At 48.0% G+C, this 57,671-nt stretch carries 56 protein-coding genes and 2 tRNA genes (1 of these 58 only partly in view); 52 read left to right on the top strand and 6 right to left on the bottom strand.

From position 1 onward, the window contains the following. The 9 genes from corA to CVT49_01135 form a co-directional block, all read left to right on the top strand. Positions 1-611, top strand: partial view of a magnesium and cobalt transport protein CorA gene (gene corA, locus CVT49_01175; GenBank protein PKK84795.1) — the 3' portion only. The gene continues 376 nt to the left of window position 1, outside the view; 611 of the gene's 987 nt are visible here — the last part of the coding sequence; its start codon lies beyond the left edge, outside the window; its stop codon occupies positions 609-611. A gap of 154 nt (positions 612-765) precedes the next feature. Beyond that, positions 766-1,353 carry a hypothetical protein gene (locus CVT49_01170; GenBank protein PKK84794.1) on the top strand — a complete coding sequence of 196 codons (588 nt, stop codon included), beginning with the start codon at positions 766-768 and terminating at the stop codon, positions 1,351-1,353. Positions 1,354-1,365: 12 nt separating this feature from the next. Continuing rightward, a complete protein-coding gene (locus CVT49_01165) occupies positions 1,366-2,673 on the top strand; it encodes a hypothetical protein (GenBank protein PKK84793.1) in 1,308 nt (435 codons plus the stop codon). 7 nt (positions 2,674-2,680) lie between these two features. Beyond that, positions 2,681-3,766 carry a hypothetical protein gene (locus CVT49_01160; GenBank protein ID PKK84792.1) on the top strand — a complete coding sequence of 362 codons (1,086 nt, stop codon included), beginning with the start codon at positions 2,681-2,683 and terminating at the stop codon, positions 3,764-3,766. Next, positions 3,763-6,918: an AcrB/AcrD/AcrF family protein gene (locus CVT49_01155; GenBank protein ID PKK84791.1), complete on the top strand. Its 3,156-nt coding sequence runs from the start codon at positions 3,763-3,765 to the stop codon at positions 6,916-6,918. Before CVT49_01160 ends, CVT49_01155 begins: the two co-directional genes overlap by 4 nt. Beyond that, positions 6,845-8,536, top strand: coding sequence for a bacillithiol biosynthesis cysteine-adding enzyme BshC (gene bshC / locus CVT49_01150; GenBank protein ID PKK84790.1), 1,692 nt, complete (start codon positions 6,845-6,847; stop codon positions 8,534-8,536). The genes CVT49_01155 and bshC overlap by 74 nt, the downstream gene beginning before the upstream one ends. Before the next feature lies 1 nt (position 8,537). Then, a complete protein-coding gene (gene bshA / locus CVT49_01145) occupies positions 8,538-9,668 on the top strand; it encodes an N-acetyl-alpha-D-glucosaminyl L-malate synthase BshA (protein PKK84789.1) in 1,131 nt (376 codons plus the stop codon). Next, positions 9,661-10,389: a bacillithiol biosynthesis deacetylase BshB1 gene (gene bshB1, locus CVT49_01140; protein ID PKK84788.1), complete on the top strand. Its 729-nt coding sequence runs from the start codon at positions 9,661-9,663 to the stop codon at positions 10,387-10,389. The genes bshA and bshB1 overlap by 8 nt, the downstream gene beginning before the upstream one ends. A gap of 23 nt (positions 10,390-10,412) precedes the next feature. Further along, on the top strand, positions 10,413-10,991 hold the full coding sequence (locus CVT49_01135) for a hypothetical protein (protein ID PKK84787.1): 579 nt from the start codon (positions 10,413-10,415) through the stop codon (positions 10,989-10,991). 155 nt (positions 10,992-11,146) lie between these two features. On the opposite strand, the gene CVT49_01130 is transcribed toward CVT49_01135, so the two are convergent. Together CVT49_01130 and CVT49_01125 are read right to left on the bottom strand one after the other, a co-directional pair. Beyond that, positions 11,147-11,566 (bottom strand): hypothetical protein, encoded by a 420-nt coding sequence (locus CVT49_01130; protein ID PKK84786.1) that lies wholly within the window; start codon positions 11,564-11,566, stop codon positions 11,147-11,149. Next, positions 11,563-13,932: a hypothetical protein gene (locus tag CVT49_01125; GenBank protein PKK84785.1), complete on the bottom strand. Its 2,370-nt coding sequence runs from the start codon at positions 13,930-13,932 to the stop codon at positions 11,563-11,565. The genes CVT49_01130 and CVT49_01125 overlap by 4 nt, the downstream gene beginning before the upstream one ends. 390 nt (positions 13,933-14,322) lie before the next feature. On the opposite strand from CVT49_01125, the gene CVT49_01120 reads away from it, so the two are divergent. Next, positions 14,323-15,072, top strand: a complete 750-nt coding sequence (locus CVT49_01120; GenBank protein ID PKK84784.1) for an acyl-CoA desaturase — start codon at positions 14,323-14,325, stop codon at positions 15,070-15,072. A 97-nt stretch (positions 15,073-15,169) separates the two neighbouring features. Beyond that, positions 15,170-15,697, top strand: a complete 528-nt coding sequence (locus tag CVT49_01115; GenBank protein PKK84783.1) for an ADP-ribose pyrophosphatase — start codon at positions 15,170-15,172, stop codon at positions 15,695-15,697. Positions 15,698-15,706: 9 nt separating this feature from the next. On the opposite strand, the gene CVT49_01110 is transcribed toward CVT49_01115, so the two are convergent. Together CVT49_01110 and CVT49_01105 are read right to left on the bottom strand one after the other, a co-directional pair. After that, positions 15,707-16,027, bottom strand: coding sequence for a hypothetical protein (locus CVT49_01110; protein PKK84782.1), 321 nt, complete (start codon positions 16,025-16,027; stop codon positions 15,707-15,709). Between the two features lie 171 nt (positions 16,028-16,198). Next, positions 16,199-17,650: a hypothetical protein gene (locus tag CVT49_01105; GenBank protein ID PKK84781.1), complete on the bottom strand. Its 1,452-nt coding sequence runs from the start codon at positions 17,648-17,650 to the stop codon at positions 16,199-16,201. A gap of 942 nt (positions 17,651-18,592) precedes the next feature. Here CVT49_01105 and CVT49_01100 point away from each other — a divergent pair. From CVT49_01100 to CVT49_00980, 25 genes are all read left to right on the top strand, one after another. Continuing rightward, a complete protein-coding gene (locus CVT49_01100) occupies positions 18,593-19,696 on the top strand; it encodes a hypothetical protein (GenBank protein ID PKK84950.1) in 1,104 nt (367 codons plus the stop codon). Then, positions 19,683-21,812, top strand: a complete 2,130-nt coding sequence (locus CVT49_01095) for a hypothetical protein (GenBank protein ID PKK84780.1) — start codon at positions 19,683-19,685, stop codon at positions 21,810-21,812. The genes CVT49_01100 and CVT49_01095 overlap by 14 nt, the downstream gene beginning before the upstream one ends. Positions 21,813-21,822: 10 nt before the next feature. After that, positions 21,823-22,773 carry a hypothetical protein gene (locus CVT49_01090; protein PKK84779.1) on the top strand — a complete coding sequence of 317 codons (951 nt, stop codon included), beginning with the start codon at positions 21,823-21,825 and terminating at the stop codon, positions 22,771-22,773. A gap of 43 nt (positions 22,774-22,816) precedes the next feature. Further along, positions 22,817-25,252, top strand: coding sequence for a hypothetical protein (locus tag CVT49_01085; GenBank protein ID PKK84778.1), 2,436 nt, complete (start codon positions 22,817-22,819; stop codon positions 25,250-25,252). Beyond that, complete coding sequence (locus CVT49_01080) at positions 25,249-25,977, top strand: dolichyl-phosphate beta-D-mannosyltransferase (GenBank protein ID PKK84777.1); 729 nt, start codon at positions 25,249-25,251, stop codon at positions 25,975-25,977. The genes CVT49_01085 and CVT49_01080 overlap by 4 nt, the downstream gene beginning before the upstream one ends. After that, on the top strand, positions 25,978-26,832 hold the full coding sequence (locus tag CVT49_01075) for a hypothetical protein (protein ID PKK84776.1): 855 nt from the start codon (positions 25,978-25,980) through the stop codon (positions 26,830-26,832). It abuts the gene before it with no gap. Between the two features lie 24 nt (positions 26,833-26,856). After that, the gene (locus tag CVT49_01070) at positions 26,857-27,915 is read left to right on the top strand and encodes an undecaprenyl-phosphate alpha-N-acetylglucosaminyl 1-phosphate transferase (GenBank protein ID PKK84775.1); all 1,059 of its coding nucleotides are present in this window, start codon (positions 26,857-26,859) and stop codon (positions 27,913-27,915) included. Between the two features lie 14 nt (positions 27,916-27,929). Then, a complete protein-coding gene (locus CVT49_01065) occupies positions 27,930-28,889 on the top strand; it encodes an acetyl-CoA carboxylase carboxyl transferase subunit alpha (protein ID PKK84774.1) in 960 nt (319 codons plus the stop codon). A gap of 11 nt (positions 28,890-28,900) precedes the next feature. Further along, a complete protein-coding gene (locus CVT49_01060) occupies positions 28,901-29,068 on the top strand; it encodes a hypothetical protein (GenBank protein PKK84773.1) in 168 nt (55 codons plus the stop codon). 14 nt (positions 29,069-29,082) lie between these two features. Next, positions 29,083-29,535 (top strand): PTS mannose transporter subunit IIAB, encoded by a 453-nt coding sequence (locus CVT49_01055; GenBank protein PKK84772.1) that lies wholly within the window; start codon positions 29,083-29,085, stop codon positions 29,533-29,535. A 30-nt stretch (positions 29,536-29,565) separates the two neighbouring features. Then, positions 29,566-30,357, top strand: coding sequence for a rod shape-determining protein MreC (gene mreC, locus CVT49_01050; protein PKK84771.1), 792 nt, complete (start codon positions 29,566-29,568; stop codon positions 30,355-30,357). Beyond that, positions 30,354-30,839 carry a hypothetical protein gene (locus CVT49_01045; GenBank protein ID PKK84770.1) on the top strand — a complete coding sequence of 162 codons (486 nt, stop codon included), beginning with the start codon at positions 30,354-30,356 and terminating at the stop codon, positions 30,837-30,839. Before mreC ends, CVT49_01045 begins: the two co-directional genes overlap by 4 nt. Before the next feature lies 1 nt (position 30,840). After that, entirely contained in the window at positions 30,841-32,652 is a 1,812-nt protein-coding gene (gene mrdA, locus CVT49_01040; protein PKK84769.1) for a penicillin-binding protein 2, read from the top strand. Between the two features lies 1 nt (position 32,653). Then, a complete protein-coding gene (locus CVT49_01035) occupies positions 32,654-33,874 on the top strand; it encodes a rod shape-determining protein RodA (GenBank protein PKK84768.1) in 1,221 nt (406 codons plus the stop codon). Between the two features lie 21 nt (positions 33,875-33,895). Beyond that, a complete protein-coding gene (locus CVT49_01030; protein PKK84767.1) occupies positions 33,896-35,452 on the top strand; it encodes a hypothetical protein in 1,557 nt (518 codons plus the stop codon). 142 nt (positions 35,453-35,594) lie between these two features. Further along, the gene (locus tag CVT49_01025; GenBank protein PKK84766.1) at positions 35,595-36,257 is read left to right on the top strand and encodes a hypothetical protein; all 663 of its coding nucleotides are present in this window, start codon (positions 35,595-35,597) and stop codon (positions 36,255-36,257) included. Between the two features lie 35 nt (positions 36,258-36,292). After that, a complete protein-coding gene (gap, locus tag CVT49_01020; protein PKK84765.1) occupies positions 36,293-37,282 on the top strand; it encodes a type I glyceraldehyde-3-phosphate dehydrogenase in 990 nt (329 codons plus the stop codon). 43 nt (positions 37,283-37,325) lie between these two features. Next, positions 37,326-38,522, top strand: coding sequence for a phosphoglycerate kinase (gene pgk / locus CVT49_01015; GenBank protein ID PKK84764.1), 1,197 nt, complete (start codon positions 37,326-37,328; stop codon positions 38,520-38,522). A gap of 16 nt (positions 38,523-38,538) precedes the next feature. Further along, complete coding sequence (locus tag CVT49_01010) at positions 38,539-39,291, top strand: triose-phosphate isomerase (protein ID PKK84763.1); 753 nt, start codon at positions 38,539-38,541, stop codon at positions 39,289-39,291. 26 nt (positions 39,292-39,317) lie between these two features. Then, a complete protein-coding gene (gene secG / locus CVT49_01005; GenBank protein ID PKK84762.1) occupies positions 39,318-39,737 on the top strand; it encodes a preprotein translocase subunit SecG in 420 nt (139 codons plus the stop codon). Between the two features lie 21 nt (positions 39,738-39,758). Beyond that, a tRNA-Leu gene (locus tag CVT49_01000) sits at positions 39,759-39,844 on the top strand. A 396-nt stretch (positions 39,845-40,240) separates the two neighbouring features. After that, a complete protein-coding gene (locus CVT49_00995) occupies positions 40,241-41,878 on the top strand; it encodes a hypothetical protein (GenBank protein PKK84761.1) in 1,638 nt (545 codons plus the stop codon). Positions 41,879-41,910: 32 nt separating this feature from the next. After that, complete coding sequence (locus tag CVT49_00990; protein ID PKK84760.1) at positions 41,911-42,414, top strand: hypothetical protein; 504 nt, start codon at positions 41,911-41,913, stop codon at positions 42,412-42,414. A 392-nt stretch (positions 42,415-42,806) separates the two neighbouring features. Continuing rightward, the gene (locus tag CVT49_00985; protein PKK84759.1) at positions 42,807-43,193 is read left to right on the top strand and encodes a hypothetical protein; all 387 of its coding nucleotides are present in this window, start codon (positions 42,807-42,809) and stop codon (positions 43,191-43,193) included. Between the two features lie 39 nt (positions 43,194-43,232). Then, on the top strand, positions 43,233-44,570 hold the full coding sequence (locus CVT49_00980) for a hypothetical protein (protein ID PKK84758.1): 1,338 nt from the start codon (positions 43,233-43,235) through the stop codon (positions 44,568-44,570). Positions 44,571-44,857: 287 nt separating this feature from the next. Here the strand turns inward: CVT49_00980 and CVT49_00975 are convergent, their stop codons facing one another. Further along, the gene (locus tag CVT49_00975; protein ID PKK84757.1) at positions 44,858-45,070 is read right to left on the bottom strand and encodes a hypothetical protein; all 213 of its coding nucleotides are present in this window, start codon (positions 45,068-45,070) and stop codon (positions 44,858-44,860) included. A gap of 284 nt (positions 45,071-45,354) precedes the next feature. Between CVT49_00975 and CVT49_00970 the strand changes: the two genes are divergently transcribed. From CVT49_00970 to CVT49_00920, 11 genes are all read left to right on the top strand, one after another. Further along, a complete protein-coding gene (locus CVT49_00970) occupies positions 45,355-46,287 on the top strand; it encodes a hypothetical protein (protein PKK84756.1) in 933 nt (310 codons plus the stop codon). Positions 46,288-46,409: 122 nt separating this feature from the next. Continuing rightward, entirely contained in the window at positions 46,410-46,922 is a 513-nt protein-coding gene (locus CVT49_00965; GenBank protein ID PKK84755.1) for a hypothetical protein, read from the top strand. A gap of 336 nt (positions 46,923-47,258) precedes the next feature. Then, positions 47,259-47,981, top strand: a complete 723-nt coding sequence (locus tag CVT49_00960) for a cobalamin biosynthesis protein CbiA (protein ID PKK84754.1) — start codon at positions 47,259-47,261, stop codon at positions 47,979-47,981. A 29-nt stretch (positions 47,982-48,010) separates the two neighbouring features. Further along, positions 48,011-48,244 (top strand): tungsten formylmethanofuran dehydrogenase, encoded by a 234-nt coding sequence (locus CVT49_00955; GenBank protein ID PKK84753.1) that lies wholly within the window; start codon positions 48,011-48,013, stop codon positions 48,242-48,244. Between the two features lie 14 nt (positions 48,245-48,258). Then, complete coding sequence (locus CVT49_00950; protein PKK84752.1) at positions 48,259-49,332, top strand: 3-methyl-2-oxobutanoate dehydrogenase subunit VorB; 1,074 nt, start codon at positions 48,259-48,261, stop codon at positions 49,330-49,332. 24 nt (positions 49,333-49,356) lie between these two features. After that, a complete protein-coding gene (locus CVT49_00945) occupies positions 49,357-50,118 on the top strand; it encodes a 2-oxoglutarate oxidoreductase (GenBank protein PKK84751.1) in 762 nt (253 codons plus the stop codon). 2 nt (positions 50,119-50,120) lie between these two features. Further along, the gene (locus tag CVT49_00940) at positions 50,121-50,681 is read left to right on the top strand and encodes a 2-oxoacid:ferredoxin oxidoreductase subunit gamma (GenBank protein ID PKK84750.1); all 561 of its coding nucleotides are present in this window, start codon (positions 50,121-50,123) and stop codon (positions 50,679-50,681) included. Between the two features lie 9 nt (positions 50,682-50,690). Beyond that, complete coding sequence (locus CVT49_00935; GenBank protein ID PKK84749.1) at positions 50,691-51,155, top strand: NAD(P)H-dependent oxidoreductase subunit E; 465 nt, start codon at positions 50,691-50,693, stop codon at positions 51,153-51,155. A gap of 1 nt (position 51,156) precedes the next feature. Then, positions 51,157-53,010, top strand: a complete 1,854-nt coding sequence (locus CVT49_00930) for an NADH-quinone oxidoreductase subunit F (protein ID PKK84748.1) — start codon at positions 51,157-51,159, stop codon at positions 53,008-53,010. An 11-nt stretch (positions 53,011-53,021) separates the two neighbouring features. After that, positions 53,022-53,798, top strand: coding sequence for a hypothetical protein (locus CVT49_00925; protein ID PKK84747.1), 777 nt, complete (start codon positions 53,022-53,024; stop codon positions 53,796-53,798). Further along, the gene (locus CVT49_00920; GenBank protein PKK84746.1) at positions 53,795-54,205 is read left to right on the top strand and encodes a 4Fe-4S ferredoxin; all 411 of its coding nucleotides are present in this window, start codon (positions 53,795-53,797) and stop codon (positions 54,203-54,205) included. The genes CVT49_00925 and CVT49_00920 overlap by 4 nt, the downstream gene beginning before the upstream one ends. A 49-nt stretch (positions 54,206-54,254) precedes the next feature. Here the strand turns inward: CVT49_00920 and CVT49_00915 are convergent, their stop codons facing one another. Further along, on the bottom strand, positions 54,255-54,467 hold the full coding sequence (locus CVT49_00915; GenBank protein ID PKK84745.1) for a hypothetical protein: 213 nt from the start codon (positions 54,465-54,467) through the stop codon (positions 54,255-54,257). Between CVT49_00915 and CVT49_00910 the strand changes: the two genes are divergently transcribed. The 5 genes from CVT49_00910 to CVT49_00890 all read left to right on the top strand — a co-directional run bounded on the left by CVT49_00910 (position 54,466) and on the right by CVT49_00890 (position 57,590). Further along, complete coding sequence (locus CVT49_00910) at positions 54,466-55,212, top strand: hypothetical protein (GenBank protein PKK84744.1); 747 nt, start codon at positions 54,466-54,468, stop codon at positions 55,210-55,212. The genes CVT49_00915 and CVT49_00910 overlap by 2 nt on opposite strands. Positions 55,213-55,224: 12 nt before the next feature. After that, complete coding sequence (locus tag CVT49_00905; protein PKK84743.1) at positions 55,225-55,989, top strand: citryl-CoA lyase; 765 nt, start codon at positions 55,225-55,227, stop codon at positions 55,987-55,989. A gap of 131 nt (positions 55,990-56,120) precedes the next feature. Further along, positions 56,121-56,810: a hypothetical protein gene (locus CVT49_00900; protein ID PKK84742.1), complete on the top strand. Its 690-nt coding sequence runs from the start codon at positions 56,121-56,123 to the stop codon at positions 56,808-56,810. Next, positions 56,810-57,415 (top strand): non-canonical purine NTP pyrophosphatase, RdgB/HAM1 family, encoded by a 606-nt coding sequence (locus tag CVT49_00895; protein ID PKK84741.1) that lies wholly within the window; start codon positions 56,810-56,812, stop codon positions 57,413-57,415. The genes CVT49_00900 and CVT49_00895 overlap by 1 nt, the downstream gene beginning before the upstream one ends. A gap of 101 nt (positions 57,416-57,516) precedes the next feature. After that, positions 57,517-57,590 (top strand) — tRNA-Pro (locus CVT49_00890). Positions 57,591-57,671: the final 81 nt, after the last annotated feature.

Raw genomic sequence — 57,671 nt, 5'->3', positions numbered from 1 at the left:
ATTATCTTCTTAATAAGGCACTGCGGGATGACCGCCTGATGTCGCGCGGGGCGGAATTTTTGTTTCACAACCTGCTGGATGTCATGGTTGATAATTATAACAGCATCCTGGAGTATTTCGAAAAGGAAGTCGATGCCATCGAGGATGATGTCCTGGAAGAGCCGGATGAGGAAACGGTCAAGAATATCTTTACACTGCGCCGCGATATTTATGATCTCAAGCGAATTGTGCTTCCACAGCGCGAGATGCTGCTCCAGATCAGCCGCGGGCAGTTTCCGCTTATTTCGGAACGGGCCGCTCTTTATTTCCGTGATATCCATGACCATCTGACGCGAATTATAGAACTATCTGAATCACACAGAGATACTTTGATTTCCGCGCTGGAAGTTTATTTCTCCAATGTTTCCACGAAGACCAATCAGATTATCAAAATTTTGACCATTTTCACCGTTATACTTATGCCTCCGACATTTCTGGTCGGTTTGTGGGGGATGAACTTTCGGTACATGCCGGAACTGGAATGGAAGTACGGCTATCTTATTTTCTGGGCGATTCTTATAATTATCACCTTAATTATGGTTCTGTTCTTTAAGCGGAAGAAGTGGATTTAAGCCTGTTATTTTCCACCCGGTCTGCGAAAAAAATCATAAAATATTCACATTTTCGAAACTTTCTCTTGACAAAATCGTTTCATTCCTTAAAATAGATACCGACCGGTAGGTATTAATATACATACCGGTCAGTATTTAAGGAAAGGTAAGGAACATGAAACAAAGTCCGAAGCTTCCGGCGGAGAAACGACGGGCGCAGCTTATAAAGGCGGCGGAGAAGATCTTTACCCGAAAGGGCTACGTTCGCGCCACGACCGAGGAGATCGCCCGGGCCGCCAAGCTGACCAAAGGGGCCCTCTATTTTCATTTCGAAAGTAAAGAGGATATTTTCTTTGCTGTCGTTAAGGAAGTCAACGGGGCGTTTTTTGATTCGATTCTGGAAATTCTCCATTCCGAGCCGGGTCCGCTGAAAGCGGTCGAAAAATCAATGTTGAAAAGTCTGGAACTCATTGACCGGCAAAAGTATTTCACGGTGGAATTCTGGCGGCAGGCGCACAATATACCGATCGTCAGGAATTATCTTTTTGAAAAGCACACCTGCATGGAAAAAGAAGTGGTCAGCTATTTCACGAGTCATACCAGGCTGACCAAAAAGGAAGCGGCGTCACTTTTTGGGCTGCTGCATGCCGTGTTTGATGGGATAATGGTTCGTAATATGTTTTTGACGCGCGAGTTGGAGTATAAAAATATTATTCCGACTCTGATAGAGATGATTAAACAGTATTTAATAAAAAACAAATAGAGTGGGTTAAATATGGTAAAGAGAACATTTATTTTTCTGATTTTATGCATCGGGCTTTATGCGACGGGCGGGGCCGAGACGATTATTACTGTCGAAAAGGCCAGAGACCTGGCGCTTGAATATAACCGTCATTATCGTACGGCGGAGAAAGAGATCGACCGGTCGAGAGGCGAAATTATTTCGGCCCGTGCCGGGGCCTTACCTCAGATCAGTCTCGATGGCCGTTACACCAGGAATATCGAAACCCCGGCAATATTTTTCGGGGACCAGAAGATTCCTATCGGTCTGGATAATGATTTTAACTTCTCCCTGTCGTTCACTCAACCGCTTTATGCAGGCGGCAAGGTCGGTGCAGCTCTTAAAGTCGCCAAAATATTCGAAGAGTATTCGCATGAAAAGGTGGCGGAGGTGCGATCCCGAATTATATTCGGGGCCGAATCCTATTTTTATGGGGCCATGCTGGCGGAAGAGAATCTGAAAGTGCTACAATCCGCTTACGAACAGCTCAGTTATAATCTCCAGGTGGTCGAGAAGTATTTCGATCAGGGGATGGTCTCCGAATATGAACTCCTGCGGGCCCGGGTTGAAAAGATGAATCTTGAACCGCAGTTAATTGCGGCGGAATCGAATGTTATTCTTTCCCGCAAGCGGCTTAAATCCTTCCTCGGACTGGCGCTTGAAGATGATATCAGGCTGGTTACCGACAACACCGATACGGTTATGATCAGCCTGCCGCCGCTCGATACGCTGGTGACCTTCGCGCTCCAGAATCGTCCCGAAATCAGACAGGCCCGGCTGCAGAAGCGCGGCTACGACAAAGCTGTCCGGATTTATCAGGGCAACTGGCTCTGGCCCAATCTTAATTTTAATACGACTTATCAGGTAAGCGCCGCCTCAGATGATTTTAAACTGGGGGGGCGGGAAGTCTCCAAAAGCTGGGCCGCTTCGCTTCTCTTGAACATCCCATTGTTTGATGGCGGCCGGACCATCGGTGAGGTGCGCAAGGCCAAGACCGATTATTATCAGGCGTCGCTGGCCGAGGAGCAGGCCTTTGATGATATTCGATTGGAAGTGGAACAGGCTCATGACAATCTCAAAATGGCCAGGCGGTCGCTTGATGTCCAGAAAGAAACAATCAGTCAGGCTGAAGAGGGCATGCGTATCGCCAATTTGAGATTCGAGTCCGGAATCGGTACCCAGCTTGAGGTGCTTTCGGCTCAAACGGCCCTGACCAATGCCAGAACCAATCTGGCCGGCGCCGTATATAGTTTCCGGCTGGCCAAGTCAGCCTTGAAAAAAGCAACCAATTATGATTTTTAAATAGTGTATGAAAAGGAATTATTATCAGATGAATAACATGAAAATAACTGGTTTACTGGGTGCCGCCCTATTGATGCTGACTTTCTTCGGCTGCAGTGGTCAAAAAGAGGAAGGTCTGGTAATTGTCGAACGCGCGGTTGCCGTTCAGGGTAAGGTAATTGTCAGAACAGGGGCCAGTCTGACCAAGAATTTCACCGGGACGATTGAAGGTGAAAAACAGGCGGTCCTGTCTGCGAAAATTTCCGAAGCCGTGGAAAAGGTTATGGTCAAAGAGGGTGATTTTGTCAAAGCCGATGATGTCCTGATTATGCTGGATAGAAGCGGTCCCTCATCGAATTATACTCAGGCTTCCTCGGTTTTTCAGAATGCCGAGAAAAACTATAATAAAATGAAGTTTCTATTCGATGAAGGGGCTGTCTCGGAGAGTCAATTTGACGGCGCCAGAACCGAATACGAAGTGGCCAAGGCCAATTTTGATGCGGCCCGGCAGATTGTCGAAATCAAATCGCCGATCAACGGCATGGTCACATCGATTGATGTTTCCACCGGTGATTATCTTTATCCCGGTCAGACAGTCGCGACGGTGGCCTCGGTGGATAAACTAAGGATAAAACTTGGGGTCAGCGGAACCGATGTCGGTCTTTTCACAAGAGGCAGCGATGTCAAAGTATCGGCTGGGTCATCAACGCCTTTGAATGCGGACGGAAAGGTCGTCAAGGTGGCGCAGTCGGCCGATCCCGAGACACGAACCTTTACAGTTGAAATCGAAATAAATAATTCCGCGAATAAACTCAAACCGGGCATGTTCGGCCGGGCCGAGATAATTGCCAAGAGCCTGAATGATATAATTGTTATCCCGCGCAGTGCCGTCATCAGCGGAGCTGATGAAAACTTTGTCTTTGTGGCGGCCGACAGTCTGGCTCATAAACGAATAGTGAAACTTGGCGTCGATTTCGATGGAAGTATCCAGATTCTTGAGGGACTCAATCAGGGAGATACGCTGGTGACTATCGGCCAGAATTATCTCGATGATGGTAAACTGGTTAAGGTGGTTCGTCTGATTGACGAGAACGGGGAGGAGATAAAACATTGAAATTAGCCCAAGTTTCCATACGAAGACCGGTCTTTACGGTCATGATGATTATGGCCCTGATTGTTCTGGGCTACTCGTCATTCAATCAGATGAACATAGATCTGATGCCGGATATTGACTTCCCGTTCGTTATTGTCCAGACAATTTATCCGGGTGCCGGCGCCGAAGCGGTTGAAACTGAAGTAAGCAAGAAAATCGAGGACGCAGTCAATCCTATTGAAGGCGTCAAGCACATTACGACGCAATCGCAGGAAGGATATTCCCTGCTTCTCATCGAATTCGTCCTTGAGAAGGACGGGAAAGAAGCGGCGCAGGAGGTTCGTGAAAAAATCTCCGCCATACGCGGCGACCTTCCCAATGATATAGAAGAGCCGGTGATCTCGCGGTATGATCCGCAAAGCCGGCCGATTATGTCTCTCAATGTCTATGGAAATCGCCCTTTGAAAGATATAACCACTTTTGCCAAGGACAATATCAAGAAACGACTGGAGTCGATTCCCGGTGTTGGGGCCGTCACTCTTGTCGGCGGTTATGAACGGGAAATAAACATATTTCTCGACATCGACAAGATGGAGTCTTATCAGATTTCCATCGGTAAGGTAAAGATGGCTCTTCGGGCCGCCAATCTTGAAATCCCGGGCGGTCGTGTTGATGAAGACAATGTTGAATATGTTGTCCGCACGATGGGCAAGCTGACCTCTGTTTCCCAGTTCGAGAATATTCCCATAGATAATCCCAGGGGACAACCCATCTATCTTAAGGATATTGCCATTGTCAAAGATGACATTATTGAACAGCGCTCATTGGCGCGGGTCGACGGTAAAGAATCGGTGACACTCGATATCTCGCGACAGTCGGGATCCAATACGGTCGAAGTTGCCCGAATTATCAAGGAGCAGGTCGATAAGATAAAGTCCGAACTGCCGCCCGGCCTGAATATAGATATTGTGGTTGACGACTCGATATATATTGAAGATTCGATCCATGAAATTCTGACCAATATTATCTTTGGCGGACTGCTGGCCATATTTGTCATATTCCTTTTCCTCGCCGATATACGTTCGACGATTATTTCGGCAGTGGCCATTCCGACATCGATCATCGCCACCTTTACCTTCATGAAATTGCTCGGCTTCACTCTAAATATGATGTCGTTGATGTCGCTTTCGCTGGCGGTGGGTCTGCTTATTGATGATGCCATTGTCGTCATCGAAAATATCTTCCGTCACCTGGATGAAGGTGAATCGCCGATGCGGGCGGCCTATAACGGCACGAAGGAAATCGGGCTGGCCGTCATGGCGACCACCTTTTCAATTGTGGTTGTTTTTCTCCCGGTGGCTTTCATGAGCGGTATTGTTGGAAGATTCTTTTATCAATTTGGTATGACCATCGCTTTCGCCGTTGTCGTCTCGCTGTTTGTGGCGTTTTCGCTGACGCCGATGCTTTCATCGCGCTTCCTGAAAAAAGAGGGCGCCGGCGGCGAGGCCCCCAAATTTTTTGTGGCAAAATTCATCTGGAAAATATATCAGGCGATTCTGAACATTATCTCGCCCTGGAACAAGTTTTTCAATCTTGTCAACGGCTGGTATCGTCATCTTCTCGGATGGGCCATGGGCCATCGTTTCCTGGTTCTCTTTATCGCTGCCGCGTCATTCATTTTCTCGCTCTGGCTGGGACAATTTTTGGGGCAGGAATTTATTCCGGTATCCGATCAGAATCAGATTTTAGTCACTGTCAAAACACCTCCGGGAACGGATCTGGAAAAGACCTCGGAACGTTTCGCCGAGATTGAAGAATTGATTCGTCAATTTGACGGTATCAAGCTGATATTTACCACGATTGGCTCCGGACAAAACCCCGTCAATGAGGGGAACATTTTTGTAAAACTTGTGGATGCGCAGCTTCGACCGCTTTCCGCTCAGGCCATGATCGACAGCGTCAGAAAGGTGATTTCAGTTGTTCCCGGTATTGAATACGCCGTCAGCGCCGAAGAAGGCCATAGTGGCGGTGGTAAATCAGTTGAGATATCCATTCGCGGATCGGACCGAAATATTATTAATGATCTTGCGCATCAAGTACAAAGAATATTCGAAAAAACACCCGGAACCGTCGATATCGGCAACAGTATGGAAGAAGGCAAACCGGAATTAAGGCTGAATATCGATCGCGGTAAGGCCAATGATCTGGCGTTGAATGTATATGGGATTGCCTCCACTATCAGGAGCTATGTTGACGGCGAGGTGGTCACCAGGTACAAGGAGGGTGATGAGGAGTATGACGTCAGGATCAGACTAAAAGAAACCGACAGAAAGAGCGGCGAGGATGTCGGCCGACTTCTGATCGCCAGTAATAAGGAAATCGATGGAATAAGGACCTTCCTTGTTCCGGTATCGCATGTGGCGCAACTTGAGAAAACCAATGCCATCGGCAAATACAACCGCTATGATCGCCTGAGCGATGTGCGGGTAAGCAGTAATGTCGAACTTGGTGCCTTTACGGGGACGGTTGTGAACCAAATTTATGCCGAAGCCCAGGGGATTGATATACCGCCGGGATATGAAGTCAAGATGTCCGGAGAGGGTGAAATCATGGCGGAATCATTCAGCAATATCTTTACCGCTCTGGCCCTGGCCGTCATTTTCATATATCTTCTTCTGGCTTCACAGTTCGAGTCGTTTTTTGATCCTTTCTCCATCATGTTTTCTCTTCCGATGTCGCTGGTGGGGGCGGTCATCGGGCTGCTGATCTTCAAGGACTCCATGTCGATTATGTCAATGATCGGTATAATCATGCTAATGGGGCTCGTAACCAAGAACGCTATTTTGCTGGTTGACTTTATCAAACAGAACCGCTATAAAGGTAAAACCAGGCTCGAGGCCATTCTGATTGCCGGACCGGTTCGACTGCGGCCGATTCTTATGACAACTTTTGCCATGGTTTTTGGTATGCTGCCTCTTGCACTGGGTATTGGCCCGGGAGCCGAGATGCGTGCCCCGATGGCGCGTGCGGTTATCGGCGGTCTGACAAGTTCGACATTACTGACGCTGGTAGTGGTGCCGATTGTTTACACTGTTATTGATGATATCGTGGCGTGGTTCATGGGACATGAGACCATACGCCCGATTTCGGAAGAAGAAAAATTCGATGCATGAAAACAATATTAAGCCGGGGGCGGAATTCAATCATTCCGCCCTGTATCTGGATTTTTTGAAACGGCATGAGCGTCTAGAGAAGTACCTGTATCAGCGCAGCCCGGTCGAGGCGGCGGCCGGTGTCAGGATGTCAAAGATGGACCGTAATGTTCTTTGCGACGTCCTCGAAAAACAGAACAAGGATTTTAATTCAAAACCGGTTGCTTTTGCGGCCATAAAAAGACTTCGCCATCCGGATACCCTGTGTATTTTCAGCGGTCAGCAGGCGGGATTATACGGCGGCCCGCTCCTGACCCTGTACAAAGCGATTGATGTCATCAAGCGGGCCCGAAAGCTCGAGGTCGAACTGAAACGGCCGGTTGTTCCGGTTTTCTGGATCGCCTGCGATGATCATGATTTCGAAGAAATCAACCATACCCATGGTCTTAACAAAGACGGCGAACCGGTCCGCTTAAGTTATGCCCCCGAGGGAAAATTCGGCGTTCCGGTTGCGGATGTTTGTATCAAGAATGAGGAAAAATACGAGGAGCTCAAACGGGAAACGGAAAATGTTTTCGGCGGCACCGATTTTTCGGAAGAGCTACTGCAGCGCCTGATGACCTGTTATGCTTTTGATGAGGGCCTGGTCAGGGCCTTTGCGAGGCATATTGCCGACATCCTGCCCGATCTCGGTTTGGTTTTCTTCTGTCCGCACAATGAAATCGTTAAAATGCACTCCAGGGATTTTTTCAAGCAACTGGTCGAGCGGCAATTTCAGATCAGGGAACATCTTGAAGAAACGGAACGCAGCTTAATGGCGGACGATTATCATATCCAGGCGGAAAAGAAAAAGACGGCCGTGCATCTTTTCTATCATTTCCCCGAGCGCATGCCGATTCACTATCTCGATGATTCTTTTGTCGTCGGGGAAAAACGTCTGGGACTGACCGCCTTACTCGATTTGATCGACAAATATCCGGGCCGTTTCTCACCGGATGTTCTGACCCGTCCGATCTGGCAGTCGTTCCTTTTCCCGGTCGTGGCCCATACCGGTGGACCTGCCGAAATTGCGTATTTCTGTCAAATCGGGAAACTGTTCAAGCTGGTCGGATTATCGCAGCCGTACTACTATTCCCGTGTCGGTGCGACCCTTGTCGAAAAAAGGTATGAAGACTTTCTCGGCAAGTACAATATAAATTTATCTGACCTGGCAGGTGATGTCGAGCAGTTGATCAACCGTATTCTGGCCGGATCGTTTCCCGAAAAACTCGAAAGGGATATTGAAGCCGGCCGACTTAAAATGGAAAAAGAATATACCGGTCTTACGGATGTGATCGTGGATTTTGATCAGAGCCTGAGCCCGATGGCGGAGCAGACGTGGGGGAAAATCGATTTTGCCCTGAAAAATCTCGAGAAAAAGATATTTTCGCAGCACAAAAAGAAGATGGACAACACCCGGGCGCAGATTTACCGGCTCGCCAACGCTCTTTATCCCGACCGAACCCTGCAGGAAAGAATGCTTAATATCAATTATTATATTTCCAAATATGGTTTTGGAATCGTAGATTATATCATTGAAAAGCTGGATGTTGAAACCAGTGATAACCAGATGATTTACCTTTCACAGTATAAAGCATGATATGAAAATTGGAATTACATGTTATCCAGTTGCCGGCGGCTCCGGTATCGTGGCCACCGAACTGGGGCAGCAGCTTGCCCACCGGGGTCACCAGGTGCATTTTATCAGCTATGCCATACCCTTCAGGCTGGACCGGTACCAGGAAAACCTCTTTTTTCACGGTGTCGAAACCACCGCCTACCCGCTGTTCAAGCATCCGCCGTACGCCCTGACCCTGGCGGCGAAGATGGCTGATGTATCGTGCAATTACCAGCTTGAAATATTGCATGTGCATTATGCCATCCCGCATGCCACCTCGGCCTTCCTGGCCCGGCAACTGACCAGCAGCTGCCCCGCTCCGAAAATCATTACCACCCTGCACGGGACAGATATTACGCTGGTCGGGTCCGACCCGTCGTTTTTCGATATTACGCGCTTTTCGATAAATGCTTCCGACGGCGTAACCGCGGTATCGCAGTATCTTGCGGATGAAACGCAGGAAATATTCAAGCTCGACAAGCCGATTAAGGTCATACATAATTTCTTCGACGGTAACCGTTTCATGCCCGACGGCAACCAAAGCTGCTGCAAGCGCCGTAGTTTCGCCGCCGATGATGAGTTCATCATCGCGCATATTTCCAATTTCCGGCCGGTCAAGCGGACCATTGATGTTATCGAGATATTCGAGAAGATATCCGCAAAGCTGCCGGCAAAGCTGCTGTTGATCGGCGAAGGCCCGGAGACGATTCTGGCGCGGCGTCAGGTCAATAAGAAGGGTTTAAGCGATCGTGTTACTTTCATGGGCAACCAGAGCCAGGTCGAAGCCATTCTGCCATTATGCGATCTGTTCCTGTTGCCGTCCGAAGAGGAATCGTTCGGGTTGGCGGCGCTCGAGGCGCTGGCCTGCGGTGTGCCGGTTATCGGAACCCTGGAAACCGGGCTGGTTGAAGTGGTCGAGCCGAATGTCAACGGTTATCTGTTGCCGATCGGACATACGACCGAAATGGCCGAAGCCGGAATAAATTTACTGATGGATAAAAATCTGCTCAATATATTCAAGGAAAATGCCCACACGCTGGTTAAAGAGAAGTTCAATCAGGATAAAATCGTGAGCCAGTACGAAGATTATTATCGAGAGATACTGCATGGATAACAAAGAAACCAAAACGCTGGATGTGCTGGCGATTGCCGCGCATCGTGATGATATCGAGATAACCTCCGGCGGGACGATGATCAAGCTGGCCGATATGGGCTACAAAACCGGCGTCCTTGACCTGACACAGGGGGAGATGGGCTCCAAGGGGTCGGCCGAAGAGCGCGAAAGGGATGCCGTCAATGCCTCCGAAATTATGGGGCTGTCATGGCGCGGGAACCTGCGCCTGCCCGATGCGGCGGTCGAAGTCACTTACGAAAACAAGCTCAAAATCGCCAATGTGATCCGCATGTTCAAGCCGGAACTGGTCATCCTGCCGTTCTGGATACAGCGGCATCCCGATCATCTGGCCGCTTCGCAACTGGGCTATGATGCCTGCTTTCTGGCCGGATTGAAGAAACTTCAAATCGACGGTGAACCGCATCGCCCGCGTAAAATTATCTATGCCTCGTCGTTTCGCGAAGTGAAACATTCGTTTTTTGTCGATATCAGCGCGCAGATGCAGCGCAAGCTGGAGTCGGTCAAGGCATATCAGTCGCAGTTCGACGGCTCGCCCGAATCCAACCGGATCTATAAGCCGGGCGTGAATATATTCGAGTTCATGACGATCACGGCCAAACATTACGGCCATATGCTCGGTGTCGATTATGCCGAAGCTTTCACGATCAAGGAAAATATATTGATAGACGATCCGGTCAAGATGCCGGTGCGATCGATATAAATTTTTCACACAGGTTGGCGCCAATGCCGAAACTTACCTTCAAAGAAGTCAAATCCGAATTGTGGCCCGCTTTCGAAAAACTGTTCGGCGATAACGGCGCCTGCGGCGGATGCTGGTGCCAGCACTGGCGGGTGCCGCAGGGCGGGAAGATGTGGGAAATGGCCAAAGGGGAGAACGCCCGCAATGTCATGCGGCAGCTTTTTGTCGAGAACAAAGTCACCGGTTTGCTGGCCTTCGAAGGGGACAAGGCGGTCGGCTGGTGCTCATACGGCCCGCGGACCGACTATCCGCGGATCGAAAGAACCGAAGCTTACATGCGCGACGACACCGAAGGTGTCTGGTGCATCAATTGCTTTTTTATCGACAAGCATTACCGCCAACAGGGGGTGGCGACCGCCATGCTCGAAGCCGCGCTGAAGTTTATCAAGAAACGCAAAGTCAAAGTGGTCGAGGCGTATCCGGTGCCGCTGACCATGGACGGCCAGAAACTGCCGGGGGCGTTTGTCTATCCCGGCCCGCTCAAGATGTTCGATGACGCCGGGTTCAAGATTATTCAGAGGATATCATATTCAAGGCCGCTGGTAAGGAAGGCGCTGAAGTAACATTTTCTACTGTCTAAACATCCCCAAACATGATTAATGCTAATGCATTAACCATGTTTGAGGCTGCCACACGGCATTATAGTTAGGATTCATTCCCTACTCCCAATTTTAGGAAAAAATCTGGATAAACATTTTCTAATGTTATAAAGATTATTTTACTTGCCTAATTTTCCCCGACTGATTTTGGTAATAAACTTATTTATTAGGTTATTCTCACTTTTTGACTTCAACATCCCCCCAATGCACCATAAGAGCCATAACGCCACCAATAATGTCGTAATCACAAATATCGCTTGCCATACATTGGCGTCAATACCAAGAATTGGTTGGAATACGGCAGTAGATAATGTAGCAATGAGTGTCACTAAAATTCCAAAAGGGGCAATGCATTTATATTTCTTTGAAATCTCTTTAATAAATTCATGAAGTTCTAGCTTTACCAAATTTTTATCGGTCTGAAAAGTCTCATCAGAAAAGACTTCAAAAAATTTATCTTCCCCGTCCTTTAGCTTACGCTGCAATGTTCGTACGCCCTCACTGTCTGGGGTGGGATTATCTGGTTTAATATCGCTCATTCAAAGCTACCTCTATGGTCTTTAACTGAAGCAATTAGCCCATCAAACTTATTTGATTTTAAGGACATCCCAAGCTTTGAATATGTGTCCCGGGCTTCCTCTAATGCCCTTAATGCCTTTTCTTTTACGTTCTTATCCTTTTTCTCCAGTAGCATATTATAATAAAGTAAACCAATATTCCCCTGTGTATCTGCATAGGCAATTGGGAAATTAGATAATGTTCTCACTTTCAATGCGTTTGAATATGCGTCCAATGCCTTGGTTAAGTTATCTTCTCTATTTTCAACATATGATAAAGACGAATAGCTATAAGCAAGATTATTTAGTGCCATAGCATAGTGCATTGGGAACTTATCTGGCGTGTAGACCGTTAAGGCCTCGTTAAAAGCAGTGATCGCCTTATGAGCGTTGGCCGCCTTGTCTTCGACCTCGGCCAGGGTACTATATGCAGTCCCCAAATTGTTTTGGGTCATGCCATAGTCCATCGGAAACTTATCCGGCGTAAAGATCGTTAAGGCCTCGTTATAAGCAGTGATCGCCTTATGAGCGTTGGCCGCCTTGTCTTCGATCTCGGCCAGGGTACCGTAAGCAGCCCCCAGATTGTTTTGGGTCATGCCATAGTTCATCGGAAACTTATCCGGCGTTCTGACCGTTAAGGCCTCGTTATAAGCAGTGATCGCCAATTTAGCGTTGGCCGCCTTGTCTTCGACCTCGGCCAGGGTAGTGTAAGCAGTCCCCAGATTGTTTTGGGTCATGCCATAGTCCATCGGAAACTTATCCGGCGTGTAGACCGTTAAGGCCTCGTTAAAAGCTGTGATTGCCTTATGAGCGTTGGCCGCCTTGTCTTCGACCTCGGCCAGGGTGCCGTAAGCAGCCCCCAGATTGTTTTGGGTCATGCCATAGGCCATCGGAAACTTATCAGGCGTGTAGACCATTAAGGCCTCGTTATAAGCTGTGATCGCCTTATGAGCGTTGGCCACCTTGTCTTCGACCTCGGCCAGGGTAATGTAAGCATTCCCCAGATTGTTTTGGGTCATGCCATAGTCCATCGGAAATTTATCCGGCGTTCTGACCGTTAAGGCCTCGTTATAGGCTGTGATCGCCTTATGAGCGTTGGCCGCCTTGTCTTCAACCGCGGCCAGACGCCGGAATGCTATTCCCAGGCTGTTTTGAGTCTTGGCATAGTCGAGGGGAGTGATTTCAATATTCCATATTTTCAAGGCGGCGGAAAATGCTGCAATCGCAATATGTTCGAGATCAGCGATGCGGATATCATATTGGGCTATATCGTCGGCGCGATTGCCGAGTAGATAAAGGGCCACCGGATCATCCGTGATAGTATTATTTAACTCTTTGAAATTGTCAATAAGATCAAATTCCGCTTGAATTACCTTTTGGAGATAAATTTCTTCGACTCTGATTGTGCCGTTATTTCTGTCAATAAAACCGTTTTCTGTTAATTGGCGTAGCAAGTCTTGCCAGCCACGTTTATTTAGCCCAACCTCTTCACACTTCTCGCTGACTGTTTTGATTCTCTCGAGGTCGAATTCTTCATGGCCCTCAAATATGCCGGCGTCAAATAATCTTTTGATGGCCGCCAGGACGCCCTTTTTATCACCGCTGCATTTGCCGTATCGCTCTTTCATGGCGTCGATATGGACAAAAAGCGAACCGATATTGCCGTCGAAATTGCCGGATGATTCAATATTATTCTGCTCCGCGAAATCTTCCGCCACTACGGTCTCAACTTTTGGAATCTCGATAGTACGATTGAATACCTGGAGGATGCTATCGTGTCCTTTGCAGAAATTCTCATAATCATCACCTTTGCGGCAGGTGGCGATTATGATGGCTCCCTCTCGCACGAAGAGATTAATTAAATATTCAAAATTCTGTTTCGATGCGAATTTATTGATATCGTCAAAAATAACGACCGGATCAAAGAAGAATTTACTTTTGTCCGGTATTTCGAATTCACCGGGTTTTATGTCCTCGGGGCGCGGAATCAGCACGCTGGAAGGATTATGCATTTTCTTAAGCGCTTCATATACCGCCCGTGTCTTTCCTGCCAATGGGTTGCCCACAATAAGAATGCAGTCACCCTTTGCAAGACTATTTCGCAATGGCGGATCGACTTCCGACCGTTCCATATAGGCCGGGTTGAAATTGAGCTTGTCTGTGGCTCGAATACCGAGAACATCTTCAGGCGTCAAATCCGACGATTTTTTCCAAAGGACATTGAAATGAGTCGTATGTTTTTGTTTTTTTTCTTTATATACTCTGAATAAGAGTCTGAAATAGGCAGCCACTGCGGTCAAAGCTGCAACAACTCCGGCAATGATTCCTATTTTGGCCAGTGTTTCCAAGCGAACCTCCGCAATATGGCGGTTTTGTTTCCGACAGGTCGATTCTTGATTAAGTCGAATGAAAAATACAGGATTATCAGAGATTTGGCAATATTTATTAATTTTGAAATGGGATAATATTTGGACGGTTTCGAGCCATCCAGCACAGTTGCATAAATCAATAATTATTCTTATAATAACCCCGGAAGCGGATAGGGTCTGGTGGCCCTTGCGGTCTTCAAAACCGTGGGGAGGCGGCAGCGTCGTCTCCGGTGGGTTCGATTCCCACCCCTTCCGTTTTTTTTATTTTATTATGCTATCAGCTTGTCGGACAACAAATCGACATAGACAATTAAAATTCCTGAGAAAATACGTATATAATTTGGAAATAAATTATATCCGGGGGAAATCTTGGCCGCGATTTTAATATTCTTCTTTGCGCACTGGTTTCTGTCGCTCTTTTTCCATTCGTTTTTTTTGCATCGATATGGTTCGCACCAGATGTTTACCATGTCGCGCAGATGGGAGAAGTTTTTTCTGGTTATGACCTTTATCACCCAGGGATCGACTTTTCTTGATCCTCGGGCCTATGCGCTGATGCATCGCATGCACCACGCCTATTCCGACACCGAGCGCGACCCGCATTCACCGGGGAATTTCAAGAATGTCTTAAGCATGATGCTGAGCACGGCTGGAACATACCGCGGGATAATATCCGGTAAAATAACTGTCCCCGAGGAATTCCAGGGAAATATTCCGCAATGGGAGGCATTCGGCAAAATCGCGCACTTGCGGGTGGTCGGGCTGATTTTTGTCGGTCTGTATATCGCTTTTTATGTCCATTTCGCCCCCAGCCCCTGGTTTTATCTGCTGCTGCCGATTCATGTCCTGATGGGGCCGATTCAGGGCGCCATTGTCAACTGGTGCGGGCATAAATACGGCTATACCCGATATAAGAATCTGGGCGATAATTCGCGCAATACTTTTCCGATCGATATTTTCCTGCTCGGCGAGTTGTATCAAAACAACCACCACAAAAGGCCGCTAAGTCCCAATCTGGCGCACCGCTGGTATGAATTCGATCCCAGTTATCCGGTTATCTGGCTGATGAACCGTCTCGGCATAATCCATTTCCGGCCCGATCTCGCGCGGGTGACCTGATATCATTTTTCCCTCGAACATATCCCGAATTAAAGCCGCGTTTTAATTTCAATATTTGTATATTGCCGAAAATAATCACTCATATTTGAGGAAGACAATGGAAACCTGGATAAATAAAGAGCAGAAATACAGCGGCAAGGTTGTCTCGCTGGTGGTCGGCGAGGCGCGACTTGAGGATGGCGGTGTTGTCTGGCGCGAAGTTATCAATCATTCCGGCGGTGTAGCGATTGTGCCGGTTATTGATGATGCGGTCATTATGGTTCGCCAGTTTCGAATGGCTATCGACAGGGAGATTCTGGAAATTCCGGCAGGAAAAATCGATCCGGGGGAGAAGCCGGAAGATTGCGCCCGCCGCGAACTCGAAGAAGAAACCGGCTATAAGGCGGGAACGCTTATTCCGGCCGGGGCGTTTTACCCATCGGTTGGTTATACCGATGAGATAATTCATATATTTCTCTGTTTCGAATTGAAAAAAGCCAATCAGAAACTCGATTCCGACGAGCGGATCAGGGTAGAAAAAATATCTATATCGGATTTGAAGAAAAAACTGGCGGCAAGGCAACTTGAAGACTCAAAGACGATTATTGGTTTGAGGGAATTGTTTGCTTTCCTTGAAGATAAATAAAAGGCGGTTTTAATCCTGCTGTTTATCGCGATTGCGATTTTTATATTTCCTCAGCAGGGCGTCATTGACTTTTCCCTTGATCTGGGCCCTGGCCTGAGTTTCCAGGAGTGATTCATTCGGTCTTAGATGCAGCCCGCTGAGGTTTTGAATCGACATGACCTGATTACGTATCTGTTCACGCTTCTTGAAATTGACGATGGCAAGTTCCAGACGGCGTAAATCATCAATAGAGGCCGGCAAGAAGATATACCAGATTTGCCGGTTTACCCCCTCCAGCATATTCTTTATGTTTGAATATGAATCCAATGCTTTTTCATATTCACTTTTCAATTTTGCCTCCTTTTAAGGTCGGGCTTCCAATTCCGACCATGTCGGTCCGTGTTCCATTTCATTTGAATAAACAGGCGGAACGGCGGCAATGTTCCTGATTCGGCCAAGAATAAAAAAGGCCCGCTGTCAAAACAGCGGGCCCGTGATTATAAATTCAGTCGTATTCTGGACTTATTCGGTATAACCGTCATCATCGAATTCGTTACAGTGTCCGGGACCGATCAGGCCATTATTATAATTGTCCAGCGTCGACTGCCAGGAACCGACCAAATTCTTGTTGGCTCGGCTAAGCGTTTCCCAGCTTGTCCAATCGTGGGTGGCCAGGAAAGCGTCGGCTGCGGCCATCGTGGCAGCCACATCATCATAATCGGCGCCATTGGCGATATTCAATTTGGCGCCCAGCAACTGAGCATACAGCTTGGTAATGCCGTTGTTGTTGGTTCCGTAAGTCTTCATCTCGAGAACCGCGACCGCCATGGCGGCATTGGTTACCTGAAGGCTCTTGGTACCGCCGGCGGTTCCGAGCCAGATCGGCAGGAATTGAGTGACCATATCATCCTGCGGGCCGAAGCCGGCATGGGTCTTCCAATATCCGATGGTCAGTGTGCAGCCTTCCTGAACCGGAACCCAGATTCCGGCATCCCAGGTAAGGTCGGTTTCGCCCGGTTCAAGATTGGTGCAGATGGTCTTTCCGGTGGTCACATCGGCGTCGCTGTCCATGGCATCATCCATACCCTGATCCTGTGGACTGAAGGAGTAGCCATTGGGCAGGATAAATTCAACATAGTAGTCGCCGGGAATCAGGTTATCGAAAAGATAATAGCCGTTGGCATCGGTCATCATGGTACCGATCAGAACATCCTGGCAATCATAAAGATTGACGGTGACCCCCGGGACGCCCGGTTCGCCATCATCCTGAATGCCATTCATATTCATGTCATGCCAGACAAAATCGCCGATTGCGGCCAATTCTTCAATTTCCGGCATTTCGAATTTCAGGAGAGCCTGTTTTTCGAGATCATTGGGACCGATCCAGCCGGTGTAGAGAAGCGAATCACGGCCATTATTGCGATCCGGAACGAGCTCATAAATGTAGCTGTCGCCCATGGCGACTATCTGCTCGCATGTCTCAACACCATCAAGAGTATAGCAAACCTCGATATAAGGATGGTTGCTTGGGGCGTCTTTGCTATAATAAATATGACGAGGGTAATTCAGGGTGCCCTGGTCAAGAAGAAGCCCGAAGTTGTCATAGGTGCCATTCATCCAGGCCTGGACAAGGGCGGTCACATCGACCATGGCCCAGCCCGGAATCGGGGCACTGAAGGTTCCTTCAACCGAGGCATCAAAGGCGCCGCCGAAATTGGCCCAGGTAACCGTCAACTCATTCCAATCGGATGTAATTCGATGGACATCGATGGGCTGGTTAATGGTTTCCTTCAGATAAATATTCAGGGTCGCTGATTCAAAAACAGCGCCTGAAGGAAGCATCAGTTTGGGAGCCGTCAACTGAGTCGAAAGCGGGACGTTTTCGACATTCAGCGGATTGGAATCATCCTGGCAGCCCCAACCGAAAAACGCGAGAACTGTCATGACGAGTGCAAGAGTGACTAATCTTTTCATTAAGATTTCCTCCTGAATGGTAGTTAAAAGTTAAATTGGCTAAAGAATACAATACATACGAACATGCTTTCTTAATAATTTGGATAATACTCCTCTGATTTTAAAATGTACATCACCTAATCAATACAAAAAGAATCAAATTTCGTGCTGACCTGACCAAATCCGCATAATTTTTTCCAGAAACTCATTATCGAGATAGGACGCAGGTAATCATGATCTGTCAGCATCTCTAATACTATACGGCACAATCGGTTTGCGACAAATCCCGCTTGCCGGTGTAATTGTAGGACCTGAATATAAATCGGCAGAAGAGTCAGTTGACTTTATTACAAAACCAAAAATAAAAGAATTTGTCATCCCTGTTTCATAAAAAGTGCATGGATTTGCAGATGACGCGCACTTTTTCTTATAATTAGCGGGCGATTTCGCAAATCGCAGTATTAAAGTCAGCATAATTTCCCCTGCAGGACCGGTCAAAAAATAAGGGCTCTTTATTTTTGTGTATTAATAAAGAGCCCCGTCTGCCTTCCCTGGCGTCTGAGGGATCGATAAGAGTCTAATCAAAGTTGTCCGCCAAGGCTGCCCTTGCGGCGGCATAGTCCAATGCTATGCTGTGGCTCCCGCGCCGTTATCGGCCTTATAGTGCGTGGAAGGTCGCCAATCATCCACATCCGGATGGCAGACTAGTATTTTTTCATGAAGATATTTTTCGAATTAGTCAATATTCTCGAACAAACCCCCCATATTATCATTGCCCCAAAAACCTATAATTGACCGCATAAGTTATACTGGACAAGATTGAAGTTGTTGGATGAAAAGTGCGACCGTTTTTTGGGGATTGTCAACTCATTGTCAATATTTGTGTTATGTCTCGGGGTGGTTGACCTTGACTATATCTGTCAGGTATATTATCATAGCTGAAACCCTTTATGGAATATGAATATGAATATCAAGTTTCTGGATTTAAATGCCCAATATTATCAGATAAAAGATGAGATCGACCGGGCCATTGCGGAGGTTATTGAATCTTCGAGCTTTATTCTCGGACCGGCAGTGGCACGCTTTGAAGAAAATTTTGCGAGATTCTGCGGTTGCAAATTTACCGTTGCCGTGAATTCGGGAACGACGGCGCTGTCATTGACCATGAAGGCGCTTGGAATCGGGTCGGGCGATGAGGTCATTACCGCGGCCAATACCTTTATTGCCACCGTGGCGGCCATCATCGAGACCGGGGCGACACCGGTACTGGTTGATATCGACCCGATAACCCGGAACATAAATCCGGACCTTGTCGAAGGAGTGATCTCGCCAAGAACCAAAGCAATTATTCCGGTGCATCTCTATGGCTCCATGGTGAACATGGCTCATATCATGACAATCGCCGAAAAACATAACTTGCTAGTTATTGAGGATGCCGCTCAGGCCCACGGCGCTGCATTTAACGGGAAACCGGCCGGATCATTCGGCCGGGCAGGGTGCTTTTCGTTTTATCCCGGCAAGAATCTTGGAGCCTATGGCGAGGGAGGCGCGATTGTGACATCGGACCAGGCCCTGGCCGAGAAGTTGCGCATGCTTCGCGACCACGGTTCGAAACGCAAGTACTATCATGACATAGTCGGCTGCAACGCCCGCATGGATGGCATTCAGGGCGCCGTCCTGGATGTCAAGCTGAAGCACCTGACGCAATGGAACAAGGCACGAAATAATGTGGCTGCTCAATATCGACGACTGCTGTCAGATATGCCGATAACACTGCCCGCCGAATACAAAAATAGTTATCAAGTCTATCATCAGTTCGTAATCGAAACCGACCGGCGCGATGATTTGCAGAGCTATCTCAAGGACAACGGCATTCCAACCCTGATTCATTACCCGGTTCCGGTGCACAAGCAAAAAGGTTATATCGAGGCCGGATTCAGTGGTGGCCCATTTCCGGTGACGGAAAAACTGGCGGATAGAATTATTTCGCTGCCCATATATCCTGAATTAAAGGCCGAAGAAATAAAATATATAGCAGATAAGATAAGAGATTTTGTCAGCAACTGAGAAAAAATTCGAAGTGCCGGTCAGGCTGGAAGCAATCGCTTTCCTTCTGCTGGTATCTTTCTCGCTGATATTGCGTTTAAACCAGTTGTCGGCCGATCCGCCTCTGGGGATTTCGGCCTCCCACGGCGTTTACACCGATCCGGCGCAGTATGTGTCTTTTGCCCGCAATCTGCTTCTATGGGGCTCGTTCAGCCCGCTGGATGATTTTCGGTTTATATTTTTTCTGAAATCGGCCATGACGCTTCTCTCACTGCTGATATTCAAAATCGGCGGTGTTGGATATGTTCAGGCAAATATCGTCGCCCTGATGTTTTCCTTCTCGACAATTGTTTTGCTCTATTTTACATTGAGAAAAATAGCCGGGTCACTGGCCGCAATTGCCTTCCTTATATTTATTACTTTTGATTACAATCAGATTTTTTATGGCCGCCTGCCGTTTCTTGAAAACAGCATGAATTTCTTTGGTATCCTGGCTTTTACAATTTTGATTTATGCCCAGCGGGCATATGCATTTGTACTGGCGGGGATGGCGCTGGCCGCGGGTATCTTCTTCGGCAAGCTGATCGGGATGATTTACCTTATCCCGTTTGTTTGTTATGCCGCTTATGATCTTTATTATGATCAACGTACCGCAATTATTAAAGGTATGTTGCGTTATATTTATTTCGCGGCGGGTTTTCTGGTGGTCCTGATTTTCTGGTATTTTTTCAGCTACCGCCCGGCAACGATGGCGGTGGCCGGTTATGTGCAGGAGCAGGCCATTGATCTCTATGGCTCGCCGGAAGCCTTGAAATATTATGATATATTCATTTACAGATACCTCTCATTCGGGGCGCTGAGCCGGTTATTTCCCAGAATGCCCGTCTCCGGCTTGCTGGCCTGGGGCATGATATTAATTCTTCTTTTTCGCCTCGGTTTCAGGGAGAGCTGGAAGAATAAGTTTTTTGGATTAACGCCCGGGGTTATTTTTTTGATTGCCCTGGTAGTTACGGCCTATGGCTCATTGATGATCTGGAATTATCGCCCGCTGAGGTACCAAATTATTCTAATTTATCCGATCTGCGCCCTGGCCGGGGTTTTTGTCAGTATCATCAATAGCCGCGTATCGACCGGCTTGAGCCGTCGGGGTTATATTGCATTTCCCCTGATTTTTTTCCTGTTTGTGGCGATACCGGTCTATCTGCTAATCGGCCCGATATATAACCTGTTCGATTCACCCTTTCATTATATCAATGCCCGCGGCGTCATAATCGCGGTCACATTTGCCGTCACTATTATTGTCACTCTACTGATGAGATTTGGTCCGATGTCGGTGCTGTCGCCGCCGCGCTGGTTTAAAAATTTTATTATTGTTGGCGCGGTTACTCTGACGGTTGTGCCGGGAGCCGTCAAGTATCTTGGCTGGTCCTCAACGGCCACGTACCATATCGTAAGAAATTCGAAGGATCTGGTCACGCTGGTTTCATCGGAGGCGGTCATATCGGGTCCTTATGCGCCCGTCATGACGCTGGAGAACCGGTTGATGAATTTCATTCATATGTTCGGAGTTTCAGTTGTTGATCCCGACTTTTTCAAAAATAATCCGGTGACCCATTTGCTTCTGGACAAGAGCAACCTCGAGATTGCCACCAAAGATTACCCTGAGTTGATGGAAAAGGCGGTTTCTATTTGCAAATATCGTATCGGGGGGCGTGATGTCAGCCTTTATCGAATCGCTGAATTCACCGGAAATCCGGCGGCGGCCAATTATAAATTGTCGCCCTATGAAGCGGCCATGGCGGCTTATGTGAATAAGGACATAAACAGCGGCAATAAGTTCATGGAAATCTATGACAGGCTGAATCCAGAAAATATGTCGGGTAATTTTGTTTTGGCTCAGTTGGCCGAGGAGAATGGACTTTATGCGGCAGCCGAGCGATATTTGAAAAAAGCGATCGAATTTTCGCCGACCGATTTTTACTTGCATTTTAGGCTGGGTGAATTTTATATTAAAATGTATAATCTGACAAGGGATTTGACCCTTAAGGTCAAAGCCGAACAGGAGTTTGGGACGGCATTGGTTTATAATCCCGAGTCGCGAAAGCTGATCCGCGATATTGATGAAAAATTAAAATAAAAGGGACCGGATAAACTTGAACAATTTGATCTCGGTTATTATTCCCGCCTTTAATGAGGAAGGAAACATCCCGGAATTATGCCGCCTTTTCAATGATATGGTGGAAAGGGCCGAGGAAAAGTATGAACTGGTTTTGATCGATGACGGCTCTACCGACGGGACTTTTGACAGGATTAAAGAAGCGGCCCGGCAATATGGTTTCATCAAATTCGCCAGGCACAATGTCAATCGCGGACTGACCGAAGGGTTGGGTACCGGGTTTTCGATTGCGACCGGCGATTATTATGTCTTTTATCCGGCCGACCTGCAGTACCTGCCGGAAAACATTCCGGCGCTGGTCAAACCCCTTTTTGAAGGGGCCGACATTGTTGCCGGATGGAAACAGGGTAAATATAAAAAGCGATTTGTATCATCCGTATATAATTATCTGTCGCGGCGCATTTTCGGTCTGAAAGTGCATGATCTCAATTCGGTCAAGGCTTTCAAGGCGGAAGTCGTCAAGGATATGTTCCTTCGAAAAGACTGGCACCGCTATCTGGTGGTGCTTGCCGCCGACATGGGCTATCATATCGCTGAAGTGAAAATTCCGTTGTATGAGCGCCAATGGGGCAAATCCAAGTTCTCGGGATTGATGCGGATTCCAATCGGGGTTCTGGATATGATTGCCGTCAAGGCGCAGTTGTCGCTTTTGAAAAAACCGTTATTGTTCTTCGGTCTGACCGGCTCGGTGTCTTTTGCACTGGGTCTCCTGGTCGGTTTGATCGCCCTCTACCTGCGATTTGTAACCGGCGCCGGTTTCCGCCCGATGCTTTACCTGGTGATTCTGCTTCTCGGTCTTGGTCTCGGATTTTTTATCCTGGGTTTTCTGGCGGAAGCAATGACCTCGATGAAAGAAGAGCTGGCCGCAATCCGCAAGAAGATAGACAGGATCGACGAAGGAAGAAAAACTAAGCAGCCTTAATCAATAAATATTTCCTGACAAAAACTTAGCCCGGAGAAGTACATTGGTCAAAAAGCAAGGCAAACCGGTCAGACCTCAGCCGGTCAGGACAGGCTTTAATCCAGAAAAATCGAAGTATTATTTCCCGATTTTTGCTGCGGTGATGCTGGTCGGTGTTATTATTCTCTTCAGGGAATTTATTTTTTCGAATAAAATGCTTTATGGATCGGATACAATCAATGCCGGAATTTTCTTTCGTCATTTTTATGTCGAGTACTTAAAGGCACATGGATCCGTTCCGGTCTGGAACCCGTATATTTTCGGCGGCCTGCCGTTTGTCGATGCATTTCACGGCGATATTTTTTATCCTTTCTCCGTGCTGAAATTCTTCGGCAATTTTTATCGCATGCTCGGGCTGAATCTGGTGATTCATATCTTCCTGGCGGGAATCTTCATGTATTTCGCCGCACGGCAGTTCAAGCTGTCGAAAATCGCTTCATCGGTCTCGGGTGCGGGATATATGTTTTCCGGTTTTCTTGTTTCGCTGGTGGCTCCCGGGCATGACGGCAAAATCTTCGTGACGACTTTATTTCCGCTGGTGATTCTTTTCCTGGACCGGGCCTTCGAGCGAAAACCGCTGCTGAATTTCACCTTGGTTGGTTTGGTCATCGGCATAATTATTTTAAGCCCGCATCCTCAGTTGTCATATTATGCTCTCTGGGTGGTGGCTTTTTACGGCGCCTTTAAGCTGGTCAATGTTTATTTGCAGACCAAATCCGTCGGAAAACTGGTCAAACCGGGGGCATTATTGGGTGCCGCGGTCGTTATCGGCCTGTTTATTTCGGCGGTGCAATTTTATCCCGGTTATGTTTACACCAAGAATTATTCGCCGCGCGCCGACACCAAGAGCGGTTATGACTGGGCCACCTCATGGTCAATGAATCAGGAAGAAGCCGTTTCGCTGGTCGTTCCGGAGTTTTCAGGAACGAATAGCGGTGAAGGGAACTATTACTGGGGCAAGAATGCATTCAAAGATAACTCGGAATATGCGGGGGTGATTTCACTCTTTCTGGCGGTTATTGCGGTCTTTTTCTATCGTCGAAAGGAGGCTATATTCTTCGGCGCCCTGGCACTCTTTGCCTTTATCTATGCTTTGGGCGGGACCACGCCGATCTTCAAGGTCTTTTTTTATTTGATTCCAAATGTAAAATCACTACGGGCACCTTCTACAATTATGTTTGTTTTCCTCTTTTCAGTATCGTTGCTGGCCGGCATGGCGATTCAATATCTGATGGATAAATTTTCTGAGGCCTCGGCCCAATTGCAAAAAAGGCTGAAAATATATCTGATCGCCTTTCCTGCGGCGTTATTGATCCTGGCATTATTGTTTTCGGCGGCCGGTGAATCGATGCTGTCGCTTTATAGTTCCATATTCTACTCGGGTATCAAGACCGAGATGATTCAGCAGAATTTGACCAAATGGTCGCTGGCCCTGATGAATTTGCCGAATATTCAAACCGGTTTCTGGGTTGTCTTTCTATTTGTTTCCATCGTCGCCGGCGCTTTGATGCTGTTTGTCTCGCGTAAGACAAGTGTGGCGATATTTCTGGTCATCCCGCTGGTCATTATGATTGACGGGATCAGGTTTGATTCCCGATTCATCAAGACTTTTGACTATCGCCAGCAGTTTACGCCTAATCAATTAACTGATTTTATAAGCAGGCTGCCGGGCGAATTTCGTGTTTTCAACCTCAAGGCGGTCGGGCAGGATTACCTTCCATATTTCGGGATAGAAGTGGTGACCGGTTATCATGGCAACCAGTTGCGATGGTATGATGATTTATTAGGCGGCCCGTCGATGAGCCATTTGAGCAATCCATATTTCCTGAATTTGGTCGGGGCGAAATATCTGCTTGCCCCGTCGGATACCAATATCCCGGCATATTATTTTGGCCCCGACAGCCTTAAAGTAAACAGAGATTTCGGCCGGGTAAAATTACTCCAAAATGATAACGCCTTCCCGCGTGCATTCCTGGTCGGTAATTATAAGGTTATCCCGGATCGAAAGGAGATCGACTCGCTGGTTGTAGAAGGCACGTCGAATCTGGAAAAACTGGTCTATCTTGAGGAAGAGCCTCCGCTTAAACCGGCGGGTGATTCGGTAATGGGGTCGGCCGAAGTTAATTCTTATGCAGTTGATTCGGTGCTTGTCGATATTAACATCGATCAGGATGCGCTGCTGGTCCTGACAGATAATTATTATTATGCCTGGGAGGCATTTGCCGACGGTCAAAAAGTCGATATTATGCGGGCCAACGGATCCTTCCGGGCGGTTCCGGTTAAGGCGGGAACGAAACAGGTCCTGTTCAAATATAACAGGGGAGTGAATAATCCGGCAAAAATGGTCACCTTGTTGACTCTTTTGCTGGTGGTAATTATATTGGCTGCTCATTTGGTGATGTATATAAAAGAGAAGAAACGATTGGCATCTGCGGTATGAACGAAGATAAAAAGGCGCTGATAATTTTTCCTACCTACAACGAAAAGGAAAATATCGAGCTGATAGTCGGGAAGGTCCTTGAAAAGGACCCCCGGGTTAATGTTTTAATCGTCGATGATAATTCACCCGACGGAACCGGGGATATTGCGGATCGTTTGTCCTCTCGAAACGGCCGGATCAATGTCCTGCATCGGACCAACAAGGAGGGTCTTGGCCGCGCCTATATCGCGGGCTTCAAGTGGGCGATTGAACATCGTTTTGATTATATATTTGAAATGGATGCCGATTTCTCGCATGATCCCAGGTATATCGTGGACTTTCTGAAAACTATTGAGGACCATGATCTTGTCTTGGGTTCGCGGTATATCTCCGGAGTAAATGTCATCAACTGGCCGATGAAGCGGCTGCTGCTTTCATATTATGCCAATGTCTATACGAGGATAGTGACCGGGTTGCCGGTCCGCGACGCCACCGGCGGATTCAAATGTTTCCGGCGCGAGGTGCTGGAGGCGCTCGACCTCGATGCAATACGATCAAACGGCTATATCTTCCAGATAGAAGTATCCCTGCGGGTCTGGAAAAAAGGCTTTCGCATAAAGGAAATTCCAATAATCTTTACCGATCGTGAACGGGGAACTTCCAAAATGTCCAAGGATATTGTCCGCGAAGCCATCTGGAAGGTGTGGTATCTGAGATTAATGACAATGTTCGGCAAAATTAAATAGGTGTCAGAAATCAATCCTCAAAAATCGGTATCTGCCATTGTCGTGACTTTCAATTCCGCCGAAAGAATTGAATCCTGTTTAAAGGCATTATCCGATGAAGTTGACTCGGTGGGCGGGGAGATCATTGTCTATGACAATGCCTCGCAGGATGCCACTATCCGAGCCATCGAGACAGGTTTTCCGCGCGTTGTCATTCACAAATCAGAGAAAAATATCGGATTTGGAGCCGCCAATAATCGAGCCGCCGCAAAATCCGGGAAAGAATATATTTTGTTCGCCAACCCGGACTTGATAATTGATAAAGGATCGATTTCGGCCCTGATCGAAGCGCTGGAGAAACTTCCCGATGCCGGTGCGGTGGCCGGTCGAATGCGTAATCCTGATAGGACATTTCAACCCACCTGCCGGAAATTGCCGACAACAAACAATATATTTTTTTCACGAGGTTCCATACTCGGGGGCAAAGCCGGAATGACGCAATACACGCTGGGCGATTTCGATTCGTCTGCCGCTGTTCCGGCGGCGGCCGCCACATGCCTGCTGATGAGCAAGAATTTTTTCCTTTCGCTGGGCGGATTCGATGAGCGATTTTTCATGTTTATGGAAGATACCGATCTCTGCGTGCGAATCGCGGCCGCGGGCAGAATAATTTATTTTGTCCCCGGAGCGGGAGGTGTTCATTACTGGGGCGGCGGCGCCACGGTGTCGGCTTTCAAGAGATTATGGCATCATCATATGTCGGTCTGGAAATATTTTTTAAAACATTATCCGAACGGCTTTTCATTATTATTGCTGCCGGCCGCTTTGCTGGTTAATCTGCTCCTGAAGACCGTGATGGTAAGGTCAAGGGATTGACTATATTATAAATTTAGGGGATGAATCTTGATTAAAGGTTGTTTGACAGTCTTTTTTTCCTCGACTCTGGCCGGAATTCTTTTTACCCTGGCGATAATAAGATTATGTCATAAATATTCCATCTATGATCATCCCGGCGGGCGCCATAAACGGCACAAGAAACCGACCCCGATTCTCGGCGGAAGCGTCATATTGCTGTCTTTCTGGCTGGGAATTCTGGCTTATCTGATTTTCAATGATGGCGCCTTTGGCGAAATCAGGGAATCGATTCCCCATATACTTGCAGGTTCTTTGATAATTTTCGGTGTCGGTCTTTGGGATGATTTCAGGCCGCTCTCGGCCTGGATAAAACTGGCGGCACAGGCGGCCGCCGGCCTTATTTTATACTATGGCGGATTGTCGGTCAACCTTCTGTCGCTTCCCATCCTGGGCGAGATTTCGGTTAATGGTTTGTCGGTCCTGATTACCGTTTTCTGGGTCATCGCTTTGTCGAATGCGGTCAATTTAATCGATGGACTCGACGGTCTGGCGGCCGGAGTCTCGATTATTGCCTTGATAACCATGACCATAATCGGTGTTTTATTTAAAATTGACGCCGTCGTGGTTATTTCACTGGCCCTGCTGGGTTCATTGCTGGCTTTTTGGATTTTTAATCGTTACCCGGCCAAAATATTTATGGGTGACAGCGGCTCGTTGTTGATTGGCTATATCTTTGCCGTAATTTCTCTTGTGGTTCCGATTAAGTCATATACAACTGCGGCTCTCTTTATGCCGCTTCTGGTTCTGGGGGTGCCGTTGACCGAGACGATTACTTCGTTTTTGCGCCGTCTGGCGGCGGGCAGGAATGTAATGAAAGCCGACCGCCGGCACATTTTTCATATTCTGGCCGTGGCCGGCCTCTCATACCGCCAGATTGTCAACCTTTTTTATCTTTCGGGGCTTTTTTTCGGCTTTTCTTCGATCATTATGCTTCTTTTCGGCCGGGGCGTGGTTTTGACTTTTTTACTCCTTTTTATAGTTGTTATTTTTATAATATATTTTATCTTAATTGCTCGTATGAAAAAGGAAAATACGGCCAGATAGGACGTTAATAAAGTATGGAAGACAGACAGATACTTGACTTCGAAAAGCCGATTATCGAATTGCAGAAGAAGATATCGGACATGAAGGACTTTGCCTCCGGCGCCAACCTGGAACTGTCGGGCGAAATTAAATCGCTGGAGAGCAAGCTGGATAAGATGCGCCGGGAAATATTCTCCGGCCTGAGTCGCTGGCAGAAAGTCCTTCTGGCTCGACATCCCCGGCGGCCGTACACGCTTGATTATATTAAGAATATGACGACCGACTTTATTGAGCTTCACGGCGATCGTTATTTTGCCGATGATAAGGCCATTATCGGCGGTTTTGCCAAACTGGACGGCAAACCGGTCCTGATTGTCGGTCAGCAGAAGGGGCGCGATACCAAACAAAAATTGTATCGGAACTTCGGTATGCCACATCCGGAAGGTTATCGCAAGGCCCTGAGATTGTTTAAATTGGCCGAGAAATTCAATAAGCCCATCGTAATCCTGGTGGATACACCGGGTGCCTTTCCGGGTATCGGAGCCGAAGAACGCGGCCAGGCCGAGGCTATCGCCAGAAATCTCCGCGAAATGTCGATTCTGAAGGTACCGATTGTAATTGTCATAATCGGTGAGGGCGCTTCCGGCGGGGCCCTTGGAATTGCCATCGGTGACCGTGTCTTCATGTTACAGTATTCCTGGTATTCGGTAATTTCTCCTGAAGGGTGTGCCGCAATTTTGTGGCGCGATAATGCCTATGCACCGCAGGCGGCCGAAGCCCTTAAATTGACCGCCGATGATTTAATGGATTTGAAAATAATTGACAAGATTATCGAGGAGCCGCCGGGAGGCGCTCACAATGATCCTGAACTTATGGCCCAAAACGTTAAGAAGGAAGTCCTGGCGGCCCTGGCCGAACTGGAGCAGTTGACGGAAGATGATTTGCTCGTACAGAGACTTCAGAAATTCCGGAAGCTGGGCGTATATCAGGAATAGGAGGTTGATTTATGGCTCTGTCAAAAGCCTTGCTTGAAATTATAGTCTGCCCGAAATGTAAAGGGGAACTGGAATACAGGTCAAATGAGAATAAATTGAATTGCAACAGCTGTCGATTGTCATTTCGGGTTGAAGATGAAATCCCCGTTTTATTGATTGATGAAGCTGAAGGATATTAAACAGGGGTGACAATATGAAATTATCCAAGTTTTGTTCCGAGGATCTGATTACCTTTAATCTTAAATCCGGAGACAAGGAAAGTGTTCTGGATGAACTGGTGGAACTTGCTTCCAAATCGAAATTGGTCAAGAGCTCCGAGGAGTTGCTTAAGGATGTCATGGATCGCGAGGAACTGGTCACTACTGGTGTCGGTTATGGCGTGGCCTTTCCACATGCCAAGACCAAGGCGACCAAAGGGATCGTCATTGCCTTCGGCCGGTCCGAAAAGGGAATCGATTTTGATGCGATGGATCATAAGCCGGTCAACCTGTTTTTCCTGATAGCCGCACCGGAAGATGCAATCGGCGCCCATTTGAATGTGATGGCCCGATTATCGTACATCATGAAATCGGAAGAAAATCGTCAAAAGATGATGACTGTCACATCACCGGGCGAACTACTTCAAATGATCGACACCGTCGAATAACCTCTATTCTGGCAGGGAGGCTGGAGTCATATGACATTGTTTTCGACGATTTTTCAAAAAAATCGTCGCTTTTTCAACTACGGGCTGGCGGCCGTGCTTTTTATCCTGATTGCTACTTCACCCCGGGTGGTCAGGCCTTTATTGGGCAATGTTTGCTCATCGACATTCTTCTATCCTTTTTCCGAGCTAAAAGATTACGCCACTGAGCTGCAGCATGTGGCCCGTGAAAACAGGTCATTGAACAAGCAACTGACGGAAACTTCCCTTCAACTTGACCTTCTTTCCGAAGCCAAACGTGAAAATCAAAGATTGCGGGAAGTCATTGGTTTTGAACCTCCCGAATCTTTTCGGCTTGTTTCGGTAAAAATCGTCACCTTATATCAAAATATTTATCCGGTGGCGGCAGTTATAAATAAGGGCAGTCTGGAATCAATACGAATCGATCAACCGGTCATTAACCGCTTTGGTCTGGTTGGGAAAATCAGGGAAGTAATGCCCGATTTTGCGACCGTGACGTTACTTACCGATCCCTCCAATGCGGTCTCCGGCCGGGTTGCGGAGACGCGCGAAATCGGGATCGTCCGATTTTCTTCCGATAAAGGGATGTATCTCGATAATCTGCCTGCGGACAGCGACATCAAGCCCAAGGATTTGATCATTTCATCCGGACTTGGCGGCGTTTATCCGGCCGGATTGTCGGTGGCCATTGTCGATTCGGCCATGGCCGAGCGAGGAGATATATTAAAAACCGTCTATCTCAAACCAACCGTCGACTTCTTTGAAATTGATGAATTATACGTGCTGATAGGCGGTGAAAAATGAGGATCATTCCCTATATTTTTTATCTCTTTCTTCTGGCCCTGCATTTGATCCTTATTAAGGACATCACGACTATCTATGGCGCCGCTATTGACCTGACCGCGTTAATGATTACTCTTGTTGCGCTTTATAAGAGCGAAACCGCAACTCTCTGGTTTGCCTTCTGTGCCGGAATCATCGCCGGCTCCATCAGGCTTGATCTCATGCCGTGGGAGATGCTGTCTCTGGTAATCCCGGCATTGGCCGTAAACCAGATCGGGACGAGAATCAATCTTGAATCGGTCACATCGAGGCTGACTTTAATGGCCGGATTTCTCCTGATTCATCAGAGTATTGTTATGCTTGTTATATCAAGTTCTGATTTCCCGACCCTTATATATAAAGCCATTCTGCCTGGAGCGATTTATACCCTGATAATCGGGGGAATAATATTTCAGACAATTGACGGCCGTATAACCTGGAAAAGGATTAAGACTCTTTTTTAGTATGCAGCAGTCAACAACCACAACCGACACCAGGGTGAAGATTTCGGTCACGCTGGTGATACTGGCCGTTCTGATGATAATCGGGACGTTATTTTATCACCAGGTAATCAGATATCGCTTCTTTGCAGCGCAATCCGAAAGCAACCGTATTCGTGTTCAGCCGGTGATTCCGAAACGTGGTTTGATCTATGACCGGAATATGGAAATATTGGCTGATAATCGGCTTTCCTTTACGGTATCGCTGGTTCCATTTGAAAGGCAGGACGGGCTTACCATACCCAAATTGTCACAGCTTCTGGGATTGGATACAAGCGAAGTCGAGAAAAGAGCCCGGGCCAATTTTGTCAGCCGGTATATGCCGACCCCAATTAAGAGGGGCATGGGCATTGACACCGTTTCGATTTTGGAGGAGAAGGGGCAATATTATCCCGGCATAACCTATAGTGCCGAATCGGTCAGGCGGTATCCTGACAGTATATCCGCGGAAACCTTTCTGGGGCATGTCGGTGAGGTTTCCACCGATGAAATAAAGTCAGAAAAAACGAAGGAATATCGCCTTGGGAGTCTGATCGGTAAGAGCGGCATTGAAAAAAAATATGACATGCTGTTACGGGGCCTGGAGGGAACAAGGTACATTGAAATTTCCGCCATGGGCCAGATAGTCGGTACCTATGAGGGAAAACAGGAAATCCCGGCCATCGCCGGCAGCGACCTGGTCCTTACTATTGACAGGGAATTGCAGCAGTTTATTGTCAGGAATTTCGACAGCGTTCAGTGCTGCGGGACCGTCATCGCGATGAATCCGAAGACGGGCGGCGTTCTGGCGATAGCTTCCTTTCCGCATTTTGATCCCAATATCTTTTCCGGCGTTGTCCCGCCCGATATATGGCAGGGAATCGCCACGGATGCCAATCATCCTTTGCTCAACCGGCCATTGGCCGGTCTGTATCCGCCCGGATCAACCTCCAAGCTGATTACGGCCGGAGCGGCTCTCGAAATGGGTTTGGTCGATGAAAACAGCCTTCTTAAACCTTGCTTTGGCGGGATGCAGTTCGGCAATCGTTTCTTCCGCTGCTGGGAGCCGGGCGGGCACGGTAAAGTTAATATGTATGGTGGCATCGAACGATCATGCGACGTTTATTTTTATCAGTTGGGTCAGATAATGGGTGTCAATGCCTGGGCCGACTATGCCCGAAAATGCGGTTTTGGCGAAAAGACCGGAATTGACCTGATCGGTGAAAAGGCGGGCATTGTGCCGACATCGGGTTATTATGATGATCTATTTGGAAAAAGAAAGTGGTCGCCATATCTGATTCTTAACCTGGCTATCGGACAGGGCGAATTTACCATAACGCCGCTGCAACTGGCGCAATTTTATTGCGGCCTGGCCAATCATGGTGTCGTTAATCAGCCGCACCTGCTGAAGCAGATTATCGCACCGACCGGTGAAATACATGATGTCGAACCGGTTCTTGCATATACGCTTCCTTTTTCACCGCGGACAATGGATATATTGCTCGAATCATTGAAGCTGGTTGTCGCCGGCGAACATGGCACCGCGCGCAGCCTGAGAAATAAATTTTATGCTGTGGGCGGAAAAACCGGAACAGCCCAAAACCCCCATGGTGACAATCACTCCTGGTTTGCCGCCTTTGCGCCCGCCGATGATGCTGATATAGTCGTGGTCGTTCTCGTGGAAAACGCCGGACATGGTTCCGAGGTGGCCGCGCCATTGGCAGGAAAAATAATGAAATATTATCTGTTGGAACGCCTGCCGGCAGCTATGGCGATGGGGGAGACCATAAAAAACTGAGATGAATATTGTCTATCGAAATCTTGACTGGAAGCTGATTGGCGCCGCCCTGATTCTATCGATAATCGGGATACTGCTGATATATTCCGCCCAATTTGATTCGGCGACCGGTTCATCGCAGGATTTTTATGTCAAGCAAATACTCTGGGTATGCATGGCTCTTTTTGCCTTTGCAGTCGTTATTCATATCCCCTTGCGCATGATAGATTTTCTGGCCTATCTGTTCTATGCCCTGGGATTGTCTCTGTTATTGCTGGTTTTCTTCATCGGACATTCCAAGTACGGGGCGGCTCGGTGGTTCTCTCTGGGACCGATAAATGTGACTCCGTCGGATATTGCCAAGCTGGCGCTATTGATTGCCCTGGCGCGTTTTTTGGCCTACACCAAACTGCGGCCGCAGTCAATCGGAAGATTACTGATTTCAACGGTGATAACCGTAATCCCGGTCGGAATGGTTATTGTCCAGCCCGATCTGGGAACATCAATGGTTTTTGTGGCCCTCTTATTCAGCCTTTGGTTTTGGTCGGGTCTGTCGCCATTTTATATTATTTTGATAATATCGCCGTTGATTTCGCTGCTGACCGCTTTTCACTGGTTGACCTGGGTGGTCTATCTGGTCATTTTGATAGGATTTATTTTGGCCTTCAGACCGGGTTTTCTGTCCGGATCTTTGGCGGTCACGGTCAATCTTTTCTTCGGGATCCTGGCCCCCATAGTCTGGAATCGACTGGCCGATTATCAGAAACTCAGGATTCTCACTTTTCTTGACCCGGGACGGGATCCCCGTGGCGCGGGGTACCAGATTATTCAGTCGAAAATTGCGGTCGGCTCGGGCGGATTGATCGGCAAGGGGTATCTCGAAGGCTCTCAGAGTCAGCTTAAGTTTCTTCCGGAACGTCATACCGATTTTATTTTTTCGGTTTTGGGCGAGGAATTTGGCTTTATCGGGACTCTGATTGTCATAGTACTGTTTGCCTACATTTTTTATCGGGGTATTATGATTGCGGCGCGATGCCGATCAAAATTTACATCGTACCTTGCCTGGGGAGCCATAACGATCCTGTTTTTTCAATTTTTTATCAATGTCGGGATGACGATCGGATTGATGCCGGTGACCGGCCTGCCCTTGCCGTTACTCAGTTATGGCGGCACCTCTCAGATTTTATCCTGGATATTAATAAGCCTTTTGGTCCTGGCGGACTATCACTGGACAGAATATTAGTTTCGATTCAGAGGATTTAATATGTATTTGAAGAAACTTCCTATTTTAATTTTTTTGTTCCTTGCGGCGGTCATTTTCACTCCACGGGCCGGCGCCACTGCGATTGCCGATTTCATGCCCCCAAAACAGCTGGCTCTAATTAAAAATATCAAATCGGTCAAAACTACCGGCAGTGTTGAACTGGGCGGCCTGAGCGGTGAAACAGAAGTCATTTTTGCCGTTCCGGATAAAATTTATAATATCACCGATTTGGGGATTTTGAAGCTGACCCAGGCCTATAACGGCAGGACCGCATGGATGGAGGACCAGAATGGCCAGACACTGGAGCTTACCGGTATGGAGAAGAAAAATATGATTACCGGGGCCTATATGGCCGGGATGTCATATTTGTTCGATGATCGGATGCCGGGCACGGTGACATTTCTAAAGGATACCGCTCTCAATGAAACCGGCTATAAATTATTTCTGGCATTCCCGAAGTATGGAGATTCTTTATGGCTGTTTATAAACGTAAATAACGGGCGGCTCGAGGTGGTTCGCGAAAAATTGGATGAAATCGATGTTGTTACTTACATGTCCGATTTTCGCGAAATTGATGGCATCGAGGTTCCTTTTGTTAACCGGACCGAGTCGAATATTCCCCAGTTGAATGCTGTCATAAGGACGACCTCGGTGGAATTTAATGTCCCGGTTCCGCAATCATTATTTCAAATGACGGCAGGGGGAGAAAAAGATTACCTGTTCCCGGATAATAAGGATTCGGTAATTATGCCCTTTGAACTTTTTGCGGGTCATATTTATATTGAAGCTTCGGTTAACGGCAGCCCTGTGAAAAAATTCATTCTGGATTCGGGCGCCGGGACAAATGTTCTCGATAGGGAATTATCGGATAAAATCGGACTGGTTCCGACCGGTGAACTGCCCGCCAAAGGTGTGGCGGGATATGGAACCGCGGCGGTTGCTGATATCGATTCGTTAAACGTCGGCGGAATCAAGCTATACAATCAAATATCCGCCATTGTGGATTTGTCGGATATCCGGGCTTCAACAGCGGAAAATTTCGGGGGAATCGTCGGTTTCGATCTCCTTCAGAGATTTCCATTCCGGCTTGATTTCAAGAAAAACAGCCTCATCTTCTACAACCCCGATACCTTCGTGCCGCCCGATTCTAATTTTGCGGTTGATTTTGAACTGCATTTAAAAGTCCCCTTGGTTCAGGCTCAATATGGCAATATTACAGGAAGATTCCTGGTCGATTTTGGCAATGCGCTGGGACTGATTCTTCACAAATCTTTTGTGGATAAGAATAAACTGGACAGCACTTTTTCCGAAATTAAAAAAATGGAAAGAGGTGTCGGCGGTGTGGGGGGGCAGTCTGAGGCTTATGCCGCGGTTGGAACCGTATTTAAGGTCGGGCCGGCTGAAATAATTAAACCGACCCTGATGGTTGCCGGAGGTTCCGGCGGATTAATGGATTCGAGAGAAGTTGACGGAAATATTGGGAATCTGATGTTGAGAGATTTTTCTGTTTTAATGTATTACAAAAATAAAAAAATGTATATTTTGCCCGTGTTATAAAAATAAATTGAACATCGCCGTTAGTGTGAATGTGAGAGGTTTTGAGATTTAAATCGGTAAAGTGTATCGGGTATAATATCATAGTGAACCATTGCTGCGTATTTGATTGAAACGGCGGAGGTTGGTTTTGGGTAAAAGAAACATGTTAATTAAAACAATAATTTTCATAATATCCGGAATTCTTATCCTGCCCCTGGCATCGTCGGGTTTGCAACTGGAAAAGAAGGGCTTTCCCCAAAAGAATTTTGCCGGGGCAAGAATCGGTGCCTGGACCAATTCGGGTGATGAAGCGGCGCCGACGGATTCCCCGTTTTCAATGGAATTCGACAATAGTTCCGTTTACGGTGAATTTTTCTATGCCATCAGGGTTGCGCCCCCATTGGCGGTTGAAATCTCACTGGGATTGTACAGCCGGGGAGACATACAATACAGCAGCAGCACTGCCACATATGTGGGGGCGGTAAACCTGTATCCGATGTTTCTTTCGACTAAGCTGTATCCATTCTTTAAATTGGAGAGTCTGCCGATTTATATATATGCTCAACCCGGCTTAGGGTTTGTTTATGGCAGTCAGAGCGTCATCGATTATAACGATTATTATTACACTTACTATGGCTATACTGCCGAAAATACTGAGACTAAATTCACTTATATGCTCGGCGGCGGAATTGACTGGCCGATAGGGACCAATATCGGACTGACCATGAGTTATAAATATATGCCGGTCAAATTCGGTCAGCCTTTGGCGGAAATAAAGGATTATTCCGGCTGGACCTTAACAGTCGGCGCAGGATATATTTTCTAAACGCTGAAACTTACCTGGAATAATAAGGAGGTTGCATGGCAATCAAAGTAGGTATTAACGGATTTGGGAGAATCGGACGTCTGGTTTTTCGAGCCGCCCAGAAATCAAAAATAGAAATTGTCGGCATCAATGATATCACAGATGCCGCGACGTTGGCGCATTTGTTAAAATATGATTCTATCCATGGCAAATTTAAGGGCGAAGTCGGTTATTCCGACAACCGCCTGGTCGTGGACGGTAAAGAAATTCCAGTCATGGCGGAGCGTGATCCGGCCAGTCTGCCCTGGAAGGTGCTTGGTGCCGAAATCGTGGTGGAATCGACCGGCCTATTCAAAGATAAGGAATCAGCCGGCAAACATATCCATGCCGGTGCCAAGAAAGTGCTTATTTCGGCGCCCGCCAAGAAGCATGACGGTACTTTTGTCATGGGTGTCAATGATAAGGATTACGATAAAAACAAGCATCATGTCATTTCGATCGGAAGCTGCACCACCAACTGCCTCGCGCCGATAACCAAAGTTTTGCTGGATAATTTCGGGATCGAAAAGGGGTTTATGACGACCATCCACTCCTATACCAATGATCAGAAAATTCTCGATCTCCCGCATAAGGATCTTCGCCGCGCCCGGGCGGCCGCCTTATCCATGATTCCGACCACCACCGGCGCCGCCAAAGCGATCTCGGAAGTTCTTCCGGCCACGAAAGGCAAGCTGGATGGCTGCGCCATTCGTGTTCCGACCCCTGATGCATCTCTGGTGGATCTGGCCGTCATCATGGAAAAAGAAGCCACCGTCGAGCAAATTAATGCCGCCATGAAAAAAGCCGCCGACGGGCCGATGAAGGGATTTCTTGAGTACACCGAAGAACCGATCGTTTCGGTTGATATTATAGGCAATCCGCACAGCTCTGTTTTCGACTCCCAATTGACCATGGCCAGCGGCAACTTTGCGAAAGTTTTCTCATGGTATGACAACGAATGGGGCTTCTCCTGCCGCATGATTGACATGCTGGCGAAGATGTTATAAAGTACGAGCCCCCGCCACGGGGGCTTCTTAAAACGGAGTCAGTATGAATAAATTGACGGTGTCAAATATAAACTTCAAAGGCAAAAGAGTCCTCATCAGAGTTGATTTCAATGTCCCGCTGGACAGCCAACAGCATATTACCGATGATCGCCGTATCGTCGCGTCACTGCCGACCATCAATCGCATCATCAATGACGGCGGTCGGCTTATCCTGTGCAGCCATCTGGGACGACCCAAAGGCAAAGTGGTTCCCGAAATGTCGCTCAAACCGGCGGCTGCCAGACTTTCGGAACTTCTGGGGAAAGAGGTTATGTTCGCACCCGACTGTGTCGGCGATATGGTGGCAAGCATGGCCGATGCTCTTGGAGAGGGCGATGTCATGCTGCTTGAAAATCTCCGTTTCCATCCTGAGGAAACCGACAATGATCCCGGTTTTTCCGGGCAACTGGCCAAGCTGGCCGATGTATATGTCAACGATGCTTTTGGCTCGGCTCATCGTGCCCATGCCTCAACTGAAGGTGTCACCAAATATTTTGATACCTGCGCCGCCGGACTGCTGATGGAAAAGGAACTGGAATACCTGGGCAATGCCCTGTTCGCTCCCAGGCGGCCCTTTGTGGCCATTCTGGGTGGCGCCAAGATATCGGGCAAGATCGATGTGATTGAAAACCTGATGACTAAGGTGGACAGCATCATTATCGGCGGCGGCATGGTTTTCACGTTTCTGAAAGCAATGGGAAAGGAAATCGGGGATTCGCTTCTCGAAGCCGACAAGCTTGGTCTGGCCGGAGAAATATTGAAAAAAGCGGTTGCGAAAAAGGTCCGCCTGATTTTCCCGACCGATTTTGCGGTCGCGGCGGATGTAAATGACAGCAGAGTCACGGTCGTCTCAGCCGACAAGATACCGGCCGGGATGAAGGGCCTCGATATCGGGCCGGACTCGATTAAACAGTTCTCGGTCGAGTTGAAAAACGCCAAGACGGTGGTCTGGAATGGGCCGATGGGCGTTTTCGAAGTCGAGAAATTTGCCGCCGGGACCTATGGTATTGCCCGAATTCTGGCCGATATCACAGCCAAGGGAGCGGTGACGGTTGTCGGAGGCGGCGATTCGGCTTCAGCCGTGAGCAAATGCGGCCTTGATGACAAATTGACACATATTTCTACCGGGGGCGGAGCTTCGCTTGAGTTTCTCGAAGGTAAGATTCTTCCGGGTGTTGCCGCGCTGACCGATGCCAAATAACTGAGGAAATGACAACATGAGATTGACAATAATAGCCGGCAACTGGAAGATGAACAAAACCAATGCCGAGGCGGCGGAGCTGGTCCGCGGATTGGTTAAGAGTCTCGGCGGGGGCGAACATCCCCGGGTGGTAATTTGCCCGCCCTATACCGCTCTGAGCGAAACGGCCCAATTGCTCAAAGGGAGTCGGATATATCTTGGGGCACAAAATATGTATTTTAAGGAAACAGGGGCATTTACGGGCGAAATTGGCCCTTTGATGCTCTTGACAATCGGAGTAAAGTATATTATTTTGGGCCACTCGGAAAGAAGGGAATATTTTTCCGAGACCGATGCGATTGTAAATGAGAAGGTTAAGCTGGCTGTCAAAAGCGGGCTTGGCCCGATTGTTTGTATCGGTGAGAAGCTTGAAGAACGCGAAAAAGGCAAGACTGAGGAGGTCATTGGCAGACAGGTAGATGGCTCGCTGGACGGTTTGACGGCCGGAGATATGAAACAGGTCGTAATCGCCTATGAGCCGGTCTGGGCAATCGGAACCGGTAAAACAGCCACCCCGGAAATGGCGCAGGAAGTTCATCGCTTTATCAGGAATAGGATAAGGACGAATCACGGGGATGCCACGGCCGATAATTTATCGATACTTTACGGCGGTTCCATGAACGCCGCCAATGCCGCCGGGTTGCTGAAACAGCCCGATATCGACGGCGGCTTGATCGGCGGAGCCAGCCTGAAGGTTGAGGATTTTACGCAAATAGTCAAATCTGCATAGACGGAGGAATTGCTTTGTTTACTGTAATGGTTGTGTTTCATACACTGGTCTGTATTCTGCTGATGATTGTCGTGCTGATGCAGTCGGCCAAAGGTGAAGGATTGGCCGGCGCCTTCGGCGGCGGCGGCACCGGTTTGACCGGCGCGGTTTTCGGCGGACGCGGCGCGGCCTCATTTCTTTCGAAGGCGACGACGATTCTGGCGGTTGTCTTTATAATTAACTGCGGTGTCCTGGCCTTCATGTCGAGTCATCGCAGCGGGCGCGGCGCTGGAGCTGCCACAGGTGGCTCAGTCGTGACCGAGGAGGCGCAGAGGGAACTGGAGCGTCAGTCGGCCCAGCAACAGGCGCTGCCGGTTGATAACCAGGGCGGCACCCAACCTGCCGACCAGAATACCGGTGATGGCGAACTGCCGGCAGTTCCCGCACAGAACGAGACCGGTCAATAATATTTGACGGCAAAATATAGTGCGGAAGTGGTGGAATTGGTAGACACACCATCTTGAGGGGGTGGCGCTGAATAAGCGTGGGGGTTCAAATCCCCCCTTCCGCACCATAGATACACGGCCCCGCATCAGCGGGGTTTTTTTTATCAATTTGGCTCGAAAAACAACCAATCTTCATTTTTTCGTCTCTCTTTTAGGATACGCCTGGCATTTGAAGTCGTCTGTGCCTCAAGACCATTGCTCTCGAAAAATTATTCCCCGGCGATGATTTTTGCTTGTTTTAAAAGAGTTGCTTTCTTAATATTAATCCACAGGGCTAACCCAAATGGTTAGCCAGGGCGACAATCGTTCGATTTTCATTTTCATATGACATCAGATTGTTCCGATAGCGAGGGCGCTTTTGAATTACGTTTTATCTAACATCATTGGTCGAGGTTACCCATAGGGTTGACTGCTTGCGGTTTGACATGCTAATCTAAAATCAATTTAGGATAAAGAGGCTGTGGATGAAAGTAAAAAACATTGTTAGCATGGCGGCAATATCGGTGATATTGCTGGCGGTACTTTTCGGCTGCAATGGTTTGACGGTCGATAATAGTCTTTCGCCGCCGACCATAGGGACACCCATATACAATTGCGCCAGTATTATTTCATATGGAGGCGCCGATCGAAATGCTAAAATCCGGATCTACGTAAATGGTGCCAAAGTCAAGGAATTCAGCACCTGGATGGGTTGGGGAGAGGTGGTCCTGCCAAATCCATTGAGTACCGGAGATGTAGTCTCGGCCGCTCAGATAGTGGGCAATCATATCAGTGTGAAATCCAGAGAACCGGTAACAGTCGTCACGATTCCGCCCTCGAACCTGATCAGCGGTGAGAAACTGCTAACGCCCAAAATCCATGGGCCCCTTTTTGAGTGCCAGAAATGCATAGTGGTTGAGAATATAGTGGAAGGGGCCACTGTTCGTCTCGCACAGAATGGCGCTGAAATTAAAAACGGCATGACCCCTTACAGAAATATCAGATTTGGAGTTCCCGAACTTGTCCTGGGTGACGGGTATGATTCGTGGCAGGAGATGTGTCTCAAGCAAAGAGGCTATACCAGCAATCATTCCGACATTGAAAAGGTCCAGAAAAAACCGGAATCCCTGCCGACCCCGGCAATTCATGAGCCGATTGTAATCGGCAATGATGCTTGTCGTGTTGATAATCTGTTTCTGGGGGCAGTTGTCATGATCTTTGCTGATGACGGTAGCGGGCCCGTCCAGGTAGGTGGCGGCACCGCCATTGCCAATGCCGTAATATATGGAATAAATCCTGTTTTCAAAGATGGTTTTATCTATTACGCTATTCAATATCTGTGTGATCTGGGATCGGATCCATCTGAAAAAGTGCCACCTGTGAAAGAAGTCCCGGCGCCGGTTGTCAGAGAACCGATCTGTAAAGATGAATTTTATGTTACGATATGTAATACGGTGGTTCTAAGCACAGTGAAAGTTTTCGTCAATGGTACCCAGGTTGCTCAGGCGGCCGGAAATGGCGAATGCATAAAAATCGCATTGGGAGACGCCACCAATTTTGCTGCAGGAGATAAAATCACGGCCCAGCAATTTGTTTTCGGGGCGGCCAGTCCGCTTTCCGCCCAAGTTATTGTCAGGCAGGATGGTGCGCCGCCGTATGAGCCGGCTTACTGGAATGACGCTGCCACCGTCACCTGCAATAACTGTTATAATTATGGATGTAATATAAAAACCAATACCTATGCACAACCTGGTTATGCTCATGGTGCCTCGCACTCTACGACCTGCCCGACCGTAACTTCGGCCGCGCAGGCAGACGGTCTGATGGTCACAAATATTGACAAGGCATGCCGGGATTGTTATCACATAGTTGCCCTGGTAATTGCGCCCAATCAAGACTACCATTGGTATCGTCTTGACGACAATGGGCGCTGGTCGCATAAAATGGGCCCTTATCCGGCCAGTGACCGCGATGGCACAGGAAATCTGATTACCAATCCGGAGACTGCGGATCGTAAGGTATATAATGGCCCTGACATTGTCAGAGACTATAGCATCTTCTGCGGCTATTTCTGCGTGGATAAAAACAATGTTGTTATTGACGGCCCGCGTTCATGCTATTAAGGTATTTATGTGTATAATTAGAGGAGGTAAAAGTGAATATATACGTATTCCTGAAAAAAATAAGAATGATTGTGCCATTAATAACGGTCATATTATTGGCGAGCCTTCTTCCTGCACAGGATGATATGGCAAATGCCAAGACAAAGGTGGATCCGATTAGGGGAATATCAATCACGTTGCCGGTATATTCCGGCCGACCGAATCCACAGTGGTGGCTGACCGAAGGACCTGCCTATGATACTCTGGTGCAATTAATAAGATCGTTGAAAGCTGTTCCTGACACGCTTTTTGACTATAACGAGTGGAATCGACCGGGTTATGCCATTTTCCAGATTTACACAAGAGAAATCAAGGAGTTCCCGAAAGCAATTAATATTTGGAGAAATATGGCATATATTCCTCAGGACGGCGAAAAACCGCCACTATATGCAAAGGAAAGCGCAAGGCTGTATGATTTTCTGGTAGGGCAGGCCGAAGAGAGAGGATATAAGGAGTTTTTTGTAAATTACCATAAATCCCGAGAAAAAAAGCAGTAAAAAATCTTTAATCTGCCGGAAGTCAGGGCTGGAATTAGCCCTGACTTTTTTTGGGATTCATTTAGTCGGAAGAATATCTGCCTTTATTTAAAAATGCACACACCATGACGATTAGCATGGACTTATAAAAAGACGTCGCAAGCTGCAAGAATGCCGACGGCAGACTGTCCATTTGTATCTGACTAAAAACTAAACATTGATATTTTGTTGAAAAATCTTATTTTTGAGACAGTAACATCTCATATGAGTTTTGATAGAAATATATGAAACGCCCAAACCAAAGAATCATCATATTGGTCCTCTCAGTTATCTCACTCGTGGTTTTGGGGATTTTTTGGTGGAGGTCGGATATACAGAGAATAACAGATCTCGACTACCAGACACAATCGGAATTGCTGAAGCAATTCAATGATACCAGAGCGAGTTATGTCCTGGCCGAGACGAAAAGAATTTTTGTCGGCACATATATGCATTTAATCGATGATTATAGTATCGATAATCAAAAATATGAAATCATCGGGCAGTCGCGCCAATGCTGGATATTGTCGGGCCATCTGCATAAATTGACCCTGATCAGGCATCCTGAACTCAACATAAAGGAATCAGCCACTCCTCCGAGTTTGATTACCATTTATGCCGGTCATATTACCGGCGGGGCTTTACCGTTTCTGTCTATCGTGTTCATATTCCTGATGAGCCTGGCCGGTATATTCGTGAAGAAAGAAAGCCTGCCTCACATATTTGCTGGAGAAATTGATCACAAAAAGCGGAAAAAGTAACAGCAATACAACCTCATAAGAAGATATAGTACGATTGTTATGTTTTCATCGAATGGCAGAGAAGCATTTAATAAATACAAGATTCCCTTGATTATTTTTGGCGCCGCTTTTCTTCTCAGATTAATATTTTTTCTTTTGATGTCTTCCGAATATAACTCTGTGCAAATTATGAATTTATTCCCCGATACCCAGACATACCTTCAGGCCGCCGAAGGTCTCATCGGCAACAACGACATCGGCCGGTATGACCTGTATCTGGTCGGCCCCGGTTACCCGTTCTTTCTGGGATTGTTTGCCTTCGCCTTGAACAAGGCTTACTGGCTGATGATACTGGTGCAAATAATTCTCAGTTGTCTTTCGTGCGTCCTGATTTATGAAATATCCATCATGCTGACCGGAAACAGGATAATCGGCGTGGTCGCCGGATTACTGTCCGCTTTTTCGATGACATCTATCTCGCTGGCCAATGCCGTCCTGACCGAAACCCTGTTTTTCTTTTTATTTGCATTATCACTCTATATGTTTTTTAAGGCACTGAATGAAAATCGATATTGGATATATATCGTGTCCGGCATAACGGGCGGTTTTTCGATTCTGGTGAGGTCGGTTGCCATTCTCTTTCCACTGCTGCTGGTAATTTTCTTTTTATTATATCCGATTCAGGAAGGTGCTGCCGGGAAGAAGAAAGTTTTGCCGAGATTTGCCGTTCTTATTCTCTTATTTATTTTGTTGCCGCTGGTCTGGGGGATAAGAAATAATGCTGTTTACGGAACCCCCGCAATTGCCGGGACCGGCCTGGGTGCGGCCAGAGTATATCTTTCGGGAAAGGTTCTATACAACAGTCAGAATCGTTCACCTTATGAATTCAGGGAGTATCGGGACTCAATATTCAGAGCGATGGAGCCCGATATTAATGCCGGTAATTTCAAGAAATTGAATGATGAATCGATTGATTTTGTGGTGTCCACCTTTACAAATTATCCCGGTCTTTTCATAAAAGCATATTTTTCGACTATTCTGGAAAATATAACGTCCACCTCGACGCTTCAGCAGATACAGTTGCCGCAGTATAAGAAAACCTTCAAATTTCTTGATGATAACTTCAGCCTTGATTATAAGAATCCTCTTGTCCTGGTATTTTTTCTTGTCGGTTTTGTAATTCTATCAAGAAAGAATTTTCGTTCCGCTATAATTCTGCTCATGATTTATGTGTACTATGCCTTAATGTCAGGGATCACCTTCGGGCAGGGGTCGCGTATTTTCTTTCCGGCGCAGTCGGCGTGGCCGATTCTGGTCGCGATCGCGCTAATTTTCCTTTATGATCTGATACTGCTGGCCATGAGAACGCTGATTTCAAGAATCAGAAATGTTTCTTAAATTAGTGCCATCATTGCAACCTGGGCACCGAGCCGGATCATCGTGATTGTCGAACATATCTTTGACGGATTTTGATAGGTCATATAAAAAAATCCCCCTGCCGCCGTCGACAGGGGGCCTCTTAAGTGTGTATTTCATTTCAAGAGGTTAGCGTATATAACGCGTTCCGGGATAATAAGTTTCAAAAATAGGCAAAACGCCGAGGAGCTTTTGAGAATAATTGAACAATTTCCCCAAAATCAAAATATTATAAGAGCAGGATTGTCTTGCTGTTAGAATTGCATTAATCAGTAATGCAAGCGGATTTCATAATCTTTGAGCGCCCGTTCGGCCGATTTCATGCTTTTGTAGGCGGTCAGTACCTGATTAAGTTTGCCTGGATTATGCTTGAAGCCGGGCTCCGCCGACTGGCGCTTTATGATTCTCTGCCAGCTGTCAAGCTTGTCGAGATAATCGGTGATGAGCGACTGCCATCCGTGGTCAGGTTTGTTCATCGTCATTACCCCCCTTGGAATTTCGGTTCCTGATTAAAATGAACCCCCGGATAATTTTTGCCCCGGTAAGATCAATTTATTCGATAAAAAAACCCCGATCTGATACTGCGACGTTGTCGATTCGATGATGAAACAAAAGAAAACTGGTTACCCTGTATGTAAACTATATACGCAACTGACATTAATTGTCAAGAGGTTGGATTTAATTATTTTGATAAAATATTTTATGGACTATTTTCGCTCAATAGTTTTTTGTTGACCGGAATCCGGAAGAGAATACATTAGAAAGCATGAAATTGACTTATATAAAGGCACTTGCGGCGATATTAATCATTTTTACCTGTATTATTGTTATTTCTGTGCCAACATCGGGACAGGATGAAAAAAAATCCACGGCCACGCCAAAGGTCCAGGCTTCAATAAATAAAATCTGCGTAACATTCGATAATCTGCCGGCCGAGCGCAATTATGAAAGAATCGAACGCTTCTGGATCACCGATCAGATTCTCGAAGCCCTGAAGAAGCATAAGGCACCATCGGCGGGCCTTGTTGTGGGCGAAAGTATCGAGGGCGACTGGGAGCTGCTGGTGAAGTGGCTCGAGGGCGGACATACCCTTGGATTCATGACCTTCACCGGGCAGGATCTGGATAATGTCCCGGTTGATATATATCTGGATGATATCAAGAAGGGCAAAGAGTCCATCGAGGACCTGGTCTGGTCGTATAAGCAGGAAGGCAGGTTTTTCCGGTTTCCATATTTGCATTACGGCGATCTCCCCGAAATAAAACAGGAGGTTCAGGATTACCTGGATGAGATGCAGATTATAGTGGCGCATCCCACCGTCGTCACCGAGGATTTCGTATATAATCTTTCGCTGGAAAAAATATACGGCAGCACCGACACCCTAAAATTTATGGCTCTGCGAGATGAATACATGGCGCACATTCTGGAGCGGTTGGGATCCGCCGAGACACTGGCCAAAGAAATCATGGGACGCCCGGTCCGGCATATTCTTCAGCTCCGCGCCAACCGACTGAATGCCATGTTTATCGATGATCTGCTGACTTTGCTCGAGGAAAAAGGATACAAATTTATTTCACTCAAGGAAGCCCTTCAGGATAAAGTTTATCGTAAAGAAGAAGCGTATTTCGGCAATAAGGGTCTTTCATATTTGGAGCGGATAAAATATTCCGATACCGATTATCTCCCGGCCTCGGACTGATATTAAATTTTCCCGAATATTGATTGATCTGCATCGTCATCATTTTTCAAATCTACTTGAATTTCTTGACCTAATAGGCTATAATTTAATTAAATAATAATAATCAGGACAAAGGAGCCTTTATGGATATATTGGAATTTGCCATGCAGATGGAAAAAGACGGCAAGGCTTTTTATGAAAAGCAGGCGTCCGGCACTACTAATCCCGGGTTGAAGAAAGTATTGCTGTCGATGGCCGAGGAAGAAGAGCGCCATTATAAATATTTCAAGCGCTTGAAGGAAGATCCGGACGATATCAACGCTTCTTTTACCGGCGCCGAGACAATCAGCAAGATCCAGAACATTTTCGAGCAGATGGCCTCGAATCCGAAAGGTGTGCAATTCGGCGAGAATGAGCTATCCGCCTGGAAAGAAGCGTTTAAGCTGGAAGAAAAGTCCAAAAAACTCTATGAAGAGCAGGCGGCCAAAGAGGGCGACCCGAAACGCAAGGCTCTTTTTATCAAAATTGCCGGGGAGGAGCAGAATCATATTTATATGATCGACGGCGTTCTGATGTATGCCCGGCAGCCGGAAAGTTTTGCCGACAGCGCCCAGTTCAAGAATTTCCGATCGCTTGAGGGGTGGGGCAGGGATTAAAGTGCCTTTACAAAATCAAAACGGCGCCATGTCGATTCAGGCGCCGTTTCTTTTATTATTCACAATTACAAGACATAAACACTCCTCTTTTATGATATAACCAATTGAGACATAAAAAAATGGCCGAATATTGGCTGATTAATTGTCCGATAAGGGGTTAAAGGCGGAATTTTAGTGATTTTTTTCACAATATCCCTTGACTTTGCCTGCTTATTTATTGATAATATGTTATAATTGTGAATCGAGGGCCTGATAAGTTCTTAATGGCCTGAAATGAAAGAACTAAAATGCCCTCCTGGTATTTTGACAACTCCGGCAGCAAAGGATTAATCAAAGATGACGGATGAGTCCGGTCTGCGCTACCCCGCCTTAAAAAAGAGAATTATCGCCATTGTCGGTGGTTTTGGGAGTGGTAAGACCGAGGTATCCGTAAATCTGGCTAAATACTTTGCCGCGATCGAAAAGGCCCGGGTCACGATTGTTGACCTTGATCTGGTCAATCCTTATTTCCGCAGTCGTGAAGTGATCAGTGAACTTGAAGCCATGGGTATTACGGCCATAGCCCCTCGGGGCAATCAATTTTATGCCGACTTGCCGATACTCATGCCGGAAGTCAAAGGCGCCATTGAAAAAAGTAACGGCAAATTGATTCTTGATGTCGGGGGCGATGCCCAGGGAACCAGGGCTCTTGGCTCTATTGCCGAGTCAGTCGATCCTGGCGATTATGAGATGTTAATGGTTTTAAATAGCCGCCGCCCACAGACAGCCGATGTTGCGGGGTGCATGAAAACCATCGAGAGAATTGAGGCGTCGGCCCGACTGAAATTTACCGGCTTGATTTCGAATACACATATGATAGATGAGACCACCCCGGAAATACTTGTCGAGGGGTATTACCTGTCCCTTGAAGTCAGCCGGACCAGCGGTCTTCCGGTTCAGTTTGTCAGCGCCAAGCGGAGTATTCTCGATTTGACCGATACATCGGTCTTCGCCTGTCCGGTGCTGCCGATGACACGATCGATGTTGAAGCCATGGGAAAGAAAAGAAAAACCGGTTTAAAATGATTTATTAACCGAAGGGAATGATTCATGCCCGGTGTACGAATAGATAAGAACTACTGTAAAGGATGCGAATTGTGTGTGAAGGCGTGTCCGATGCAGATTTTGAAAATGTCGAAGGAAATAAACCTGAAGGGTTATTTCTTCGCCCAGTTGGTCGAACCGACCAGATGCATCGGCTGTAGGATTTGTGCCATCACCTGTCCCGATGTGGCCATAGAGGTGCATGCCCATGGGACGCAATTCGTTTTATTCGAATATTGACGGGGAGATGAAAGATGGCCAAGAGATTAATGAAAGGAAATGAGGCGATCGGCGAGGCGGCCATTTGCGCCGGCGCCATCAATTATTTTGCCTATCCGATTACTCCCCAGAGCGAAGTGGCCGAGTATCTTTGCTGGCGGCTTCCGGAGGTCGGTGGTGTTTTCGTGCAGGCCGAATCGGAAGTGGCAGTGGGGAATATGCTTTTCGGAGCGGCGGCATCAGGCAAGCGGGTCTTCACGACTTCATCATCGCCCGGAATCAGTCTGATGCAGGAAGCCATTTCATTCATGGCGGGCGCCCACCTTCCGGTGGTGCTGCTCAATATCATGCGGGGCGGCCCCGGCCTGGGCGGTATCCTGCCGGCGCAGTCCGATTATTTTCAGGCGGTTAAGGCGGGCGGACATGGTGACTATCACCTGATCGTGCTGGCTCCTGCTTCGGTTCAGGAGGCGGTCGATTTGATGATTCTCGCCTTCGATCTGGCGGATAAGTATCGCAATCCGGTGATGATAATCGGGGATGGTATGATCGGCCAGATGATGGAATCGGTCGAATTTCCGGAGAAATATCGTGAGCAGAATGATCCGAATGCCGTTAATTGGTCGCTGACCGGCGCCAAAGGACGCAAGGCGCGGATCGTCAAATCGCTCTTCCTCGATCCGCAGAAACTCGAGGATAACAGCTTTCTGCTGGCCGATAAATACAAAGAAATCAAGAAAAATGAAATCCGTTATGAACTGTATAAAGTATCCGATAAAAACCGAATCCTGATCGCCGCTTATGGAACCATGGCCAGAATCTGCCAGACCGCTATCGATGAAATGGAAGAAGAAGGCATCAGTATCGGCCTGTTCCGGCCGATATCGCTCTATCCTTTTCCCGAAAAGGCCATCCATGATGAAGCCGTGAAGAAAAATATCGAAAGGGTCCTGACGATTGAGATGAGTGTCGGCCAGATGGTTGAGGATATCGAGCGGTGTGTCCAGGGCAGGAAGCCGGTTGACTTTTTCGGTCGGACCGGCGGAATAGTCCCGACACCAAATGAGGTAAAAGACAAAATCCGGGAGTTACTGGGTAAGAAAAAGTGATCTTCGCAATAAAACGAGGATATTATGATAAATGATGCGACCACAATTTTCAAAAGGCCGGAGGCGCTGAGCGAGAATATCACCCACTATTGTCCGGGGTGCACTCACGGCGTTATCCATCGACTTGTGGCCGAGTCGCTCGATGAACTCGGCCTTCGCGATCGAGCGGTCGGGGTCGCGCCGGTGGGTTGCTCGGTCCTGATATATAATTATTTCACCTGCGATTTTCTCGAGGCACCGCATGGACGTGCCCCGGCGTTGGCCACCGGCTTCAAGCGGGTCCGCCCTGACATGATATGTTTTACATATCAGGGCGACGGCGATCTGGCCTCGATTGGAATGGGCGAAATAGTCCATGCCGCCAACCGCGGCGAGAAAATCACAGTCATATTTGTCAATAATGCCATCTACGGTATGACCGGCGGGCAGATGGCCCCGACCACCATGCCGGGACAAAAAACCACGACATCCCCGATGGGGCGCGATGTTTCATTGGCCGGCTATCCCATTCGTATGGCCGAACTGCTGTCAACATTGCGGACGCCGGCGTTCATCGCCCGGGCCGCCGTGCATACACCGATGCACATCATCGCGGCCAAAAAGATGATCAAGAAGGCGTTCCGGCTTCAAAAAGAAGGCAAGTGTTTCAGTCTCGTAGAGGTGCTTTCGACCTGTCCGACCAACTGGGGAATTGATCCCTCGGCCGCCACCAAATGGGTGGGCGAAGCCATGCAGCCCTATTATCCTCTCGGGATCTATAAAGATCCGGAAAGGGAGGAGGGCTGATTATGGCAAAGCAGATTGAAGTTGTCTTTGCCGGGTTCGGCGGACAGGGAGTTATGACGGCCGGCCAGTTGCTCGCGTACGCCGCCATGGAAGAAGGCAAACAGGTTGTCTGGATACCATCCTATGGCCCGGAGATGCGCGGCGGCACGGCCAATTGCACCGTGGTTGTCTCCGACAGCCGGATCGGTTCGCCGATCATCAATAATCCGATGTCGGCCTGTGTTTTTAACCGCCCGTCACTGGATAAATTCGGTTCGATGATTCGGCCGGGCGGATTGTTGCTGATTAATTCTTCACTGATCGATGTCACTTCCGGGCGGGATGATATCAAGGAATTTCTGGTTCCCGCCAACGATATAGCCATGAAAGCGGGCAATGCCAAAGTCACCAATATGGTCATGCTGGCGGCCTATGTGGAAGCGACCTCGGTCGTATCTTTCGAGACGCTGTTGAAAATGCTCGACAAAAAGATGGGCGGGGGAAAAATGAAGAACCTGATTGATATCAATCACAAGGCAATCGAGGCGGGCCGCAAGATAATCAGGCAGCAGGTCAGTGTATAGGGGTGAGGTATGGTAAGCAAAGTAATCAGGATAGATAAAGTCAGAGAAATCATCAATCGCAGCCCCAAAATTCCGGGGTCTCTTATTACGGTGCTTCAGGATATCCAGTGCGAATTTCAATATCTCCCGCGTATGGGCATGGAGGAAACGGCCAAAGAGCTGAATGTGCCACTCAGCAAGGTTTGCAGCGTGGCGACATTCTACAATGCCTTCAGCCTGACGCCGCGAGGTGAAAATATCATCCGTGTCTGCAAAGGTACCGCCTGTCATATCAAGGGGGCCGATCTTATTCTGGAGCAGCTCGAAACCGGACTCGGCCTTAAACCGGGCGAGACCTCCGGGGATCTTAAATATACCGTCGAGGTGGTCAACTGTGTGGGGGCCTGCGCTATGGCGCCGTTGATGATTGTTAATAATAAATATCACGGCAATGTCCGCTGCGACAAGGCGCTGAAATTGGTGAAGAAGGATTGATATGTACATAGATAGTATTAAAAAACTGAACCAATGGCAGAAAGAATGCCGGACAGCGGCCGAGGAGCATAAAAAGAAAGTGCTGGTCTGTCTCGGGCCGGGTTGTCTGGCCAGCGGCTCGGACCAGATTCTGGCCGAGTTCAACAAGGTCCTGAAAGACAAAAAGCTTAAAGGGATCACGGTTGAGTCGGTGAAAAAAACCGGGTGCCACGGTTTCTGCGCCCGCGGGCCGCTCGTTGTTATCGAACCAGAGGGGATATTTTATTCCAAAGTCAAAAAGGGTGATGTCGCCAAAATTGTCGAACAGACTCTTCAAAAGGGCGAATTGATTAATCGGCTGCTTTATACCGATGACAAGCACAAAGAGCCGATTGTTGAATATAAAGAGATCCCGTTCTATAAACGGCAGCAGAAAATCTCGCTGCGCAATGTCGGCCGGATCGATCCCGACAAAATCACCGACTATATCGCCGAAGGCGGTTACAGTGCACTGGCCAAGGTCCTTGGAAACTTGAAGCCGAAGGAAGTCATCGATACCGTAAGCAAATCAGGTATCAGAGGGCGCGGCGGCGGCGGCTTCGGGACCGGGCGGAAATGGGCCAGTTGCGCGAGTATCGAGTCCGATATCAGGTACGTGATCTGCAACGGTGACGAGGGCGATCCCGGCGCCTTTATGGATCGCTGCATTATGGAGGGTGATCCACATACGGTTCTGGAAGGGATGATTATCTGCGCCTATGCCATCGGCTCGACCGAAGGATATATTTATGTTCGTGAAGAGTATCCTCTGGCGGTGATTAGTCTCCAGAAGGCCATCGAGGCGGCCCGGGAACATAATCTTCTGGGTGACAATGTCATGGGGACCGGGTTTAAATTCGACATCAGGATCAGCCGCGGCGGCGGCGCCTTTGTCTGCGGCGAATCATCGGCATTGATGAGATCGGTCGCCGGCGAAGTCGGCGAACCGCGCGCCAAGTATATTCGCTCGGTGCAGAAAGGACTGCACGACAAGCCGACGGTCCTGAACAATGTCGAGACTTTTGCCACGATACCGGTCATCATGGAAAAAGGCGCCGATTGGTTCGCCTCCATCGGAACCAGAAAGAGCACCGGAACCAAAGCCTTCTCGCTGGCGGGCAAGGTCAAGAACACCGGTTTAATAGAGGTCCCAATGGGTATTACGCTAAGGGAAATCATCTATGAAATCGGCGGCGGAATCGACAAGAACAGAGATTTCAAGGCAGTCCAGACCGGCGGCCCGTCGGGCGGCTGTCTTCCCGCCGAAAAGCTTGATCTGCAGGTCGATTTCGATACCTTGACCGAGGCCGGATCGATGATGGGTTCGGGCGGCATGATTGTCATGGACAGCCGCACCTGCATGGTCGATGTGGCCAGGTACTTCCTGAATTTCCTGGTCGAGGAATCATGCGGCAAGTGCGTTCCGTGCCGGGAAGGCCTGTACCAACTGCATGATCTCTGTGTCAGGATATGTGAAGGAAAAGCCGAGGAGGACGATCTGGTGCTGATGGAAAGGCTTTCCAAGGTTATCCAGAGCGCATCCCTGTGCGGACTGGGTCAATCCGGGCCGAATCCGTTTGTCAGTACTATAATGTATTTCCGCGATGAATATCTGGCGCATATTCGGGATAAGAAATGCCTCGGCGGCATCTGCCGCAGCCTGATAAGGTTCGATATTACCGACGCCTGTACCGGCTGCCTGGCCTGTATTGCGGTTTGTCCCGTTGATGCCATAACCGGCGAAAAGAAAAAGAAACATATTATAGATCAGGATTTATGTACCCAATGCGGGTCGTGTTATGATATCTGTAATTATGACGCCATTGAAATAAATTAACAGGGTGGAATATGGTATCTATAATAATAAATGGAAAAGTCGTCAAGGCCAGAGAAGGCGAGATGCTTCTGGTGGTGCTGAAGCGCCAGGGAATCGATATTCCCGCCCTGTGCCATCATGAAGCGATCGAGCCGGCCGGCAACTGCCGCCTGTGCACGGTGGAGATAACCAAAGAAAGCTGGAACGGCTGGAAAAAGCATGTCACTTCATGCCTGTACCCGGTCGAGGAGGGGCTGATTGTCGGCACCCATTCTCCGGAAGTTATGGAGATTCGTAAGATTATTCTCGACCTGCAACTGGCCCGTTGTCCCAACTCGGAATACATTCAGAAACTTGCCGAAGAGTATGGCATTACCGAAACGAGTTATAGGGTCCGGCCCGATGGCGACAACTGCATTATGTGCTATGCCTGCACCCGCATTTGCGAGGTCCTCGGCAAGAGTGCCATCTCGGCCATCAACCGGGGTCGTGAAAAAGTCATTGCGCCGCCATTCGGCGAAGAACCGGCCGATTGTATCGGCTGCCTGAGTTGCGCGCAAATATGCCCGACTGATGTTATCCCCTGGAGCGATGAAAACGGAATTCGGACCATCTGGAAAAAGAAATTCGATCTCATTGCCTGCAAAAAGTGCGGCAAGACGATCATTGCGAAAGAATTCGCCGACTATCTTGTCGAGAAACGGGAACTGCCTCCGGAATACTTCGAGACCTGCGATGACTGTAAGCGCTTGGAACTGGCCCTGAAAATGGGCGGCCTGGTCGATGCCGCGAAGGAGGTTGCCTTATGATGTTCCGTTATAAAGTAATCCCCTCGCTCTGTATCGGCTGCCGCACCTGCGAGCTGGCCTGTGCGTTCACTCATACGCAGGATAAAAAACCGGGCCGCAGCCGGATTTACCCGATCACCTATGCCAAAGATAAATATGTGCCGGTCGTCTGTTTGCAGTGCGATGATGCGGCCTGTGCCAAATCCTGTCTGTTTGATGCTCTCAAGCGTAATGAAGAGACCGGGGCTATCGATCTGGACAAAGAACGGTGTGTCAAATGCATGGCCTGTGTTGCGGCCTGCCCATTCGGATGCAGCCTTGTGGATGATATTCACGACGAAATTGTAAAATGTGACATTTGTGAGGGAAAACCGGCCTGTGTTCAGTTCTGCCCGACCAAGGCATTGGTTTATGAGAAGATAGGCTGAGGATTCGAAATATTCTGCCAAGTTTGTTTTTGCTGTTATTGTGATTTATTCATTTGGCCGGTTGATTTTTCGACCGGCCGTTTGTTTTCCCGAATAAGTTTGACAACCACAAGGTGTTGCCATATATTTTGAGCTTTGAAAGGGCCTTCCGGGCCGGAAATTTGTCATAAGTTTTTATATAGAGGGAGTTTTCAATAAAAATGACGAAATCGAGGAATTTAGCAATAACCGTATCAACCGCCCTTGTCGCAACGATACTCATGGTTATGTTTATCGGCTGCGGCGGTGAAAAAACCGAAACTGCTCCGCAATATGAGGGTTGGGGCAAATACAGTTACAAGCATTTTGTCTTTCATTACCCCGAGGGCAGTTACTGGGGCAGGAATATCGACCGATTGTCAGGGGCATATGAGAGATATTTGCAGGAAGACTGCGCTTTTCTTGCTATGGCGTTTCCCAAAGACACCATTCATTTTTACATTCATAATAACGATGTTGAGTTGGCCCAGTTGACGGGACATTCCGGGCCTTATCACACCCAGAACCAGATTCACTGGAACCGGGTGCCGCCGTTCGGGACGCCTCTGGCTGAATATCTGGTCGATAATATGGGCCTTCGGCGCACCGACTATGATTTTCTGCGTGACGGCCTGGTGGCTCTGCGCGATTATTCAGGGAGTGACTACCATCATAACGCCGCCTCGCTGATCGAACTTAAGCAGTTCATACCGCTCGATTCGCTGATAAACAACGAAAGTTACGCCCGCCAGGAATCCCGGCCTCGGCAATGGGAAGCGGCATCGCTGGTGGGATACCTGACTTATAATTTCGGCATTAATCGTTTCAAAATGCTCTGGCAAACAACCGCCTCGTTCGACAAGGCGGTTCAGGAATTGTTTGACATGGATATGAAGACGCTGGAAGAGCAATGGCTGGGTTTTGCGCAGGCTCGTTACAAAGGCATTCACAAGGAAACCATATATCAGGATTCTTCGAAAATCGAATAATCGGGAGGCACTATGGCTGACCAGGAATGGAAAACAGCAATAACCAATATAGGCCCCGGCAAAATAAAAGTGCGGGGCTATGATATCACACAAATCATGGATAAGCTCAGTTTCGCCGAGGCGGTTTTCCTGATTCTGAAAGGTGAACTGCCGAACAAGGCGGAGGCCGAGATGATGCGGGCGATACTGGTTTCATCGATCGATCACGGCTGTTCGCCGCCGTCGGTGCTGGGAACACGTACCATCCTCTCCGGCGGCAATTCGCTCAATGCCGCTATCGCCGGCGGGGTGCTGGTGATCGGCGACAGCCACGGCGGCGCCATCGAGAATGCCGCGCGCATCATGCAGGAATGGGCGGCCAAAGAGGGTGATGTCAAAACGCTGGCCGATCAACTGGTGGACTGGAGCCGCGAGCAGAAATTCCGCATGCCCGGTTTCGGGCACCGGCTGCACAATATCGACCCGCGGACTTTGAAGTTATTCGAGATTGCCGCCAAACAGAAATTCTCGGGACGGCATATTGAATTGTGCAAAGCGATCGAGAAATCACTGGCCGAAAAACTGGGCAAGCCGCTGCCGATCAATGTTGACGGCGCCATCGCGGCGGTGATCTCCGACATGGGTTTCGACTGGCGGCTGGGCAAAGGTTTCTTCATTATTTCGCGGGTGCCGGGGCTGCTGGCGCACGCCTACGAAGAGATGACGCGTGAGAAACCGATGCGACAGCTGGGCAATCGCAATTTTGTATATGACGGCCCGCCGGACCGGGAGATATAAGCCAAGTGGTATTAATGGTGTCGGGTCACACTCTCGACAAATCTCGAGCAAGACCCGACACAACTTGAATGAAATTGCATTGTATCATTTCAAGTATTAATTTGATTTCAATGTATCCGGGAGGGCAAATCATGTCTGATCTCGTAGTGGGAACAAAAACCGCCGAATTAAACAAATTATTTGAAGATTGGAAACAGCAATATGCTGGACTGAAAATTGATACCACGAAGTTTAGCGCGGACGGCATTATTTGTGAAGATAAATATGATGCGGCGAAGAAAAAGATTCTATTTGTTTTACGAGAGACAAATGATTTCCCTGAGGGCGATCTGAGAGTTCTGTACAGGGATGGACCAAAACTACAAATGGCCGCCCAGCTTTCAAAATGGGCCACTGGAATATTATATGATTTCCCTGATTATAGCGAAGTGGATATGAATGAAAATAATATTCGGACTGAAGCTATTAAGAGTATCGCTATAATGAATGTAAAGAAATATACTGGTGGAGCCATTGCAGATTTTAACCTTCTGCATGTCTTCACAAAATTGGATAAAGATCTTATTAAGCGGGAAATTGATATTATTAAACCCCAAATTATAGTCTGCTGTAATACGTTTATTGAATTAATGTGGGCTTTAGACTTGGAATTGGATATGAGCGACCTTGAAAATATTTTTGGCAAATCATATATATATAATGGTGCTCGAATAGTAGTTTGGCAGCATCATCCATCGGATAGAGGCAAACATAGTGAAAATTATGATAGGCTTAAAAAGTTATTCCAAAAAACCGGACTTACCAAGGAATTTGCCCAGTAATGCAACTTGTTTTAGCTACTAAGAATAAAGATAAAATCAGAGAGATAAAGCATCTCCTCGAAGAGCTTCCGGTGACGATCATGACGTTCGAGGATTTTCTCGATTTCCCCGATATCGAAGAAACCGGGGAGACGCTCGAGGAAAACGCCATTCTCAAAGCCAGGGGCATCGCCGAGTTTACCGGTTTGGCGGCGCTGGCCGATGATTCCGGGCTTGAAGTTGATGCCCTGGGCGGCGCGCCGGGAGTTTATTCATCACGATATGCCGGCCCCGGATGCACCTATGACGACAACAACCGGAAACTGCTGAAAGAACTGGAAGGGATTCCGAAAGAGAACCGAACCGCCCGTTTCAGGACCGTTATTGCGATTGCCTGGGATGAGAATAAAGTCGAAACGGTCGAAGGAACGGTGGACGGTTTTATTGCAGGACAAAAAACCGGCCGGGACGGTTTCGGCTATGATCCGGTCTTTTTCTCCCCGCCGGCCGGAAAGACCTTCGCCGAGATGACGCTTGTGGAAAAAAACAAAGTCTCGCATCGGGGGAAGGCTCTGGTCAAGGCGCTGGAGCTTCTGGCCGGGCATTTGAATCGAATAAACCTGTAAGGGTGTATTTGAAATACGCCCTCTTCTGGATCAATTCGGATAAATCAAAAGGGTTGACTTGAATCCATAATTAAATATATTGGTTCTGCCATTGGGCGATTCGGGGTGTGGCGCAGCCTGGTAGCGCACTTGCTTTGGGAGCAAGGAGCCGGAGGTTCAAATCCTCTCACCCCGATTTTTTTATGCCGGAGGTTTACTTCGCTTCGCTCAGCATCTACGATCCTTCGGAACTCAGGATCTACGACAAATCCTCTCA

This window comes from candidate division Zixibacteria bacterium HGW-Zixibacteria-1 (assembly GCA_002838945.1).
Classification (GTDB): domain Bacteria; phylum Zixibacteria; class MSB-5A5; order GN15; family PGXB01; genus PGXB01.
This window is presented reverse-complemented; position numbering and strand designations above follow the sequence as displayed.

Excerpts from the sequence above, each read along its gene's own strand:
- CVT49_01170 (PKK84794.1), top strand. The coding sequence starts at position 766 with ATGAAACAAAGTCCGAAGCTTCCGGCGGAGAAACGACGGGCGCAGCTT.
- CVT49_01165 (PKK84793.1), top strand. The coding sequence starts at position 1,366 with ATGGTAAAGAGAACATTTATTTTTCTGATTTTATGCATCGGGCTTTAT.
- CVT49_01160 (PKK84792.1), top strand. The coding sequence starts at position 2,681 with ATGAAAAGGAATTATTATCAGATGAATAACATGAAAATAACTGGTTTA.
- bshC (PKK84790.1), top strand. The coding sequence starts at position 6,845 with ATGATATCGTGGCGTGGTTCATGGGACATGAGACCATACGCCCGATTT.
- bshA (PKK84789.1), top strand. The coding sequence starts at position 8,538 with ATGAAAATTGGAATTACATGTTATCCAGTTGCCGGCGGCTCCGGTATC.
- bshB1 (PKK84788.1), top strand. The coding sequence starts at position 9,661 with ATGGATAACAAAGAAACCAAAACGCTGGATGTGCTGGCGATTGCCGCG.
- CVT49_01135 (PKK84787.1), top strand. The coding sequence starts at position 10,413 with ATGCCGAAACTTACCTTCAAAGAAGTCAAATCCGAATTGTGGCCCGCT.
- CVT49_01130 (PKK84786.1), bottom strand. The coding sequence starts at position 11,566 with ATGAGCGATATTAAACCAGATAATCCCACCCCAGACAGTGAGGGCGTA.
- CVT49_01115 (PKK84783.1), top strand. The coding sequence starts at position 15,170 with ATGGAAACCTGGATAAATAAAGAGCAGAAATACAGCGGCAAGGTTGTC.
- CVT49_01105 (PKK84781.1), bottom strand. The coding sequence starts at position 17,650 with ATGAAAAGATTAGTCACTCTTGCACTCGTCATGACAGTTCTCGCGTTT.
- CVT49_01100 (PKK84950.1), top strand. The coding sequence starts at position 18,593 with ATGAATATCAAGTTTCTGGATTTAAATGCCCAATATTATCAGATAAAA.
- CVT49_01080 (PKK84777.1), top strand. The coding sequence starts at position 25,249 with ATGAACGAAGATAAAAAGGCGCTGATAATTTTTCCTACCTACAACGAA.
- CVT49_01065 (PKK84774.1), top strand. The coding sequence starts at position 27,930 with ATGGAAGACAGACAGATACTTGACTTCGAAAAGCCGATTATCGAATTG.
- CVT49_01060 (PKK84773.1), top strand. The coding sequence starts at position 28,901 with ATGGCTCTGTCAAAAGCCTTGCTTGAAATTATAGTCTGCCCGAAATGT.
- CVT49_01055 (PKK84772.1), top strand. The coding sequence starts at position 29,083 with ATGAAATTATCCAAGTTTTGTTCCGAGGATCTGATTACCTTTAATCTT.
- mreC (PKK84771.1), top strand. The coding sequence starts at position 29,566 with ATGACATTGTTTTCGACGATTTTTCAAAAAAATCGTCGCTTTTTCAAC.
- CVT49_01045 (PKK84770.1), top strand. The coding sequence starts at position 30,354 with ATGAGGATCATTCCCTATATTTTTTATCTCTTTCTTCTGGCCCTGCAT.
- mrdA (PKK84769.1), top strand. The coding sequence starts at position 30,841 with ATGCAGCAGTCAACAACCACAACCGACACCAGGGTGAAGATTTCGGTC.
- CVT49_01035 (PKK84768.1), top strand. The coding sequence starts at position 32,654 with ATGAATATTGTCTATCGAAATCTTGACTGGAAGCTGATTGGCGCCGCC.
- CVT49_01030 (PKK84767.1), top strand. The coding sequence starts at position 33,896 with ATGTATTTGAAGAAACTTCCTATTTTAATTTTTTTGTTCCTTGCGGCG.
- CVT49_01025 (PKK84766.1), top strand. The coding sequence starts at position 35,595 with ATGTTAATTAAAACAATAATTTTCATAATATCCGGAATTCTTATCCTG.
- gap (PKK84765.1), top strand. The coding sequence starts at position 36,293 with ATGGCAATCAAAGTAGGTATTAACGGATTTGGGAGAATCGGACGTCTG.
- pgk (PKK84764.1), top strand. The coding sequence starts at position 37,326 with ATGAATAAATTGACGGTGTCAAATATAAACTTCAAAGGCAAAAGAGTC.
- CVT49_01010 (PKK84763.1), top strand. The coding sequence starts at position 38,539 with ATGAGATTGACAATAATAGCCGGCAACTGGAAGATGAACAAAACCAAT.
- secG (PKK84762.1), top strand. The coding sequence starts at position 39,318 with ATGGTTGTGTTTCATACACTGGTCTGTATTCTGCTGATGATTGTCGTG.
- CVT49_00995 (PKK84761.1), top strand. The coding sequence starts at position 40,241 with ATGAAAGTAAAAAACATTGTTAGCATGGCGGCAATATCGGTGATATTG.
- CVT49_00980 (PKK84758.1), top strand. The coding sequence starts at position 43,233 with ATGTTTTCATCGAATGGCAGAGAAGCATTTAATAAATACAAGATTCCC.
- CVT49_00975 (PKK84757.1), bottom strand. The coding sequence starts at position 45,070 with ATGACGATGAACAAACCTGACCACGGATGGCAGTCGCTCATCACCGAT.
- CVT49_00970 (PKK84756.1), top strand. The coding sequence starts at position 45,355 with ATGAAATTGACTTATATAAAGGCACTTGCGGCGATATTAATCATTTTT.
- CVT49_00965 (PKK84755.1), top strand. The coding sequence starts at position 46,410 with ATGGATATATTGGAATTTGCCATGCAGATGGAAAAAGACGGCAAGGCT.
- CVT49_00960 (PKK84754.1), top strand. The coding sequence starts at position 47,259 with ATGACGGATGAGTCCGGTCTGCGCTACCCCGCCTTAAAAAAGAGAATT.
- CVT49_00955 (PKK84753.1), top strand. The coding sequence starts at position 48,011 with ATGCCCGGTGTACGAATAGATAAGAACTACTGTAAAGGATGCGAATTG.
- CVT49_00950 (PKK84752.1), top strand. The coding sequence starts at position 48,259 with ATGGCCAAGAGATTAATGAAAGGAAATGAGGCGATCGGCGAGGCGGCC.
- CVT49_00945 (PKK84751.1), top strand. The coding sequence starts at position 49,357 with ATGATAAATGATGCGACCACAATTTTCAAAAGGCCGGAGGCGCTGAGC.
- CVT49_00940 (PKK84750.1), top strand. The coding sequence starts at position 50,121 with ATGGCAAAGCAGATTGAAGTTGTCTTTGCCGGGTTCGGCGGACAGGGA.
- CVT49_00935 (PKK84749.1), top strand. The coding sequence starts at position 50,691 with ATGGTAAGCAAAGTAATCAGGATAGATAAAGTCAGAGAAATCATCAAT.
- CVT49_00930 (PKK84748.1), top strand. The coding sequence starts at position 51,157 with ATGTACATAGATAGTATTAAAAAACTGAACCAATGGCAGAAAGAATGC.
- CVT49_00925 (PKK84747.1), top strand. The coding sequence starts at position 53,022 with ATGGTATCTATAATAATAAATGGAAAAGTCGTCAAGGCCAGAGAAGGC.
- CVT49_00920 (PKK84746.1), top strand. The coding sequence starts at position 53,795 with ATGATGTTCCGTTATAAAGTAATCCCCTCGCTCTGTATCGGCTGCCGC.
- CVT49_00910 (PKK84744.1), top strand. The coding sequence starts at position 54,466 with ATGGTTATGTTTATCGGCTGCGGCGGTGAAAAAACCGAAACTGCTCCG.
- CVT49_00915 (PKK84745.1), bottom strand. The coding sequence starts at position 54,467 with ATGAGTATCGTTGCGACAAGGGCGGTTGATACGGTTATTGCTAAATTC.
- CVT49_00905 (PKK84743.1), top strand. The coding sequence starts at position 55,225 with ATGGCTGACCAGGAATGGAAAACAGCAATAACCAATATAGGCCCCGGC.
- CVT49_00900 (PKK84742.1), top strand. The coding sequence starts at position 56,121 with ATGTCTGATCTCGTAGTGGGAACAAAAACCGCCGAATTAAACAAATTA.
- CVT49_00895 (PKK84741.1), top strand. The coding sequence starts at position 56,810 with ATGCAACTTGTTTTAGCTACTAAGAATAAAGATAAAATCAGAGAGATA.